Annotated in this window: 58 protein-coding genes and 1 tRNA gene (2 of these 59 running past the window's edge); 29 read left to right on the top strand and 30 right to left on the bottom strand. The window is 74.3% G+C overall.

All coding sequences use genetic code 11. The features are described 5' to 3' along the window. Positions 1-557, bottom strand: partial view of an APC family permease gene (locus BLU42_RS01770; RefSeq protein WP_091072857.1) — the beginning only. Its footprint begins 871 nt before the window's first position; 557 of the gene's 1,428 nt are visible here — the first part of the coding sequence; its start codon is at positions 555-557; its stop codon lies off the left edge, out of view. A gap of 89 nt (positions 558-646) precedes the next feature. Continuing rightward, positions 647-1,558 carry a proline iminopeptidase-family hydrolase gene (locus tag BLU42_RS01775; protein ID WP_197680576.1) on the bottom strand — a complete coding sequence of 304 codons (912 nt, stop codon included), beginning with the start codon at positions 1,556-1,558 and terminating at the stop codon, positions 647-649. A gap of 155 nt (positions 1,559-1,713) precedes the next feature. On the opposite strand from BLU42_RS01775, the gene BLU42_RS01780 reads away from it, so the two are divergent. The 3 genes from BLU42_RS01780 to BLU42_RS01790 all read left to right on the top strand — a co-directional run bounded on the left by BLU42_RS01780 (position 1,714) and on the right by BLU42_RS01790 (position 3,773). Next, on the top strand, positions 1,714-2,403 hold the full coding sequence (locus BLU42_RS01780; RefSeq protein WP_172825729.1) for a FadR/GntR family transcriptional regulator: 690 nt from the start codon (positions 1,714-1,716) through the stop codon (positions 2,401-2,403). Between the two features lie 85 nt (positions 2,404-2,488). Beyond that, positions 2,489-3,244: an SDR family NAD(P)-dependent oxidoreductase gene (locus BLU42_RS01785; protein ID WP_091072862.1), complete on the top strand. Its 756-nt coding sequence runs from the start codon at positions 2,489-2,491 to the stop codon at positions 3,242-3,244. A gap of 55 nt (positions 3,245-3,299) precedes the next feature. Next, entirely contained in the window at positions 3,300-3,773 is a 474-nt protein-coding gene (locus BLU42_RS01790) for a MarR family winged helix-turn-helix transcriptional regulator (protein ID WP_091072864.1), read from the top strand. A gap of 36 nt (positions 3,774-3,809) precedes the next feature. Here the strand turns inward: BLU42_RS01790 and BLU42_RS01795 are convergent, their stop codons facing one another. The 11 genes from BLU42_RS01795 to BLU42_RS01845 all read right to left on the bottom strand — a co-directional run bounded on the left by BLU42_RS01795 (position 3,810) and on the right by BLU42_RS01845 (position 13,949). Continuing rightward, entirely contained in the window at positions 3,810-4,580 is a 771-nt protein-coding gene (locus BLU42_RS01795; RefSeq protein ID WP_091072867.1) for a glycosyltransferase, read from the bottom strand. Then, positions 4,577-5,416: a PIG-L deacetylase family protein gene (locus BLU42_RS01800; RefSeq protein WP_091072869.1), complete on the bottom strand. Its 840-nt coding sequence runs from the start codon at positions 5,414-5,416 to the stop codon at positions 4,577-4,579. The genes BLU42_RS01795 and BLU42_RS01800 overlap by 4 nt, the downstream gene beginning before the upstream one ends. Then, entirely contained in the window at positions 5,413-6,399 is a 987-nt protein-coding gene (locus BLU42_RS01805; RefSeq protein ID WP_091072872.1) for a hypothetical protein, read from the bottom strand. Before BLU42_RS01805 ends, BLU42_RS01800 begins: the two co-directional genes overlap by 4 nt. A gap of 59 nt (positions 6,400-6,458) precedes the next feature. After that, on the bottom strand, positions 6,459-7,412 hold the full coding sequence (locus tag BLU42_RS01810; protein ID WP_091072874.1) for a manganese catalase family protein: 954 nt from the start codon (positions 7,410-7,412) through the stop codon (positions 6,459-6,461). 128 nt (positions 7,413-7,540) lie between these two features. Next, on the bottom strand, positions 7,541-8,332 hold the full coding sequence (locus BLU42_RS01815) for a GAF and ANTAR domain-containing protein (RefSeq protein ID WP_172825730.1): 792 nt from the start codon (positions 8,330-8,332) through the stop codon (positions 7,541-7,543). A gap of 69 nt (positions 8,333-8,401) precedes the next feature. Beyond that, entirely contained in the window at positions 8,402-8,983 is a 582-nt protein-coding gene (locus BLU42_RS01820; protein WP_091072878.1) for a class I SAM-dependent methyltransferase, read from the bottom strand. Between the two features lie 16 nt (positions 8,984-8,999). Continuing rightward, positions 9,000-9,518 (bottom strand): gamma carbonic anhydrase family protein, encoded by a 519-nt coding sequence (locus BLU42_RS01825; RefSeq protein ID WP_091079072.1) that lies wholly within the window; start codon positions 9,516-9,518, stop codon positions 9,000-9,002. Positions 9,519-9,567: 49 nt separating this feature from the next. Next, positions 9,568-11,355, bottom strand: coding sequence for a selenocysteine-specific translation elongation factor (gene selB, locus BLU42_RS01830; protein WP_091072880.1), 1,788 nt, complete (start codon positions 11,353-11,355; stop codon positions 9,568-9,570). Between the two features lie 4 nt (positions 11,356-11,359). Next, positions 11,360-12,673 (bottom strand): L-seryl-tRNA(Sec) selenium transferase, encoded by a 1,314-nt coding sequence (gene selA / locus BLU42_RS01835; RefSeq protein WP_197680578.1) that lies wholly within the window; start codon positions 12,671-12,673, stop codon positions 11,360-11,362. A gap of 10 nt (positions 12,674-12,683) precedes the next feature. Beyond that, positions 12,684-13,772: a mechanosensitive ion channel family protein gene (locus BLU42_RS01840; protein ID WP_091072886.1), complete on the bottom strand. Its 1,089-nt coding sequence runs from the start codon at positions 13,770-13,772 to the stop codon at positions 12,684-12,686. Positions 13,773-13,853: 81 nt separating this feature from the next. Beyond that, positions 13,854-13,949 (bottom strand) — tRNA-Sec (locus tag BLU42_RS01845). Between the two features lie 83 nt (positions 13,950-14,032). On the opposite strand from BLU42_RS01845, the gene BLU42_RS01850 reads away from it, so the two are divergent. From BLU42_RS01850 to BLU42_RS01865, 4 genes are read left to right on the top strand one after another with little or no spacing between them, the layout of a single operon-like run. Beyond that, positions 14,033-14,281 (top strand): hypothetical protein, encoded by a 249-nt coding sequence (locus tag BLU42_RS01850; protein ID WP_091072890.1) that lies wholly within the window; start codon positions 14,033-14,035, stop codon positions 14,279-14,281. A gap of 60 nt (positions 14,282-14,341) precedes the next feature. Beyond that, entirely contained in the window at positions 14,342-15,349 is a 1,008-nt protein-coding gene (gene selD, locus BLU42_RS01855; RefSeq protein WP_091072892.1) for a selenide, water dikinase SelD, read from the top strand. Continuing rightward, positions 15,346-15,705 carry an antibiotic biosynthesis monooxygenase family protein gene (locus BLU42_RS01860; RefSeq protein ID WP_197680579.1) on the top strand — a complete coding sequence of 120 codons (360 nt, stop codon included), beginning with the start codon at positions 15,346-15,348 and terminating at the stop codon, positions 15,703-15,705. Before selD ends, BLU42_RS01860 begins: the two co-directional genes overlap by 4 nt. 16 nt (positions 15,706-15,721) lie before the next feature. Next, positions 15,722-16,357, top strand: coding sequence for an MSMEG_6728 family protein (locus BLU42_RS01865; protein WP_172825731.1), 636 nt, complete (start codon positions 15,722-15,724; stop codon positions 16,355-16,357). 3 nt (positions 16,358-16,360) lie between these two features. On the opposite strand, the gene BLU42_RS01870 is transcribed toward BLU42_RS01865, so the two are convergent. Beyond that, a complete protein-coding gene (locus tag BLU42_RS01870; RefSeq protein ID WP_157719719.1) occupies positions 16,361-17,746 on the bottom strand; it encodes a HAMP domain-containing sensor histidine kinase in 1,386 nt (461 codons plus the stop codon). Continuing rightward, positions 17,743-18,423 carry a response regulator transcription factor gene (locus BLU42_RS01875; protein ID WP_091072896.1) on the bottom strand — a complete coding sequence of 227 codons (681 nt, stop codon included), beginning with the start codon at positions 18,421-18,423 and terminating at the stop codon, positions 17,743-17,745. The genes BLU42_RS01870 and BLU42_RS01875 overlap by 4 nt, the downstream gene beginning before the upstream one ends. A gap of 147 nt (positions 18,424-18,570) precedes the next feature. On the opposite strand from BLU42_RS01875, the gene BLU42_RS01880 reads away from it, so the two are divergent. Continuing rightward, positions 18,571-19,305, top strand: coding sequence for a hypothetical protein (locus tag BLU42_RS01880; RefSeq protein WP_091072898.1), 735 nt, complete (start codon positions 18,571-18,573; stop codon positions 19,303-19,305). A 78-nt stretch (positions 19,306-19,383) separates the two neighbouring features. Here BLU42_RS01880 and BLU42_RS01885 read toward each other — a convergent pair whose 3' ends face one another. The 5 genes from BLU42_RS01885 to BLU42_RS01910 are packed head-to-tail and all read right to left on the bottom strand — an operon-like array spanning position 19,384 to position 26,917. Beyond that, complete coding sequence (locus BLU42_RS01885; protein ID WP_091072900.1) at positions 19,384-20,697, bottom strand: L-lactate MFS transporter; 1,314 nt, start codon at positions 20,695-20,697, stop codon at positions 19,384-19,386. Next, complete coding sequence (gene nrfD / locus BLU42_RS01890; protein WP_231918396.1) at positions 20,694-22,001, bottom strand: NrfD/PsrC family molybdoenzyme membrane anchor subunit; 1,308 nt, start codon at positions 21,999-22,001, stop codon at positions 20,694-20,696. Before nrfD ends, BLU42_RS01885 begins: the two co-directional genes overlap by 4 nt. Further along, positions 21,998-23,143, bottom strand: coding sequence for a 4Fe-4S dicluster domain-containing protein (locus tag BLU42_RS01895; protein ID WP_231918397.1), 1,146 nt, complete (start codon positions 23,141-23,143; stop codon positions 21,998-22,000). Before BLU42_RS01895 ends, nrfD begins: the two co-directional genes overlap by 4 nt. A gap of 1 nt (position 23,144) precedes the next feature. Further along, complete coding sequence (fdh, locus tag BLU42_RS01900; protein ID WP_172825732.1) at positions 23,145-26,594, bottom strand: formate dehydrogenase; 3,450 nt, start codon at positions 26,592-26,594, stop codon at positions 23,145-23,147. Positions 26,595-26,614: 20 nt separating this feature from the next. Further along, positions 26,615-26,917, bottom strand: a complete 303-nt coding sequence (locus BLU42_RS01910) for a hypothetical protein (RefSeq protein ID WP_091072906.1) — start codon at positions 26,915-26,917, stop codon at positions 26,615-26,617. Positions 26,918-27,067: 150 nt separating this feature from the next. Between BLU42_RS01910 and BLU42_RS01915 the strand changes: the two genes are divergently transcribed. Next, positions 27,068-27,601 carry a DUF4333 domain-containing protein gene (locus BLU42_RS01915; protein ID WP_091072908.1) on the top strand — a complete coding sequence of 178 codons (534 nt, stop codon included), beginning with the start codon at positions 27,068-27,070 and terminating at the stop codon, positions 27,599-27,601. 4 nt (positions 27,602-27,605) lie between these two features. Here the strand turns inward: BLU42_RS01915 and BLU42_RS01920 are convergent, their stop codons facing one another. From BLU42_RS01920 to BLU42_RS01930, 3 genes are read right to left on the bottom strand one after another with little or no spacing between them, the layout of a single operon-like run. Beyond that, a complete protein-coding gene (locus tag BLU42_RS01920) occupies positions 27,606-28,274 on the bottom strand; it encodes a response regulator (RefSeq protein ID WP_091072910.1) in 669 nt (222 codons plus the stop codon). Beyond that, positions 28,271-29,566: a sensor histidine kinase gene (locus BLU42_RS01925; protein WP_157719720.1), complete on the bottom strand. Its 1,296-nt coding sequence runs from the start codon at positions 29,564-29,566 to the stop codon at positions 28,271-28,273. Before BLU42_RS01925 ends, BLU42_RS01920 begins: the two co-directional genes overlap by 4 nt. A 10-nt stretch (positions 29,567-29,576) precedes the next feature. Continuing rightward, entirely contained in the window at positions 29,577-30,512 is a 936-nt protein-coding gene (locus BLU42_RS01930) for a CPBP family intramembrane glutamic endopeptidase (protein WP_091072915.1), read from the bottom strand. Between the two features lie 141 nt (positions 30,513-30,653). Here BLU42_RS01930 and BLU42_RS01935 point away from each other — a divergent pair, with 141 nt between their 5' ends. After that, complete coding sequence (locus BLU42_RS01935; RefSeq protein WP_091072917.1) at positions 30,654-31,754, top strand: permease; 1,101 nt, start codon at positions 30,654-30,656, stop codon at positions 31,752-31,754. A 169-nt stretch (positions 31,755-31,923) separates the two neighbouring features. On the opposite strand, the gene BLU42_RS01940 is transcribed toward BLU42_RS01935, so the two are convergent. Then, positions 31,924-33,120 (bottom strand): serine hydrolase domain-containing protein, encoded by a 1,197-nt coding sequence (locus tag BLU42_RS01940; protein ID WP_091072920.1) that lies wholly within the window; start codon positions 33,118-33,120, stop codon positions 31,924-31,926. A gap of 112 nt (positions 33,121-33,232) precedes the next feature. On the opposite strand from BLU42_RS01940, the gene BLU42_RS01945 reads away from it, so the two are divergent. From BLU42_RS01945 to BLU42_RS01975, 7 genes are all read left to right on the top strand, one after another. Next, positions 33,233-34,690 carry an anthranilate synthase component I family protein gene (locus BLU42_RS01945; RefSeq protein WP_197680581.1) on the top strand — a complete coding sequence of 486 codons (1,458 nt, stop codon included), beginning with the start codon at positions 33,233-33,235 and terminating at the stop codon, positions 34,688-34,690. Continuing rightward, positions 34,687-35,313: an anthranilate synthase component II gene (locus BLU42_RS01950; protein WP_091072924.1), complete on the top strand. Its 627-nt coding sequence runs from the start codon at positions 34,687-34,689 to the stop codon at positions 35,311-35,313. Before BLU42_RS01945 ends, BLU42_RS01950 begins: the two co-directional genes overlap by 4 nt. Continuing rightward, positions 35,310-37,865, top strand: coding sequence for a DEAD/DEAH box helicase (locus BLU42_RS01955; RefSeq protein WP_172825839.1), 2,556 nt, complete (start codon positions 35,310-35,312; stop codon positions 37,863-37,865). The genes BLU42_RS01950 and BLU42_RS01955 overlap by 4 nt, the downstream gene beginning before the upstream one ends. A gap of 20 nt (positions 37,866-37,885) precedes the next feature. After that, a complete protein-coding gene (locus BLU42_RS01960; protein WP_091072930.1) occupies positions 37,886-38,182 on the top strand; it encodes a DUF1905 domain-containing protein in 297 nt (98 codons plus the stop codon). Between the two features lie 43 nt (positions 38,183-38,225). Continuing rightward, positions 38,226-38,651: a ChaB family protein gene (locus tag BLU42_RS01965; protein ID WP_091072932.1), complete on the top strand. Its 426-nt coding sequence runs from the start codon at positions 38,226-38,228 to the stop codon at positions 38,649-38,651. A 119-nt stretch (positions 38,652-38,770) separates the two neighbouring features. Beyond that, positions 38,771-39,367 (top strand): methylated-DNA--[protein]-cysteine S-methyltransferase, encoded by a 597-nt coding sequence (locus BLU42_RS01970; RefSeq protein ID WP_091072935.1) that lies wholly within the window; start codon positions 38,771-38,773, stop codon positions 39,365-39,367. After that, positions 39,364-39,963, top strand: a complete 600-nt coding sequence (locus tag BLU42_RS01975) for a methylated-DNA--[protein]-cysteine S-methyltransferase (RefSeq protein WP_091072938.1) — start codon at positions 39,364-39,366, stop codon at positions 39,961-39,963. Before BLU42_RS01970 ends, BLU42_RS01975 begins: the two co-directional genes overlap by 4 nt. 75 nt (positions 39,964-40,038) lie before the next feature. Here the strand turns inward: BLU42_RS01975 and BLU42_RS01980 are convergent, their stop codons facing one another. The 3 genes from BLU42_RS01980 to BLU42_RS01990 all read right to left on the bottom strand — a co-directional run bounded on the left by BLU42_RS01980 (position 40,039) and on the right by BLU42_RS01990 (position 42,942). After that, the gene (locus tag BLU42_RS01980; RefSeq protein WP_091072940.1) at positions 40,039-40,857 is read right to left on the bottom strand and encodes an SDR family oxidoreductase; all 819 of its coding nucleotides are present in this window, start codon (positions 40,855-40,857) and stop codon (positions 40,039-40,041) included. Positions 40,858-41,097: 240 nt separating this feature from the next. Continuing rightward, positions 41,098-41,562 (bottom strand): DUF5666 domain-containing protein, encoded by a 465-nt coding sequence (locus BLU42_RS01985; protein ID WP_091072943.1) that lies wholly within the window; start codon positions 41,560-41,562, stop codon positions 41,098-41,100. 168 nt (positions 41,563-41,730) lie between these two features. Beyond that, complete coding sequence (locus tag BLU42_RS01990; RefSeq protein ID WP_407940262.1) at positions 41,731-42,942, bottom strand: multidrug effflux MFS transporter; 1,212 nt, start codon at positions 42,940-42,942, stop codon at positions 41,731-41,733. Positions 42,943-43,200: 258 nt separating this feature from the next. Here BLU42_RS01990 and BLU42_RS01995 point away from each other — a divergent pair, with 258 nt between their 5' ends. Further along, on the top strand, positions 43,201-44,421 hold the full coding sequence (locus BLU42_RS01995; RefSeq protein WP_331715270.1) for an Nramp family divalent metal transporter: 1,221 nt from the start codon (positions 43,201-43,203) through the stop codon (positions 44,419-44,421). Positions 44,422-44,445: 24 nt separating this feature from the next. Here the strand turns inward: BLU42_RS01995 and BLU42_RS02000 are convergent, their stop codons facing one another. From BLU42_RS02000 to BLU42_RS02010, 3 genes are read right to left on the bottom strand one after another with little or no spacing between them, the layout of a single operon-like run. After that, complete coding sequence (locus BLU42_RS02000) at positions 44,446-45,090, bottom strand: Maf family protein (RefSeq protein WP_091072946.1); 645 nt, start codon at positions 45,088-45,090, stop codon at positions 44,446-44,448. Positions 45,091-45,113: 23 nt separating this feature from the next. Next, a complete protein-coding gene (locus tag BLU42_RS02005; protein WP_157719721.1) occupies positions 45,114-45,344 on the bottom strand; it encodes an acyl-CoA carboxylase subunit epsilon in 231 nt (76 codons plus the stop codon). Further along, the gene (locus tag BLU42_RS02010) at positions 45,341-46,939 is read right to left on the bottom strand and encodes an acyl-CoA carboxylase subunit beta (RefSeq protein ID WP_091072948.1); all 1,599 of its coding nucleotides are present in this window, start codon (positions 46,937-46,939) and stop codon (positions 45,341-45,343) included. The genes BLU42_RS02005 and BLU42_RS02010 overlap by 4 nt, the downstream gene beginning before the upstream one ends. Positions 46,940-46,984: 45 nt before the next feature. Between BLU42_RS02010 and BLU42_RS02015 the strand changes: the two genes are divergently transcribed. From BLU42_RS02015 to BLU42_RS02065, 11 genes are all read left to right on the top strand, one after another. Continuing rightward, positions 46,985-47,812: a biotin--[acetyl-CoA-carboxylase] ligase gene (locus BLU42_RS02015; protein ID WP_091072950.1), complete on the top strand. Its 828-nt coding sequence runs from the start codon at positions 46,985-46,987 to the stop codon at positions 47,810-47,812. Between the two features lie 240 nt (positions 47,813-48,052). Then, positions 48,053-48,565: a PH domain-containing protein gene (locus BLU42_RS02020; RefSeq protein ID WP_157719722.1), complete on the top strand. Its 513-nt coding sequence runs from the start codon at positions 48,053-48,055 to the stop codon at positions 48,563-48,565. After that, positions 48,562-49,011 carry a GtrA family protein gene (locus tag BLU42_RS02025; protein ID WP_269458009.1) on the top strand — a complete coding sequence of 150 codons (450 nt, stop codon included), beginning with the start codon at positions 48,562-48,564 and terminating at the stop codon, positions 49,009-49,011. The genes BLU42_RS02020 and BLU42_RS02025 overlap by 4 nt, the downstream gene beginning before the upstream one ends. 73 nt (positions 49,012-49,084) lie before the next feature. Next, complete coding sequence (locus BLU42_RS02030) at positions 49,085-50,029, top strand: NADP-dependent oxidoreductase (protein ID WP_091072956.1); 945 nt, start codon at positions 49,085-49,087, stop codon at positions 50,027-50,029. A gap of 16 nt (positions 50,030-50,045) precedes the next feature. Beyond that, positions 50,046-50,549: a GNAT family N-acetyltransferase gene (locus BLU42_RS02035; RefSeq protein ID WP_197680582.1), complete on the top strand. Its 504-nt coding sequence runs from the start codon at positions 50,046-50,048 to the stop codon at positions 50,547-50,549. Between the two features lie 2 nt (positions 50,550-50,551). Beyond that, on the top strand, positions 50,552-51,733 hold the full coding sequence (locus tag BLU42_RS02040; protein WP_407940245.1) for a 5-(carboxyamino)imidazole ribonucleotide synthase: 1,182 nt from the start codon (positions 50,552-50,554) through the stop codon (positions 51,731-51,733). After that, positions 51,726-52,253 (top strand): 5-(carboxyamino)imidazole ribonucleotide mutase, encoded by a 528-nt coding sequence (purE, locus tag BLU42_RS02045; RefSeq protein WP_091072959.1) that lies wholly within the window; start codon positions 51,726-51,728, stop codon positions 52,251-52,253. The genes BLU42_RS02040 and purE overlap by 8 nt, the downstream gene beginning before the upstream one ends. Continuing rightward, positions 52,234-53,043: an EI24 domain-containing protein gene (locus BLU42_RS02050; RefSeq protein WP_091072962.1), complete on the top strand. Its 810-nt coding sequence runs from the start codon at positions 52,234-52,236 to the stop codon at positions 53,041-53,043. The genes purE and BLU42_RS02050 overlap by 20 nt, the downstream gene beginning before the upstream one ends. A gap of 22 nt (positions 53,044-53,065) precedes the next feature. Next, positions 53,066-54,238: an acyl-CoA dehydrogenase family protein gene (locus BLU42_RS02055; RefSeq protein ID WP_091072964.1), complete on the top strand. Its 1,173-nt coding sequence runs from the start codon at positions 53,066-53,068 to the stop codon at positions 54,236-54,238. An 85-nt stretch (positions 54,239-54,323) separates the two neighbouring features. Continuing rightward, entirely contained in the window at positions 54,324-55,988 is a 1,665-nt protein-coding gene (locus BLU42_RS02060; RefSeq protein WP_157719723.1) for a hypothetical protein, read from the top strand. Positions 55,989-56,062: 74 nt separating this feature from the next. Next, positions 56,063-56,321: the 5' portion of an HNH endonuclease signature motif containing protein gene (locus tag BLU42_RS02065; protein WP_172825733.1), read on the top strand. The gene runs 1,097 nt beyond the window's last position; only the first 259 of its 1,356 coding nucleotides appear in the window; its start codon is at positions 56,063-56,065; its stop codon lies beyond the right edge, outside the window.

The raw sequence follows: 56,321 nt of genomic DNA on the forward strand, positions 1-56,321 counted from the left end.
CTGATCGCCACGACCGCCATGATCACGAAGATCACCACGAAGACCAGCTCGGCGGCGAGGAAGAGCCGGTTGACGATCGCGGTGAAGGAGATGCCGACGTAGTTGACCGCGGTGTTGATCACGAGGAAGACGATGATCCACAGCGGCTTGGGCACGCCTGGGAAGATGCCCGACATCGACTCGGCGGCGAAGACGTAGAGCAGCGTCGGCACCAGCAGGTAGTCGAGCAGGATCGTCCAGCCGGCGAAGAAGCCGAGCACCGGGTGCAGCGCGCGCCCGACGTAGGAGTAGACCGAGCCGGCGATGGGGAAGGCCTTGCTCATCTGGGCGTACGACAGCGCGGTGAAGATCATCGCGACCAGCCCGATGATGTAGACCAGCGGGACCATGCCCTTGGCCTCGTTGAAGACGACGCCGAAGATCGCCCAGGGGGCGATCGGCACCATGAACACCAGGCCGTAGACGATCAGGTCGGTGGTGGAGAGCGTCCGGTTCAGCTCCTGCTTGTAGCCGAACTCGGCGAGCTCGGACGCGGGCGCGTCGGGCTGCTTGGGCATAGGGGTCCTTCGAGGCGTGGGGTGGGGCCCTTCGACAGGCTCAGGGCGCGTGGGTGGGGCTCAGGGGTGCTGCGGGGGAGCTGTCGTGTTCAGTCGTGCTCGCGGAGGAAGGCCCCGACGACCTCGGTGAAGGCCTCGGGCTCCTCGACGTGGGGCATGTGGCTGGAGGAGGGGAAGACGTGGCTGCGCACGTCGGGGATGCGCTCGACGAAGGGCTGCCACACGATCGGCTTGGCCTCGTCGTACGCGCCGGCGACGACCAGCGTCGGGACCCGGATGTCCTGCACGCGGTCGACGACCGACCACTCCTTGAGGGAGCCGATCACGTGGAACTCGCTCGGCCCGTTCATCGCGTGGTAGACGGTCGGGTCGTCGTCGATCTGGGCGAAGCTCGCGGTGACCTCGGGCGGGTTGGGCACCACGCGGCAGACGTGGCGGTCGTAGAAGACCTCCTCGGCGGCCTTGTACTCGGCCGAGTCGGTCGTGCCGGCCTCCTCGTGGGCGAGGAGGGTCGCCTGCACGTCGGCGGGGAGCTCGTCGCGCAGCTCGTTGGCGGCCTGCAGCCACAGCGGCATCGACGCCGGGCTGTCGCAGATCGACAGCGAGAGGATGCCGCTGTCGTCGGCGAGCACGACCTCCGGCCCGAGCATGCCGCCCCAGGACTGGCCGAGCAGGTGGAAGCGGTCGGCGATGCCGAGGTGCTCGACGACCGCGCGCAGCTCGGCGACGAAGAGCTCGACGGTCCAGAAGGAGGGGTCGGCGTCGGGCAGGTGGGTGCTGCGCCCGCAGCCGAGCTGGTCGTAGTGGACGACCGCGCGACCGTCGTCGGCGAGGGCGGTCATCGCCAGCGTGTAGTTGTGCGCGGCGCCGGGTCCGCCGTGCAGCACGACCAGCGGCGCGCGCTCCGACTGCGGGTCGATCGTGCCGGTCACGCGGTACCAGGTCTCGTGGCCGCGGAAGGGCACGGTCCCGGTCGTCACGCCGTCCTCCGGCGCCTCCACAGGCGTCGCTCCTACACTGCTCACGTCCGGCTCCCCTGAGAGTTCGATGATCGGCGACGGCAGTCAAACACGGTAAAGGTGTGGTCTCAATACCTTTGGACGACGCGTCTCGTGACGGTCTTGTGACGGCTGCCGGCGCCCTGAGGCCCGCGAGCGTGACGGAGGACGTCGCCTGCCGCCTGGTGACCGCGATCGCGGTCGGGACCTTCTCGCCCGGCGAGCGGCTGCCGTCGGAGCGCGAGCTGGCCACCCGGCTCGAGGTCAGCCGGGTCACCGTGCGGCAGGCGCTGCAGCGTGTGGGCGAGCTGGGCCTCGTCGTCGCCAAGCGCGGGCGCCACGGCGGGACCTTCGTCACCACGCAGGCGTGGGAGGACGTCGCGCCGGAGGAGGCCCGCCGCACGCTCGAGACCGAGCTGCCCCGGCTGCGCGACCTCTTCGACTACCGCTGCCTGGTCGAGGGCCTGATCGCGCGCACCGCGGCGGAGCGTCGTACGCCGCAGCAGCGGACCGAGCTGACCGAGGCGCTGGCCGCCTTCGCCACCACCGGCACGACCATGGAGCTGGCCCGGGCCTGGGACCGCCGCCTGCACGGGCTGATCTGCGCGGCCGCGGGCAACCCGCACCTGACCGCGCTGAGCGCGCACCTCACCGCCGCGGCGACCCTGGGCTTCGGCGCGGAGCCGTACGAGCCCGAGTTCTTCGCCCAGGCCCTGCACGAGCACGGCGAGCTGGTCGCCGCCGTCGTCGAGGGCGACGCCGAGCGGGCGCAGCGGATCGCGCAGGGCCACTTCGCGCTCACCTACCGCACGATGGAACGTTCGCTGGAGCGCGCAGCGCGGCGCTGATCCTCCTCGACACAGGGCTCTTGTGTTCGTCAGGTACCTGACGAATAATCGTGAGGTACCTGACGAACGAGCAGAGGAGGGCACCATGCCCGCAGAACGCGTCGCCCTGGTCACCGGGGCCAACCAGGGAGTCGGCTTCCAGGTCGCCAAGGAGCTCGCCGCGGCCGGGGTGAGGGTCTACGTCGGCTCCCGCGACCTGGGCCGGGGCGAGGCCGCGGCGGCCGAGATCGGGGAGGGCGCGACCGCCCTCCAGATCGACGTGACCGACCTCGCGTCCATCGCCGCGGCGGCGGGGCGCATCCGTGACGAGCACGGCCGGCTCGACCTGCTCGTGAGCAACGCCGGGATCTCCAACACGCGTGGTGGCACCGAGACCCCGGAGGAGATCGCGGCCACGTCGAGGGCGAGCGTCGCCTCGCTCGACGAGGTCCGCGCCATCTGGGACGTCAACGTCTTCGGCGTGCTCGCCGTCTACCAGGCGATGCTGCCGCTGCTGCGCGAGTCCTCCGACGCCCGGATCGTCAACGTCTCGAGCGGTGTCGGTTCGCTGGGGTCGACGGCGGACCCGTCGTTCCCCTACCGCGCGATGTACGGGCCGGGCTACGCGGCGTCGAAGACCGCGGAGAACGCGATGACCATGGCCATGATGGTCGAGCTCGAGGGCACCGGGATCAAGATCAACCTGGTCTCGCCGGGCTTCACGAGCACCGCGCTGAACAACTACGCCGGCACGGACTCGCTCGAGGACGGGTCGCGCGAGGTCGTCCGGGTGGCCCTGCTCGGGCCGGACGGACCCACGGGCACCTTTACGCGCTGGAAGGGCGAGACCATCCCGTGGTAGCCATGGCGGGTGGCTGACGCACCGTGGCCGACCGACGGCACGCCTGGCGAGACGCATGGCTGACGAGCACGACCAGCACGACTCGGTCGGGGCCTGGGCGAAGAGGTATCACCTCACGTCCCGGGCCCTGGTCGAGGCGGTGCTGCGCGAGCACGACCTGGGCCCGACCCAGTGGTACGTGCTGCACCGCCTCGTGAACGTCGGACCCACCCTGCAGCGCGACCTGAGCCGGCTGCTCCGCGTGGAGCGGGCGACGCTGAGCGGCGTGGTGGCCACGCTGGTGCGCAAGGGCCTGGTCGACCAGCACGCCGACGCCGCCGACCAGCGGCAGCGGCGGCTGAGCGTCACCGACGCCGGCCGAGACCTGTGGTCACAGCTGCCCGACCCGGTGGCGCTGGCCCTGGACGTCTCGTTCGCCGGCGCCGACGAGGCCGACCTCGCGGTGGCCCGCCGGGTGCTCCAGGAGGGCACCGGTCGGCTCGAGGCGTACCTGGCCGCACGGGGCGCGGACGCGGGCGCCGTGGACTAGCAGGGCGCCGGCCGGCGGGCCCGGGCCGGCGACGGGTCAGGACGCCTCGGCGACGCCGCCGTCGGCGGACAGGCGCCGCAGGAGGTCGCCGAGTCCGTGGGCGGCGCGGCCCGGCATCCTCGCCGAGGTCACGACGACCGGCGACAGGGAGCCGACGACCAGACCGCCCGCGGCGCTCACGCGCCCGGCCAGGTGGCGCTCCTCCCCGTGGCCCACCGAGGGGAAGCCTCCCGCCACCTCGAAGGCGGCGGCCGAGACGGCGAGGTTCGCGGCCCACACGTGCTCGTGCCCCTCGGCGGTGAGCCCGGCCCGCAGGATCTCGTCGTACGCCGCCGCCGCGCCCGGGTCGGGGCGCCAGTCGTCGAGCGCGACGAAGCCGGCGACGAGGTCGGCACCGGTGCGCCCCGCCACGTCGAGCAGACCGGTCACCCAGTCGGTCCCGACGACCGTGTCGGCGTCGGTCGAGAGCAACCACGTGCGCTCGGACCCGAACGGGGGAGCGGTGCGCAGGGCGGCCCGGACCAGCGCGGTGCGGACCTCACCGACGGTCGCCGAGGTCTCGTCGTCGAGGACCAGGTGCTCCAGGCCGCTCGCCTCGAGCAGGTGGCGGGCGCGCTCGGCCGTCGCGTCCCGGCACCGGTGCGCCGCGACGGCGACGCGGACCCGCGCGACGCGGCCGGCGTCGACGGCGACCCGCAGCGCGGCCACCACCGAGGTCAGGCAGCGCTCGATCGCCTCCTCCTCGTCGCGGGCCGGGACGGCCACGAGGACGTCGGGCGTCTCGGGCACGAGGGCCGGGTCGGTCACGCGGCTGGGCCCTCGGCGGGCAGCACCAGCAGCTGCTGGTCGTGGTGCGCGAGCATCTCGGGCGGGACGACGGCGCCCCAGCCCTCGGCGAGCGGGGCGGTCTGGCTCTCGAAGCAGTCGACGGCGTCGCGCCAGGCCCGGTCGTCGGCCTCCTCGGCACGGACGCGCACCAGCCGGCCGCCGAGGTCGGTAGCGGGGTCGCCCCAGTAGGTGAGCCATACCCCGAAGTGCCAGACGGGCACCCCGGCGCGAGCCCCGGCCGCGGCGACCGCACGACCCACGGCCTGGTGGTCGGGGTGCGGGTCCAGGGGGTGGGGCGCCAGCAGGACGAGCCGGCCGGCCGGGCCGCCCTGCGCCAGGGTCGCGGCCAGCGTCGTGGCCACGGCGGTGTCCAGCGAGTGCTGCACGTCCTCCAGCCCGCTGTCGGGGAGCCCGTACGTCTCGCCGGGCTCGACGTCGAGGACGGCCAGCGCGGCCGCCCACTCGGCCAGCCGGCGCGCGACCAGCCCGGGCGGCCGGGCTCCGACGTGGTCCACGCAGGCCTCGCCCGCCGTGGCGAGGACGGCTGCCGCGCGCGCTCCGGAGCGGCGCCACGCCGCGAGCAGGCGCCCGGCCCCGATCGTCTCGTCGTCCGGGTGCGCCGAGAAGATCAGCAGCTCCGCTCCCTCCCCGACGAGGTCGCGCAAGGCGGCGACGTCCACCTGCGGGCTCGCGGCGGCGCGGCGTCGCCAGACGTCGACGTGGTGCCCCGACCCGGTCACCACCGTCGCATCGGGACCGGACGGCGCGGCCGGATCGCGCGGAGGGGCGAGGCGCTCGTCCCGGCGCCGCCTCATGCCTCGACCGTGCCGAGGTCGGCCAGCGCGCCGTCGAGGTTGTGCTGGAGCGTGTAGAGCTCGAGGTCGGGGACCGCGTGGGCGACGTCGTCGTCGAGGGCGAGGCCGGTCGGTCCGGTGAGCAGGCGGGCCGACGCCAGGACGCGGTGCACGGCCTGGACCACGACGGTCCGGACCTCCAGGGCCACGGCCGTGGTGTCGGTCGTGGGGTCGTCGAGGAGCCGGGCGCCGGCCCGGACCGCGCCCGCGGCGACGGCCAGGTCGGCTCGCAGACCCCCGAACCGCACCTGCTGGGCCGGGTTCGGGCGCGGGTGGAAGGCCCGCAGGACGTCGACGACCCGGGCGGCCCCGCCGGCCCAGCAGGCGGCCACCCCCGCGCCGCCGGCCCAGAAGCCGGGCCGGGACAGGTAGAAGTCGACCGGTCCACGCTGGGCGGACGCGGGCACGACGAGGCGCTCGACGCGGACCTCGGAGGTGTGGGTGGGCGCCATGGCCGCCGTACGCCAAAAGCTCGTGTCGTGGTCGAGCCCGGTCACGTCGAGGTCGAGCAGCACGTGGTGGTCCTCGTCGAGCCAGACGGGGACCAGGGCCCGGTCGAGCACGCCGCCGCCGGAGGTGAACCGGAGCGTGCCCGAGACCTCGAGCCCGCCGTCGGCGGCCTCGGTCGCCGCGAGCCCGGTCCAGGCCGAGCGGGAGGCCCACACGCCGTACAGGGCGCCGGGCTCGGGCCGCGAACCCGCCTGGTCGAGGATGCGGACCGCGTCGACGTGAGACTCAGCCAGCTTGGCCAGCGCCACGTCGGTGCGGCCGAGCGCGAGCAGCTCCTCGACCAGCGCCGCCCAGGTCAGCCGCGCCCAGGGCCTCCGCCCGACGAGCCCGGCGAGCACGGCCCGCTGGTCGGCGCCCGGGTGGTGGCGGTCGTACGCCTCGGGCAGCGGGAGGGCCGGCGGGAGCGGTTCCAGAGTCGTCAGCGGCCCGGTCACGCACGCCATCATGGCGTGCGTGCCGGGCCGTCGGCGGGGGGTCGCTCCGGGCGGTTCGCTCAGGCGGTGGTGGTGTCCGTCTTCTCGATCGACTGGATCTCGACCTCGGCGGTGGCCTGGATCAGCGCCAGCAGCTCCGGGTCGAGACCCGGGGAGAACTCCTCGCGCCGCTCCGGCGCGATGGTGATCGGCATCCCGCCCTCGGGGATCGTCTGCGTGCTCAGCTCGGTCCCGTCGTTGCTCGGCGACGCGCCGCGGTAGAGCTTGGCGGCCTGGTTCGCGTCGTCGATGTCGAAGGTGTACTGGACGCTCTGCAGGCCCTGGTCGACGAGCTTCTTGACCTCGGGGAACTGCTCGGCGTTCGTCTTCGGGATCGGCAGGGTCTTGCCCCAGTCGACGCCCAGCGACTCGAGCGCCTTGGCGTAGGCGTTCTCGTGGGCCTGGTCGCGCACGATCAGGTACGCGATCGTCGAGCGGGCCGTCTTGTTGTCGGTCATCTGGTAGATGCGGCACTTCTGCAGCCGGCCGGTGCTCTCGAGCATGAGGTTGTAGAGCAGGTCGAGGATCAGGTTGCCGGAGTTGTAGACGTACGAGCCGCTCCACGGGTTGCCCGCCGAGTCCTTGGGCAGCGCACCCTGCGCGCCGACCAGGAAGTGGTGGATGTTGCCCGTGTCCTTAGCGATGCTCAGCGGCGTCGCCCCCTTCTTGCCGGGCTCGTCGACCGGGTCGGTGGGCTTGCCGTGGTAGCCGGGCGCCCCGTCGAGGAGGCGGGCGATGGTCGTGCCGATCAGCTCGACGTGGCTGATCTCCTCGGTCCCGACGGCCTGGATGAGGTCCTTGTACGGCTTCGACGCCGGGTCGCCCCGGAAGTTCATCGACTGGAAGAGGTACTGCATCATCGTGCGCATCTCGCCGAACTGACCGCCCAGGCCCTCCTGCAGGGCGTTGGCGGCGGCGGGGTCCGGCTCGTCGACGGCGATCTCGTTGATCAGCTGCTGGCGGTGCAGGTACATGGCTGCTCCTTCGTGCTGAGCACAGGTGTGCTCGAGGAGCGGCTGGGTCGCTGCTGAACCGCTGCTGCGACCGTAACCCCGCGCGTGCCCGCGTGTCGGGGCGCCGGTGGGCGGTCTCCTCGGCCGGGTCAGCGGCCGCCAGCCGGCCCCTGCCCGCGGCGGCTGAAGGGCGCCTGCACGGTGGAGCCGACCTGGCTGTCCGTCGCGCCGTCGGAGGACGCGCCGTCGCCGGAGGGTTCGAGGAGCCGGGCGGCCAGGTCGCGCAGCTTGACGTTGGTGTTCTGCGACTCCCGCCGCAGCGCGTCGAAGGCGACCTCCGCGCCGAGCCCCGTCCGCCCCATCAGCACGCCCGTCGCGAGGTCGATGGTGCGGCGGCGGTCCATCGCCTCGATGCGGTCCTCGAGCTCGTGGGAGGTGCTCACGAGCGCGCTGGCCAGCCCGAGCCCGCCCGACATGGCCAGGGCGACGTCGCGGGCGATCTCGCGCTGCTCGACGGTCAGCCCGTCCACCTTAGCGGCGTAGACCTTGAGCACGCCGAGCACCCGGTCGTCGGTGTCCAGGACGGGGACCGAGACGCACGAGTGGGCGCCGAGGCCGGCCGCGGCCGGGCCGTAGTCGCCCCAGCGGTCGTCGTGGGCCAGGTCCGGGACGTACTGCCCGCCCTCGCCCCGCAGCGCCTGCAGGCAGGGGCCGACGCCGATCGAGTACTGGACGACGTCGATCTCGGCCGCCTTCGCCGTGCTCGCCCCGGTGGTGACCGGTTCCCCGCCCTCGACCGAGGTCGTGAGGGCGACGCCCACCACGTCACCGAGCCGCTCGTGCGCCCGCTCGGCCACGTCGGTCAGGTAGTCCTCCACGAGGACCAGCACCTCGGAGGAGGGGACTCCCCACTGCTCACCTGCGCCTGTCTTCCCTGCCACGCGCACAGTCATACCTCACACGTGCCCGAGAACGGGAACGGTCCCGGATGAGATCCCGGACGCACCGCGTCAGGCGCCGCCGCGGGTGAGCGTGTCGAGCAGGAAGCCGTCGTCGTCGTGGTGGATCCGGTGCACCCAGCCGCGCTCGGCGAGGCGCGAGACGACCTCGAGCTGGCCGGCGGGCCCGCTCAGCCAGGCGTCGTCGGGAGAGCCGTCCCAGTGCACGGCGACGAGCTCGCAGGTCCGCGCCGCAAGGGCGTCGACGAGCTCGAGGGTGGCGGCGCGGGTGGCGTCGTCGAGGTAGTAGAAGACCTCGCTGAGCACGACCAGGTCGGGCCGGAGGTCGTCGGCGGGCGGTTCCGGGAGCGCTCGGTGCTCCACGGTCACCGCCAGGCCGGCGCACCGCTCCGCGGCGATCCGGGCGGCCTCGGCGGAGCCGTCGCTGGCCACGACCCGCCCGCAGCGGGCCGCGAGGTCGGCGGTCAGGTGGCCGGTCCCGCAGGCCGGGTCCCAGGCGGTCGTGTAGCGGTCGCGGCGCAGGCACGCGAGCACGACGGCCCGCTTGCGCCGCTCGTACGCGCTGGTGCCGACCTCCCACGGGTCGGGGTTCGCCCGGTAGACCGCGTCGAAGTCCGGTGGTCCCGCTCGCATCGTCCGTCCGCTCCCGTCAGCGCGCCGCGGCGCGGTGGCCCTTGGCGAGCCGTTCGTACGCCTCGGCGTTGGCCACGACGTGGGCCTGCTCGGCGTCGGTGAGGCTCCGGCGTACGCGGCCCGGCACCCCCGCGACCAGGGAGCGCGGCGGCACGACGGTCCCCTCGAGCACGACCGCGCCGGCCGCGACGAGCGACCCGCGGCCGATGATCGCGCCGTTGAGCACGGTGGCGTTCATGCCGATCAGGCAGTCGTCCTCGACCGTGCAGCCGTGCACCACCGCGGCGTGGCCGACGCTCACCCCGCGCCCGATCAGCGCCGGGAAGCCCTCGTCGGTGTGCACGACGACGTTGTCCTGGAGGTTGGTGCCGCGGCCCACGACGATCTCGGCCATGTCCCCGCGCACCACCGCGCCGTAGAAGACGCTCGACCGGGCGTGGAGCCGCACCTGCCCCACGACGGTGGCGTTGGGGGCGAGCCAGGTGGTGGCGTCGAGCACCGGCTCGTGGTCGGCGTACGGGAGCACGAGCGGCACGGTGTTCACCCTAGTGGCACCGGTGTGTCGACCCCCTGTTGGTTCGACGTCAGCGGCCCTTCACCCGTCGGTGGCCGGCGTCCTGGCGCACGGTCCAACCGCGGCGGTCGAGGTGCTCGAGCAGCGGGATCGCGACGCGGCGGGTGGTGGCGAGGGCGAGGCGGGCCTCGCTGGTGGTGAAGGGCTGGGGCAGCGCGGCGAGCACCCGCATCGCCCGGGCCGGCCCGTCGGGGAGCAGCACCATGTCCGGGGCCAGCCGGACCACGCGCCCGACGCGCTCCGCCGCGGCCAGCTCGGCGACGCCGAGGCCCCAGGCCTCGAGCTCGGGCCGCTCGGGCGCCGCGAAGGGCGCGGCGGCCAGGTGCGCCTCGAGCCGGGCCATCCCGGCCTCGGCCGGGCCGAGGTCGCGGTCGGCGCCCGGACGTCCGACCCGGCCCTCGGCGTACGCGAGCCCGGCCGCCTCGGCGAGCGGGGCCAGCAGGGACCGGTCGGGCAGGCCGAGGTGGCGCCGGGCCGCGTCGGCGGTGAGGCGCGGGTCGAGCGGGGTGCGGGCGGCCTGCGCGTCGACGGCCGTGGCGAGGTCGGCGGCCCAGCGCTCCCAGGTCGGCGGGTCGACGAGCCAGTCGCCGACGGTGCGGACCCGGCTCGGGTCGGTCGTCGGCACGCCCTCGGTCGCGAGGTCGGCGGCGCGGACGGCACCGGCCCGGCGGACCCGGTCGGCCAGCACGGCGGCGTGGTCGTCGGCGTGCGCGAGGTCGCGGGCCCGGGCGGCGGCCGCGCCCCGGCGCGAGAGCGCCGGCGGGGCGGTGTCGAGGACGACGGCTCCGGCGGCGACGGCGTGCCGTCCGGGGTCGCGCAGCACGAGCCGGTCGCCGGGCTCGACGGCCAGCGGGTGGTGGAGGGTCAGGCGGACCATCTCGCCGTCCAGCGGGCGGAGCCGGACGGGGACCGCGGCGGTGCCGAGGTGGGCGACGAGCTCGGCGGGCAGGTCGGTGGCGCCGGCGTCGGGGTCGTGCGGGCGGACGCGGACGTCGAGCAGGTCCGTGGTCGACCAGGCGCCCGGGCTCAGCAGCGCGTCGCCGCGGCCGACCTGGTCGACGTCGACACCGCGCAGGTTCACGGCGACGCGGGCCACGGCGGGCACCGCGGTGGCATCCGAGCCGAGGCTCTGCAGGCCACGCACGCTGACCGTCCGGCCACCCAGCGCAAGGGTGTCGCCGACGCGCAGGGTGCCGCCGCCGAGGGTGCCGGTGACGACGGTGCCCGCCCCGCGGATGGTGAAGGCACGGTCGACCCAGAGCCGTACGCGGCCGTCGGTGCGGGGCGTGGGCAGGGTGGCGACGAGGTCGAGCAGGGCCTGGCGCAGGCGGGGGAGGCCGGCGCCGGTCGCGCCCGAGACGGCGACCGCGGGCACGTCGCCGAGGCTGGAGCGGGCGATCCGCGCCCGGGCCTCGGCGGTCGCGGCCGCGGGATCGGCGAGGTCGCTGCGGGTGACGACGAGCAGGCCGGTCGTGAGGCCGAGCGCGTCGACCGCCGCCAGGTGCTCCTCGGACTGGCGCCGCCAGCCCTCGTCGGCCGCCACGACGAACATCACCGCGGGCGCAGGGCCGAGCCCGGCGAGCATCGAGGCGATGAACCGTTCGTGCCCGGGCACGTCGACGAAGGCCAGATCGGTTGACGCCGCGCCCTCGCTGACGCGCGTCCAGGCGTAGCCGAGGTCGATGGTCATGCCGCGCCGCTTCTCCTCGGCGAAGCGGTCGGGCTCCATGCCCGTCAGGGCGCGGACCAGGGTCGACTTGCCGTGGTCGACGTGGCCGGCGGTGGCGACGACGTGCACGAGCTCAGCCCCGCGCGGGGTCGAGGTGGACGGCCCGGACGGCGTCGGCGACGTAGGCGTCGTCGGCCGGGTCCACGCAGCGCAGGTCGACCAGGCAGCGGCCGCGCTCGACGCGGGCGACGACGGCGGGCTCGCCGGTGCGGAGGGCGGCGGCGTACGCGGTGGGCAGCGCGACGGCCCAGCCGGGGAGCTCGAGCCCGGGCGCTCCGCCGCCGCCGACGGCACCGGCGCTGGGCACGACCTCGGCGTCGACCGCGCCGGCGAGGTCGGCGGCGAGCGCGTCGCAGCGGTCGCGGAGCGCGCCGGGGTCGGCGTGCAGGCCCGACCAGGTCGGCGTCCGCGGTCCGCGCAGCGTGGCCTCGAGGGCGGCGAGGGTGAGCTTGTCGACGCGCAGCGCGCGGGCGAGCGGGTGGCGGCGCAGGCGCTCGACGACCGCCGTACGCCCGAGGAGCAGGCCGGCCTGCGGTCCGCCGAGGAGCTTGTCGCCGCTGCCGGTCACCAGGTCGGCCCCGGCGCGCAGCGCGGTGTCGGCGTCGGGCTCGTCGGGGAGCAGCGGGTCGGGGACCAGGAGGCCGCTGCCGAGGTCGGCGACGACGGGGACGCCGAGGCCCGCCAGGGCGGCCACGTCGACCGAGGACGTGAAGCCGTCGACGCGGAAGTTGCTGGGGTGCACCTTGAGGATGCAGCCGGTCTCCGGGCCGACCGCGTCGGCGTAGTCGGCGAGGTGCGTGCGGTTCGTCGTGCCGACCTCGCGCAGCCGCGCGCCGGTGGACTCGATGAGGTCGGTCAGGCGGAAGCCGTCGCCGATCTCCACGAGCTCCCCGCGGCTGATCACGACCTCGCGGCCGGCCGCCAGCGCGGTGGTGGCGAGGACGAGCGCCGCGGCGCCGTTGTTGACCACGTGCACCGCCTCGGCGGCCGGGACGGCGTCGGTGAGGGCGGCGAGCGTCCCGCGGCCGCGGCGGGCCCGAGTCCCGTCGGCGAGGTCGAACTCGACGTCGGTGTACCCCGCCGCGGCGACCAGCGCCTCGACGGCGGCGGGGGACAGGGGTGCGCGGCCGAGGTTGGTGTGCAGGACCACGCCGGTCGCGTTGACGACGGTTCGGGTGCTGGAGGCGGCGGCGGGGAGGGCCTCGACGGCCGCGTCGGCGACGGCCTCGGGTGCGAGCTCGCCCGCCCGGGCCCGCTGCTGCGCGGCGACGACGGCGGCCTTGACCAGGTCGGCGCCGAGCCGGTCGGCGGCGGCCCGCAGCCGGGGGTCCGCGAGCAACCGGTCGGTGCGCGGGACCAGGCGCCGGGGGTCTGCCGTGGTGCTCACGGCCCCGATCCTAGGAAGGCGTGACCAACGAGGCCGGTGGCTCGACCTCGGCCCGGGGCGCCGGGGCCACGAGCTCGACGCGCTGACGGGGCAGCCCGCCGGCCTCGGCGTGGTCGCGCGCCCAGGCGACCAGGCCCTCGCGGACCCGGCAGCGCAGGTCGAAGAGCGTCGAGGCGTCGGTGGCGCTGACCAGCACGCGCACGCGGACGAAGCCGCCGGTCGCGTCGGTGACGGCCAGCGAGCTGCTGCGGCCGTCCCACAGCGCGGTGGTCGCCAGGATCTCGTCGAGCCGCGTCCGCAGGCCGTCCACGTCGACGCGCCAGTCGAGGTCGAGCTCGACCGCCCCGACGAGCTCGGAGGTGCGCCGGGTCCAGTTCTCGTACGGCTCCTTGGTGAAGTAGCCCGAGGGCAGCACCAGGCGCCGGTCGTCCCACAGGTGCACGACGACGTAGCTGAGGGTCAGCTCCTCGATCCGGCCCCACTGCTGGTCGACGACCACGACGTCGTCGATGCGGATGGCGTCGGAGAAGGCGAGCTGGATCCCGGCGAAGACGTTGGCCAGCGTCGACTGCGCCGCGACGGCGCCGACGACGCTCAGGAGGCCGGCCGACGCCAGCAGGCTGGCGCCCACCGCACGGACGCCGGGAAAGCTCAGCAGCGCCGCCCCCAGGGCGATGAGGACGACGAGCGCGACGGTGAGCCGCCGGATGACGAGGACCTGCGTCCGCAGCCGTCGCGCGTTGCGGTTGTCCGAGACGTCGGTGCGGTAGCGCTGCAGCCCGAGGTCCTCGAAGTAGAGCAGCAGCGCCCCGACGAACCACGCCACGGCGCCGATCGAGGCGAGGCGCAGGACGAGCTCGACGCCCTCCCAGATGTTCGGCGGGACCTGCTGCGGGCGCGAGGTGCGGACCACGACCGCGATCACGAGGACGACGGCCAGGAGCCGGAAGGCGGTCGCGGTCGAGCGCGACAGGAAGCCGACGAGCGGCCAGCGGCGGGCGAGGAGGGTCGCGACGACGTGGACGACCACGACGCCCACGAGGGTGACGAGCAGGGCGAGGAGCAGGGTCAGGGCGAAGTCGGTGAACGTGACGGCCATGGCCCACAGGGTCCTCGCCCCGGCGCGGCCACGGAAGGGCGAGCCCGGGTGCGGGTCGAACCACAGTCGAGGCAGGGCTGGTGGCGGAGGCGGACGGGAATCGAACCCGCCAAGCCGAGCTGCTCGGCTTCACCGGTTTTGAAGACCGGGAGGGCCACCAGGCACCTGTACGCCTCCACGGCCGAGCGTAGCCGTCGCCGGACCTTGCCCGGCGCGAGCGGGCGGGGCGACACTGACCCCACCGACCACGAGGAGGCGGCATGGGCGTGGTCGTCCGGCGTCGGGCGCTGCTGGTCGTGGGGGTCCTGCTCGTCCTGGGCTGCCTCGTGCCCCTCCTGCGGGCGAACGCCGCGGCCCGGGAGCGGGCCTGGTCGGAGCGGTGCACGCAGCGGGGCGGCGCGGTCTGGAGCGAACCCGCCGACACCACGAACCCGCTCGTGGTCCACACCGGTCACCCCCTCCTCAGCTGCGTGAGCGCCGACGGGGTGGTGGTGTCGGTCCGCGACTGACTACGCCCGAGCCGCCGAGCGACGCCGGGACCGCGTACGCCGCCTGGCTACGTTGGGTGGGTGAGCACGACCGCGCAGACGACGACCGAGCCCGTACGGCTGACCCAGTACGCCCACGGCGGCGGCTGCGCCTGCAAGATCCCGCCGGGCGAGCTGGAGGCAGTGGTCGCCGGCCTCACCCCGTGGTCGGACGCCAACCTGCTCGTCGGCCTCGAGACCGGCGACGACGCCGCCGTCGTGCGGATCGAGGGCGACCGCGCGATCGTCGCCACGACCGACTTCTTCACCCCGGTGGTCGACGACGCGTACGACTTCGGCCGCATCGCCGCCGCGAACGCGCTGTCCGACGTCTACGCGATGGGGGCCACGCCGCTCGTCGCGCTGAACCTGGTCGGCTGGCCGCGCGACGTGCTGCCGCTCGAGCTGCTCGCCGAGGTCCTGCGCGGCGGGCTCGACGTCGCCCGCGAGGCCCAGGTGCACGTCGCGGGCGGGCAGAGCATCGACGACCCCGAGCCCAAGTACGGCATGGCCGTCACCGGGACCGCCGACCCGGCGAAGCTGCTGCGCAACGACGCCGCCGAGCCGGGCCTGCCGGTGAGCCTGACCAAGCCGCTGGGCGTCGGGGTGCTGAACAACCGGCACAAGGCGACCGGCGAGGTGTTCCGGCAGGCGATCGACTCGATGGTCCGGCTCAACGCCGACGCCTCGCGGGCGGCCCTGGCCGCCGGGGTGCGGGCGGCGACCGACGTGACCGGCTTCGGGCTGCTGGGCCACGGCTTCAAGATGGCCCGCGCCTCCGGCGTGACGATGGTCGTCGACCACACGAAGGTCCCCTACCTCGACGGAGCGCGCGAGGCGCTGCGCGACGGCTACGTCAGCGGCGGGACGCGACGCAACCTCGACTGGGTGCGGCCGCACCTGTCGGCCGACGGGGTCGACGAGGACGAGCTGCTGCTCCTCGCCGACGCGCAGACCAGCGGCGGCCTGCTCGTCGTCGGCGAGGTCCCCGGGGCTCCGGTGGTCGGGGAGACCGTGGCCGCGGGCGAGCATGGGATCGTGGTCCGGTGATCAGGAACGTCGTCCTCGGCCGCATCGACCCGAACGCCACCGAGGAGGTCCGCTTCGGTCTCGACGCCGGGCTCCTCGGCCTCGCCGGCATGCGGCCCGCGGGCCTCGTCGGCCCGATGCGCATCGGCTTCGACGCCGGCCTGCGCGAGGGCGGCTGGAGCTTCGCCATCACCAACGACTGGGTGGACGCGGCCGCGTACCAGGCCTACGACACCGACCGCGAGCACGGTGAGTTCCGGGCGCTGATCGGCGCCGCGTGCTCGGAGCTCGCGCGGGTGCAGTTCGAGACGCCCGACGTCCCGCCGGACGACCACGACCCCGCCCTGCCCACCGACCCCGAGCCGCTCGGTCTCTGAGCCCCTCGACCCGTCCGTGCAGACCTTCCTCCCGTACCCCTCCTTCGAGGAGTCGGCCCGCGTCCTCGACCTCAAGCGCCTCGGCAAGCAGCGCGTCGAGGTCATCCAGATCGTCCGGGCGCTCACGGTCCCCGGCTACGCCTGGAAGAGCCACCCCGCGGTCCTCATGTGGCAGGGCTACGAGGAGGCGCTCGGGCGCTACGGGCTGGTGATGTGCGACGCGTGGACCGAGCGCGGCTTCGACGACACCTGCGCCGGCACGATCGTCGACGACCTGGCGGCGTACGGGGTCACCGAGATCCGGACCGAGGAGGCGCTGCGCGAGGCGGGTTCGTTGCCGCCGTGGACCGACGACGACGCGGTCCTGGAGAGCCACCGCTCGGCGCTGGTCCGCAAGGACCCGGAGCGCTACGGACCGCTGTTCCCTGACGCGCCCGCCGACCTGCCGTACGTCTGGCCGGTCCGCTCGCCCGCGGTCGTCGAGGCCGAGCAGCGCAAGGCCGAGAACGCGGTCAGGCGCGAGCAGCGCCGCCGCGAGAAGCTCGCGCTCGAGATCGTGAAGAAGCAGCGCGCCCGCAGCGCCGCCGCCAAGCGCGGCGCGAAGACCAAGGCCGCGAACCGCAAGGCCGCGGAGCAGCAGGGCGGGTTCTGAGCCTCAGGTCGGCAGGCTCAACCGGAACCTCGCCCCGCGCTCGGACGGGAGGAGGCTCAGCGAACCGCCGTGCGTCTCGGCGATGCCGCGGGCGATGGACAGGCCCAGACCCGAACCCCCACCCGTGCGCGAGGCGTCGAGGCGTACGAGGCGCTCGAACACCCGCTCCGCGTCGGCGGCGGAGATGCCCGGACCGTCGTCGGCGACGTCGACCGAGGCGCCCTCCGGCGTCCGCGCGAGGGTAAGGGTGACGTGCCCCTGGTGCCGGGTGGCGTTCAGGGCGTTGTCGACGAGGTTCGTCAGGACCTGGGTGAGCCGGTCGGGGTCGGCGGTGACGGTGCCCGCGTCGCCGACGACCTCGAGCCGGGCGTCGGGGTTCGCGAGCCGGGCGACCTCGACCACCCCGGACGCCACCCGACGCAGCTCGACGGGCGCGCGGTGCAGCTCGAGGCCCGAGTCGATCCGGGCCATGGTCAGCAGGTCGTCGGCCAGGCGGCTGGCCCGCCGCGCCTCCCGGATGACCGTGACGCTCAGCTCCTCGCGCTGCTGCCGGTCCTCACCACCGCGCAGGAGCCGTTCGGCGGCGGCCTGGACGCCGGCGAGCGGCGTCCGCAGCTCGTGGGCGGCGTCGGAGAGGAAGGCCCGCAGCCGCTGCTCGGCCCGCCGCGACTGCCGCTCGGCGCCCTCGACCTCGTCGAGCATCGCGTCGAAGGCCGACGCGGCCTGCCCGAGCTCGGTCTCGGGCCGGTCGGGCCGCAGGCGCGCGCCGCGGTCGCCGGCGGTGATCGCCCGGGCGGTCGCCGTGACCTGGTCGAGCGGGCGGAGGGCGCGGTTGACCACGGGACGCAGGGCCAGGGCGGCGAGGACCAGGAGCACCAGCCCGCCGACCGCGAGCGTGGTCCGGACCTGCTCCAGCGTGCGGGCGACGTCGCCGGAGTCGGCGAGCAGGACGAGCGTGCTGCCGTCAGCCAGCTGCTCGGTGACCGACAGGATCTGGCCCTGCTCGGTGACGGGGCCCTTCGGCCCGTTCGCGGGCGCCGGAGGTGGGGGACCGGGCGCCGCCGTCGCGCTGCCGCTCGGCGCGAGGGGCCCCTTGCCCAGTTGCTGCCCGGAGCTCGTCGTCAGCCGCACCGAGACCCCGTCGCCCTCCAGCCGGTCGACCAGGGTGGAGTCGTCGACCTGCCCGACCAGGAGGGTCGCGTAGCTCGCCCGGTCCTGCAGCCGCTGGCGCAGCTCGCCCTCCAGCCGGGCGTTGAGGGCGACGTCCGTCGTCACCGCGAGCACCACGAGCATCGCGGCGAGGAAGACCAGCACGGTGCCCGTGACGCGGTTGCGCAGTGACCGTGTACGCAGCCCCGCGCCCGGGGCCGGGGGAGCGGCGGGGCTCACCGGGGTGCCCGCAGGACGTAGCCGAGGCCGCGCGCGGTGTGGATGAGCCGCGGCCCGTGCGCCTCGATCTTGCGGCGCAGGGCGCTGATGTGGACCTGCACGAGGTTGTCGGCGTAGTCGTCGTAGCCCCACACCTGCGTGAGGATCTGCAGGGTCGACATGACGCGGTCGCGGTTCTCGGCCAGGAACACCAGCAGCCGCAGCTCGGTCGCGGTCAGGTCGATCTCGACCCCGCCGCGGGTCACCCGCGCGGCTCCGGGGTCGACGAGCAGGTCGTCGACCTGGATGGTCTCCACGGTGACGCCGGCGCGGCGCAGCACGGCGCGCGTCCGGGCCAGGAGCTCGGAGGTGGCGAACGGCTTGACGACGTAGTCGTCGGCGCCGGCGTCGAAGCCCTTGAGCCGGTCCTCCACCTCGTCGCGCGCGGTCACCATGATCACCGAGGCGGCCGTGCGGGAGCGGATGACGCGGCTCAGCGCGGGACCGTCGCGGCCGGGCAGCATCCAGTCCAGGACGACCAGGTCGGGCCGGAAGCGGTCCAGCTCGCCCTCGAGCTCGCGGCCGTCGGGCAGCCCGCGCACCTCGTAGCCGGCGTCGGCGAGCGAACCGACGAGCGAGTGGAGGATGGTCTCGTCGTCCTCGACGACGAGCACGCGGGCCCCGGCTTTCGATGTCACGCAGGACAGTCTGGCGTCCTGGTGCTGAAGAACGCCTCAAGAACCCCGGCCCCGGGTCCTGGCTTGAGCCGCGCTTCAGGTTGCGCTCGCACTGTCGTCCACAGGTCACCGCCGAGGGGCGGGACAGCCCAGGACAAGGAGTGCACCATGAACCACGACGACCGTCACGACGCGAACGGCTTCGAGCCGCTCGACTCGCACGGCACGCAGGACAGCCCGTTCGTCCGCAAGAACCGCGGACGGAAGTGGGCGATCGGGGCGGCGCTGGCCGCCGTCCTCGCGACCGGCATCGCGGTCCCGGCCCTCGCGGCCGGCGGCTCGCCGAGCGCCGGCGGTCCCGGCACCTCGCAGGTGCAGCCCGCCGACGTGACCCCGAGCGACGCCCCGAGCGGTGCGCCGACGCCGGGTGACGCGCCCAGCGGTGCCCCGATCCCAGGCGACGCGCCCAGCGGGGCTCCCGCCGCCCCGCCCGCCCCCGGCCAGGCGCCCGCCGCCCCGGCTCCCGGTGCCGGCCCCGCCGGTGGTCCGGCCGCCGGTCCCGCGGGCGGCCCGGCCGGCGGTCCCGGTGCCTGCGCGCCGGCTCCCGGTGGTGCACCGAGCGGTGCGCCGACGCCGGGCGACGCCCCGAGCGGGGCGCCCACGCCGGGCGACCAGGCCAGCGGTGCCCCGGCCACGCCGCCGGCGCCGCCCGCCCCGCCCGCCGGAGGCCAGGCGCCGCAGCCCCCAGCCCCGGGTGCGGACGCACCGAAGCCCCCGACGCCGGGTCAGGCCCCCAAGGCCGGCAAGGACGGGGCCAAGGCTCCCGCCGCGGGCCAGGACGCGCCCACCCCGCCCCCGGCCCCCTCGGCCGCGCCGAGCCAGGGCCAGGTCGGCGGCAGCTGAGCCAGCACGCACGAGCGGCAGGTCCCCGTGGGGACCTGCCGCTCGGCGGGTGGTGCGGTGTTGGTGGGGTCGAGCGCGTCAGCGCCCGGTGGCACCCGCCTCGGCGCCCAGCGAACCCTCGGTCGCGGTCTTCCGGGTCCGGGGGATGCGGGTGATGAGGGGCAGGACGACACCGACGAGCGCGATGATCCCGATCACGGTGTACGCCGTCGTGTAGGCCTTGTCCGGACCGATGAGCGAGGCGGTGATCAGCGGTCCGACGACGCCGCCGAGGCTCCACGCGATCAGCATCAGGCCGTAGATCGCCCCGGCGAACTTCACGCCGAAGAAGTCGCCGGCCGTGGCCGGCATCGTGCCGAAGCTGCCGCCGTAGCAGAGGTAGATGAGAGCGGCGAGGACGAAGAAGAGCACCGCGTTGCCGACGTGGGGCAGCACCAGCAGGCAGACGCCCTCGATCGCGAGGATCGCGACGAACGTCGTCATCCGGCCGATGCGCTCGCTGATGGCGGCCCAGAAGATCCGGCCACCGCCGTTGAACAAGCCGAGGAACCCGACGGCGCTCGCGGCGCCGATCGCGGAGTAGCCGGCGATGTCGGTGAAGCTGGCCGCGGCCTGCGAGATGAGGGAGATGCCGGCCAGCACCGCGAGCGTGAGGATCGCCGTGAGGGCGTACCACTGCCAGGTCCTCATCGCCTCGCCCGGCGCGTAGTCCCGGCCGCTGTCGACGACGCGCCCGGTCGTCTTGGGCACGAAGCCCGGGACCGTGTAGCCCTCCGGCGGGTTCTTGAACTGCGACGCCCCGACCAGGCAGAGCACGAGGTAGGCGATGCCGAGGGGGAGGAAGGCCGCGGTGGGCTGGCCGGAGCTGCCCGCGATCAGCCGCTGCGCGACGGGGGCGGTGAGGACCGCGCCGAAGCCGAAGCCGCCGACCGCCAGGCCGGTGATGAGGCCCCGGCGGTCGGGGAACCACTTCTGCAGCATCGCGATCGGCACGATGTAGGCCAGGCCGAGCCCGAAGCCGCCGATGACGCCGTAGCCGAGCACCAGCAGCCAGAGCTGGTCACCGCCCCGGGCGAAGGAGGCGAGGATCACGCCGATGCTGTAGAGCACGCCTCCGACCAGGGCGACGAGCCGCGGGCCGCGCCGGTCCTGGATGCGGCCGCCGATGTAGGTGCCGAAGAAGATCACGCCGATCGTGACCTCGAAGGGGATGCTCGCCTGGACCTTGGTCAGCTTCCACGCGTCCGCGCCCTGCAGGGCCTTCGCGAAGACGCTCCACGCGTAGACGGCACCGATGGCCAGCTGCAGCAGCAGCGCGGCGACGACGAGCCGTACGCGTCCCCGGGTCGGGTTGTCGCCGGCCGTCGCCGTCGGTGTGCTTGCCGTGCTCATGCAGTCGTCTCCTGGGAGGTCGTGGGTCCGGTGGTCGTCCGGGCGGAGTCCGCCGACGGTCCGGGACGTTGGCTGGTGGGCGGCACCGCGGGCTCGCGGCCGGCCGCCTGGGCCGCCCGCTTGGCGTCGAGACGCTCGCGCTGCGGGATGACGGTGTAGCGCGGGTCCCGGGCCGACTCCTGACCCGCCTCGAACACCCCGAAACGGGTGCACACGGAGCCGGCGACGAGGGCGAGGCCGCTGACCACCGCGCCGGCGCGCGAGCGCCGGCCCAGCAGCAGGGCACCGGCCGCACCGGCCGCGGTGAGGATCTTACTCGCGCGCATCAGCCGGCCGGGCGTCCCGAGGTGCAGCGCCTCCGCCGACAGCCCCATCGAGCCCTCCATGCGGTGCTCGACGACGAGCTCGACGGTGGCGCCGATGACGGCGAGCGCGCGGGCCGGGCCGGACTCCGCCAGCGGGGCCAGGGCCATGCCCAGGCCGCCCGAGGCCGCGGCGGCCGAGCCGACGAAGACGAAGGGCAGCTCGCGGTGCGCGTCGTGCCAGGCCGGGGTGGAGGTGTCGGTGAGCAGCACGGCCGTGTACGAGGCGACCGCCGGGGCGAAGGCGGCGGCGACCAGCCCGGCCGGACGAGCCGAGACGTCGACGAGGTCGCTCACGACGCCAAAGCGCCAGGGCAGGAGCTTCAGGACCTCGGTCCCCGCCGCGAGGATGGCGAACGGCCCGTACGCGGACAGGATCCACGTGCCGACCGACATCGGCGACGTCGGCTTGAAGACCCGCAGCATGTTGTAGAACCGCTCGGGCCGGCCGAGGTCGTGCACGAGGGCCAGCAGGCTGGTGGTGATCCCGGCGGCCGCGACGATGCGCGAGTTGCGTCGCAGGTGCGGGCGCCCGCTCAGGTCGGCGCCCGCGGCGAGCAGCGTGGAGCCGCCCGCCAGGCCCCCGGCGAACAGGTAGAAGGGGATGTCGGCCTCCCACGGGGTGGCCTTGACGACCTGGCGCCCGTAGTAGGAGGTGAAGGTCGCGTCGGGGACCATCATCTCCTCGGCGCGGCCCTTGCGGCGTCGTCCGCCGCCCTTCTTGCCGTCGCGACGGCCTCGCCCACCACCACCGGTACGCCGGGCCGTCGCGCTCGCGCTGCCCTGGCCCTCGGTGCCGGGCACGGCGCGGATCGCCGCGTCGGCCAGCCGGTCGCCGTCGCTTCGCTCCGGGTTGGCGGCCTTGCTGCCGCCCTCCTGCTGGCCGAGCTGGTAGTCGACGTCCCGGTCGTCGGACCGGGCGCCGTCGGCGTCCGGGCTCACTTGCGGCCCGCCACGAACGCGGTGGCCGCCGCGGCCACGAGCCCGAGCGCCGCGAAGCCGGCGTTCTTCCACATCCGCGGCAGGTCGGCCGTGGTGACGATCGGGTCCGGCGGGAAGCCGTACACCTCGGGCTCGTCGAGCAGCAGGAAGAACGCGCCCGCTCCGCCGACGCCGCCCTCGGGGTCCTCGGCGTAGAGCTGGGCGCCCATGACGCCCGCCGCCTGGAGCGTCTCGACCCGCTTCTGCGCGCGCTCGCGGAGCTCGTCGACGTCGCCGAACTGGATCGACTGCGTCGGGCACGCCTGCGCGCACGCCGGAGTCAGGCCCTCGCCCAGCCGGTCGTAGCAGAGGGTGCACTTCTGGGCGACGCCGTGGTTGGAGTTGGCGATGTCGTCCTTGGGCTTGTTCTTGTCGCCGATGCGGCGGTCGATCACGCCGAAGGGGCAGCCCGCCACGCAGTAGCCGCAGCCGTTGCAGACGTCGTCCTGCACGACGACCGTGCCGAACTCGGTGCGGAACAGCGCGCCGGTGGGGCAGACGTCCAGGCAGCCCGCGTTGGTGCAGTGCTTGCAGACGTTCGAGGCCATCAGCCAGCGGAAGTCGGTCCGCTCGCCGGCCTCGGGCGACGCGCTCGGCAGGTCGAAGGCCGGCATGCCCAGGTCGACGAGCGGCTTGTCCGGCGCCTTGGCGGGTTTGAGCGAGCCGAACAGGTCGAGCGCGCTGTGGTCGGTGCCCGCGCTGCCGTCGAAGTCGGCGCTCAGCTCGCCGAGCACGACGTCGGCGCCGACGGAGGTCTCGGGAACGCCGATCGTGACGCCGGTCGTCTGCCCGCCGAGCGGCTTGCGCTGCTCGATGAACGCGACGTGGCGCCACGTGCTCGCGCCCAGGGCACCGGTGTTGTCGTAGGAGCTCCCGAGCAGCTCGTAGATGCCGTCCTGCGGCACCCCGTTCCACTCCTTGCACGCCACCTCGCAGGCCTTGCAGCCGATGCAGATCGAGGTGTCGGTGAAGAAGCCCTTGCGCGACTCCGGCTGCTCCCAGCCGGCCCGGTGCGCGGGACCCTGGGGCGTCGCCGACGTGAACGCCTGGTCCGAGCCCCGGTGCGGGTCCGTGCCCCGGGTGGTGCCGATGTAGTCGTCCACGTCAGTCCCGTTCCTGCTTGTTCATCGCGTGCTTCTGGCCCCCGCCGTCGGCCCCGTCCCCGTCGGTGGCCCCGTCGGAGTCCTGACCGAGGTCGGCGTCCGTCAGGCGACGGTGCTGCCCGTTCGCGTCCTCCGGCGGGGTGCGGTGCTCGTTGCCCGTGGCCGTGGTGACCCCGGCCCGGGCCCGGTGCGCCGCGACGTACTCCAGCAGGGCCGGGCCGCGCGGGCGCCGTCCGGGCTGGATGTCGCAGGAGGCGACCTTGGTCTCCTGGATGTGCACGTTCGCGTCGAGCGTCACCCCGAAGAGGTCGTTCGCGGAGTCACCGGCCACGAGCGCCTCGGACCCGACGCCCCAGTGGTAGGGCAGTCCGATCTGGTGCACCGTCCGGCCGGCGATCCGCAGCGGGGCGACCCGCTCCGTCACCAGCACACGCGCCTCGATCGCGGTGCGGGCGCTGATGATCGTCGCCCACCCCAGGTTCTCCAGGCCCCGCTCGCGGGCCAGCTCCGGGCTGATCTCGCAGAAGAACTCCGGCTGGAGCTCCGACAGGTACGGCTGGAAGCGGCTCATCCCGCCGGCGGTGTGGTGCTCGGTGAGCCGGTACGTCGTGAAGACGTACGGGTAGAGCTCCACGCCCGGCTCGTCGCCCGACGGGTTCTGCAGGTTGTCCTCGCGCGGGAAGACCTCGCGCGTGGGGTTGGCCTGCTGGCGGTACATCGGGTTGCTGACCGGGGACTCCTGCGGCTCGTAGTGCGTCGGCATCGGGCCGTCGAGCAGCCCGGCCGGCGCGTAGAGCCAGCCCTTCCCGTCCGCCTGCATGATGAACGGGTCGTCACCGGCGAGGCCGTCGGGACCGGCGGCGCCCTCCGGCGGGCGGTAGGACGGGGCCTTGCCGACCTCGAAGTCCGGGACGTCGTGCCCGGTCCACTTCTGGGCCTCCTCGTCCCACCACACGTACGCCTTGCGCTCGCTCCACGGCTTGCCGTCGGGGTCGGCGGCGGCGCGGTTGTAGAGCGTGCGGCGATTCATCGGCCAGGCCCAGCCCCACTCGGGGGCGACCCACGACTGCTCGCGGCCCGGCTTGCGCCGCATCGCCTGGTTGACCCCGTCGGCGTACACGCCGGTGTAGATCCAGCAGCCGCCCGAGGTGGAGCCGTCCGGCTTCATCTCGTTGAAGGTGTTGAGCGGCTGCCCGGCCTTCTCCCCGGTGAGGTGGAAGCCGTTGATCTCGGCCAGCACCGCGGCCGCGGAGATCTCCCCGTCCTCGTCGAGCGGGTAGTCCCAGGTCAGGTCCAGCAGCGGACGGTCGCGCGGGTCGGTCGAGCCCGCCAGTCGCTGGCGGATCTTCTGCCCGAGCAGGTAGAAGAACTCGAGCTCGCTCTGCGCGTCGCCGGGCGGGTCGACCGCCTTGTGGTGCCACTGCAGCATCCGCTGCGTCTGGGTGAAGGTCCCGCCCTTCTCCACGTGCGAGGCCGCCGGGAAGAAGAACACCTCGGTGTCGATCTCGTCGGTCTTCAGCTCGCCGGTCTCGATCTCGGGACCGTCGGACCAGAAGGTCGCCGACTCGATGAGGTTGAGGTCGCGGACCACCAGCCACTTGAGGTGGGACAGGCCCATCCGCTGCATCTTGCCGTGGGCCGAGCCGACGGCCGGGTTCTGCCCGAGCAGGAAGTAGCCGTCGATCTCGTCGCGCAGCATCGACATCACGGTCGCGTACGTGCCGTGGTCGCCCGTGAGGCGCGGCAGGTACTGGAAGGCGAAGTCGTTCTCCTCGGTCGCCGCGTCGCCCCACCAGGCCTTGAGCAGGCTGGTGGTGTAGCTCTTCGCGTTGACCCAGAAGCCCTTCTGGTGCGGGCTGGCGATCTCGGCCACGTACTCGTCGAGCGAGTCGTGCGGCCCGACCTTGGGCATCGGCAGGTAGCCCGGCAGCAGGTTGAACAGGGTCGGGATGTCGGTCGAGCCCTGGATGCTGGCGTGCCCGCGCAGCGCGAGGATGCCGCCACCGGGACGCCCCATGTTGCCCAGCAGCAGCTGGATGATCGCCGACGTCCTGATCATCTGCACGCCCACGGTGTGGTGCGTCCAGCCGACGGAGTAGACCCAGGCGGTCGTGCGCTCGCGGCCGCTGTTCGCGGTCACGGCCTCGCACACCTCGAGCAGCTGCTCGGGGGAGATTCCGCAGGTCTCCTGCACCATCTCGGGGGTGTAGCGGGCGAAGTGGCGCTTGAGCACCTGGAACACCGTGCGCGGGTGCTGCAGGGTCTCGTCGCGGCGGACCTCGCTGTGGTCCAGCGCCGCACCGTGGCCGCCGAGCTCGTGGCCCGCCCCGCGATCGCTCTCGGACTCCTCGGACTCCTCGCCCCCGTTGGCGCCGTCCCCCTGCTTGGCGCCCTCGGGCTCCGACGCAGGACCACCGCCGGCGGAGTGCTCGCCGACGCCCTCGTAGGACCAGCTCGCCGTCTCGTACGTGCCCGTCTCCGGGTCGTAGCCGGAGAAGACGCCGTCGAGGTCGTCGACGTCGCGGAAGTCCTCGCTGACTAGGGTCGCCGCGTTGGTGTAGGCGGCGACGTAGTCGTGGAAGTACTTCCCCGTGCTGAGGATGTAGTTGATGATCGCGCCGAGGAAGACGATGTCGCTGCCGGCGCGGATCGGGACGTGCGTATCCGCCACGGCCGACGTGCGCGTGAAGCGCGGGTCGATGTGGATGACCTTGGCGCCGCGCGCCTTGGCCTCCATCACCCACTGGAACCCGACCGGATGGCACTCGGCCATGTTCGAGCCCTCGATGATGATGCAGTCAGACTGCTGCAGGTCCTGCAGAAAGCTCGTGGCGCCGCCACGGCCGAACGAGGCTCCCAGACTGGGAACCGTGGCGCTGTGTCAAATACGCGCCTGGTTCTCGATCTGGATGGCGCCCATCGCGGTGAAGAGCTTCTTGATCAGGTAGTTCTCTTCGTTGTCGAGGGTGGCGCCGCCCAGCGCGGCGATGCCCATCGTCCGGCGCAGCGGACGACCCTCCTCGTCGGTGTGCTGCCAGCGCTTGCGGCGCGACTCGACCATGCGGTCGGCGATCATGTCGGTCGCCTCTTCGACGCCGATCCGCTCCCACTGGCGGCTGCGCGGACGGCGGTAGAGCATCGTCGTCGCCCGGCCGGGGGAGTTGACGAGCTGCTCGCTCGCCGAGCCCTTGGGGCACAGCCGGCCCCGGGAGACGGGGGAGTCCGGGTCGCCCTCGATCTGGGTGACGCGGCCGTCCTTCACGAACACCCGCTGGCCGCAGCCCACGGCGCAGTACGGGCACACGCTCTGCACGACCTTGTCGGCCGTCGCGGTGCGCGGGGTGATCGCCCGCGTCTTCGGCGACTGCACCGCGTTGCCGCGGCCCAGCAGGTCGCCCCCCGTGAGCTGCCGCAGCACCGGCCACTCCAGGAACGTCTTCTTGATGTCCATGATCGCCTCCTGCGGCGACCTTAACCCGGCCCGGGACCCGGCACACGGGGGCCGGGTCCGGGCCGGGTCCCGGTGAGCCGTACGGGGAGCACCGTGATGGCCACCCCGGCCGGGTCCGTCTGCGTCGCGACGAGGACGTAGCTGCCGGGTTCAGAGGCCCGGACGTGCAGGTCGTGGGTCTGCTCGACCTCCTCGGGGAGCTCGAGCGACCAGGCGTACGCCGGCTCGCCCGACGCTCCGGCCCGAGCGGCGCCGAGCGGCAGGGCGACGGGCTCGCCGACGAGCCCACGGACCTCCACCTCGTGGCGGGGTTCCTGGGTCATCGGGCTGGCTCCTCCTGGTCTCCCCGTGGTTGCTCCCGACCAGGGTCGCCGCCGGAGACCGGCTTGGCAACGATCCGGCCACGAAGCCGCGCGGCCGCGGCGCGGGGCTCCGCCGGCCGCCACCATGGGGCGACCCACGAGGAGGACCCCGTGTCGCACGACCACCCGTCGCCCTGGTCGCCGTCCGGGCACCAGCAGGGCTGGCCGCCGGCCCCGCAGCCGGTCCCGCAGCCGACGTACGCCCCCCAGCCGCCGCCGCAGCCGCTCGTAGCGCCCGCCGCGGCGCCGCCGATCGAGGTGCGCCTGACCGGCCGGCCGGGGCAGGGCCGGGGACTCGCGATCACCGGGGTGGTCCTCGGCGGGCTCGGGCTGCTCGCCGGCGGGGTGGCGCTCGTGGCCGCGCTCGCCCTCGGTTTCCTCGGCGGTCCCGGGCCCGGCACCTACGGTCTCCGTGGGACCGTGTCGCCGAACGGCGGCGCACTGACCGGGACCGTCCTCGCCGACGAGGTCAGCCGCACGATCACCGACGACGGCGGCGAGCCCGACGACGTGACCTGCCCGGCGACCGTGAAGGTCGCCCAGGACGTGACCGCGGTCTGCCACGGGACCGACTACGGCGACGACGTGACCTTCGTCGTCTTCTTCGAGGACGACCGCGGCGCCTTCACGCTGCTGGAGGTCTGAGCTCTCAGGCGCCGCCGACCGTGGCGATCCCGTTCTGGTAGGCCCAGACCACGGCCTGCAGCCGGGAGCGGACGCCGAGCTTGGGCAGCATCCGGGCCAGGTGCGACTTGACCGTCGAGACCTCGACGACGAGCGCGGCGGCGATCTCCTCGTTGGACATGCCCTGCGCCAGGAGCAGCAGGATGTCGTGCTCGCGCGGGGTCAGCAGGTCGGACGCGCGCCCGGCGGTGACCGGCTGCAGGCGGCGCCGCCCGACCAGCTCGGCGACGATCCGACGGGTCAGCGTCGAGTCGAGGGTCCCGTGGCCGGCGGCGACCTGGCGCACCGCCTCGGCGATCGCCGTCGGGTCGGCGTCCTTGAGCAGGAAGCCGGAGGCCCCCGCCTCCAGCGCCCCGAAGACGTAGTCGTCGAGGTCGAAGGTCGTCAGGACGAGCACCGGGATGACGGGGTCGGCGCCGGGACCGCAGAGCGCACGGGTGACCTCGATGCCGTCCATCCCGGGCATCCGGATGTCGAGGCAGGCGACGTCGGGTGCGAGCTCGCGGGCCAGTGTGAGGGCCTCGAGGCCGTCGGCGGCGGTCGCGACGACCTCGAGGTCGGGCTCCGCGTCGAGCAGGGCCGACAGCCCCGCCCGGACGAGGGCCTGGTCGTCGGCCACGAGCACGCGGGTCACCGCGCCACCTCCTCCTGCTGCGGGCGCAGTCCGGCCGCTCCCGCGTCCTTGGGGACCACGACCTGCACCCGCCAGCCGCCCTCGGGCGTCGGGCCGTACGCGAGCGTCGCGCCCACGAGGTCCGCCCGCTCGCGCATCCCGACCAGCCCGAACCCGCGGCGGCCGCCCGTCCCGGCCTGCGACGGGCCGTTGGTGACCGTCACCGTGACCGCCTCCCGCGGGCGGTCGTCCACCTCGACGGTCACCGCGGCGCCGGGGGCGTGACGGTTGGCGTTGGCCAGCGACTCCTGCACGATCCGGTACGCGGCCAGCTGCGCGATGGGGCCGAGCCGGTCGCCGAGCCGCGCCCGGTCGGCGACCAGGACGCGCAGGTCGACCGGGGTGCCCGCGGCGCGGGTCGTGGCCACCAGCTCTCCCAGCCCGTCGAGGGAGTGCACCCCGCGGGTGGCGTCGGTGTCGGTGCGCAGCAGGCCGACCAGACGGCGCAGGTCCTCCAGGACCGCCGTGCTCTGCCCGCGCACGAGGCGTACGGACTCCTTGGCCCGGGCCGGGTCGGTGTCGATCTGCCGCTCGATCGCCGCCGCCATCACCGCGATGCCCGACAGGTGGTGCGCGGCGATGTCGTGCAGCTCGCGGGCCATCGCCGTCCGCTCGTCGGCGACCGCGGCGCGGACCAGCGCCTCCTGCTCGCCCTCCGCAGCCCGGACGGACTGCTTCCGCGCCTCACGGGCCTCGCGGCGCGAGACGACCAGCGTCCCCACGAGCAGCGGCAGGCCCACCGCTCCGACCGTCTGCAGCAGGCCGGTGGTGATGCCCGCACCCACCCCGGAGGTGCCGGCGGCGTACGCGTCGACCGCCTCGCCGACGACCACGAGCAGCGCGGTCGCCAGCAGCGGTGCGACCAGCGCGCGCAGCGGCCGGGCGAGGACGGCGAGGAACGACGCGACGGCGACGGCGCCGCTGGTCAGGCTGAAGAGCTCGCCCGTCCCGGCCGTCGCGAGCGGGAGGGCGAGGCCGGCGACGAGCACCGGCGTGGCGCGGGGGAGCCGACGGTCCCCGAGCAGCGCCACCGCCTGCGCGACCACGGTGGCTAGGCAGGCCCACCAGGCCGACGAGCCCGGTCCGGGCAGCGTCGTTGGCGCCGACTCGTCGAGCGTCTCGAGGCCGGGGAGCCCGGCGAGCACGCCGACCAGCACGAGCCCGGTGCCCAGGGCGACCCGCCAGGGGGCGCCACCACGGGAGGCGCACGCCCGCCCGGGCACGGGCCCGGACGGACGTTCGACTGCGGTCACGGTCGGCACCCTAGGACAGCTCGGCGGGGCGGGAGGCGCTGCTCGACCGGTAGCCCAGCCGACCCCGGGTGGCGACCAGGATCACGACCGCGGCGACCGTCGCGACCACCGCCTGGGCCTGCAGGGTGCGGGCCGGGTCGAGGGTCGGGAACATGTCGCTCCACACGACGGAGGAGAAGTTGTTCACCCCGACGTGCAGCAGCATGGTCAGCGGCAGGCTCTCGCCCGTGCGGTTGAAGAACCAGGACACGACCACGTTGAAGGCGATGCAGAAGACGGTGAAGACGAGCGGCTCGGTCCAGCGGACGCCCGGCCAGCCGCCCCAGTCGGCGGTGAGGAAGAGCGGCATGTGCCACAGCGCCCACAGCGGGCCGAGCAGCATCGTGGCGCGCAGGGGACCGAAGCGGGTCTGCAGGCGGGGCAGGGCGAAGTCGCGCCAGCCCGGCTCCTCGGCCAGCCCGGTCGTCACCATCTGCAGCAGCAGCCCGGGGACGTAGAGCGCGAGCACCGTGAGCGACGGGGCGACGACCCGGCCGCCGGAGAAGACCGTGCCGGCGACGACGAAGGCCGCGGGCACCGCGAGCAGGGCCACGGCGTACCAGGTCCAGCGGACCCGCCAGCGCCACAGCCGGGCCCCCCAGCGGCGCAGCCCGGCCCGGCCGTCGGCCACGGCGGTGACGATCAGGGCGGACGTGATCGGTCCGAGGTAGGCGCCCGGCAGGACACCGGTCAGCTGGGTGGAGCCGAGGACGCGCGGGAAGCTGAACCCCCACACGCCGAGCCCGTCGGCGGAGAGCACCAGCGGCGTCCAGGCCGCCCAGCTCAGGAGGTTCGCGAGGAGGAAGAAGCTGAGCAGCGGGTGGCGCTGGACCAGCGCCGCGAGGCCGGTGCGGAGCGGGCGGGGAGGTGGTGCGACCTCGGTGGGTCGGACGGTCGTCGTGGTCATGCCTCGAACCTAGAAATCCGGCGCCTCCCGCACAGGAGCCGAACGACGGCACCCGGCGGGTGCCATCGAAAGGTGCAAGCGACGCGGGTCCGGCGGGCAGCACGCCGCCGGTGGTGGGTGCGGCCGAGGCAGGATCGAGTGGTGGGCACCTCCTCAGACGTCGACGCCCGGAGCGGGGAGCGGCTGTCCCGCGCGTCGGCCTTCCTGGCCGTCGGGATCGCCGTGGCCGTCGCCGCGACCGGGCTGGCCTGGGCCAAGTGGCTCCCGTACGCCGACCGCGCCGGGACCGTGGCGGCGTCGGGCGCGTGGAAGGGCTCGTCGCTCCTGGCGCTCGGGGCGGGGGAGAACGCTTTCGCCCGGGCCTGGGACTTCACGCTCGCCTACAGCTGCGCGGTCTGGAAGGCGCTGGTCGTGGCCCTCGTGGTCGCCGCCGCGGTCGACGTCCTCGTGCCCAAGCGCTGGCTCGTCGCGCTGCTCGGTCGCAGGACCCCGCTGGGCGGTTCCCTTGCCGGTGGGGTCGCGTCGCTGCCGGGGATGATGTGCACCTGCTGCACCGCCCCGATCGCGGTGACGATGCGCCGCGCGGGGGTCCCGCTGCCCGCCGCGCTCGCCTTCTGGCTGGGCAACCCCGTGCTCAACCCGGCGGTGCTGGTCTTCCTCGCCCTGCTCGCCCCCGCCTCCTGGGTCGCGGTCCGGGTCGTCGTCGGGGTGCTGCTCGTGGTCGGCTTCTCCGCGCTCGTCGGGGTGTGGGCCGCACGGCGCCGTGGTGGTGACCGCGCGGACGTGCCCGCGGCCCGGGAGGCGGTCGAGCGCGCGCAGCGGCAGGCCGACGAACCGCTCGTGTGGCGCGAGGTGCCGCGCCGCTTCCTCTCCCGGCTCGCGCGGCTGGCCGTGGTGCTCGTGCCCGAGTACCTCGTGGTCGTGTTCCTGATCGGGCTCGTCGGCCCGCCGCTGTCCGGCGTGTTCGGGCAGGCGGGTGCCGTCGCGGTCCTGCTCGCCGCGCTGGTCGGGACGCTGGTCGTCCTGCCCACCGGTGGGGAGATCCCGATCCTGCTCGGTCTGGCCGCGGCCGGCGCGAGCGCGGGCATGCTCGGCGCCCTGCTGCTCGTCCTGCCCGCGGTCAGCCTGCCGTCCGCGGTGATGGTCGGGCGCGCGCTGGGCTGGCGCGCGACCGCGGCGACGGCGGGCGCGACCGTCGTCGCCGGGCTCCTCGCCGGCGGCCTGCTGACCGCGCTCGCCTGAGGTCGCGCAGTCGATCCCCTCGCGCTCGAGGTCGCTCCCGAGGAATATCGCCGATCGCCGTAACGACGCGGGGTCGGCACGCGATGGAGGGGTCGAGAGTCAGCGGCTACCTGAACCCCCGAGCAGGCATCCGCTGACTCTCGTCATGTCCACGGCGGCCGCGCCGGCATCAGCCGACGACGGACCTGACCGCGCCGACCAGCGACGCCCAGCGCGGGTCGCCGGACGGCCCGATGTCGCGCATCAGGCTGCAGACGTAGCCGAAGCCGACCCCGAGCTCGGGGTCGGCCAGGCCGAGCCGGGCGCCCGCGCCGGTGTGGCCGTACGAGGCCGGGGTGAAGCCGGGCATGCTCGGCGACGACAGCTGGTAGCCCAGCCCGAAGCGGATGTCCGGGCCGGCCGTGCCGCTCTCGATCAGCGTCTCCACGTCGTCGGTCCGCGGGGCCGTCACCCGTGCGCGCGTCGCGTCGTCGTACAGGCGCACCCCGTCGACCGGGGCGAGCGTCGCCGCGTACATCGTGGCCAGCGCGCGGGCGTCGGTGATCGCGCCGGCGGCCGGCCGCTCGGCGGCGTGGTCGGCGCGCACCGCCGCCGCGTCGTCCGGGTCGGGCGCCATCGGCGGGTTCTCGCGGAGGGCACGGGCCCGCAGGTCGGCGTACGTCCCGGGCTCCGGGGGCGGTCCCTGGTCGGGCTCCATGGGGCTCGTGGCCTCCCAGCGGCCCGGCACGACGCGGTCGTCGAGCTCCGCCGGCAGGCCCATCCAGACCTCGACGCCGAGCGGCTCGGCGATGCGGGCGCGCACGTGCTGGCTGATCGTGCGGCCCGTCGCCCCGGTCACGACCGCGTCGAGCAGCGTGCCGTAGGTGACCGGGTGGTAGGCCATCGCGGTCCCAGGCGTCCACCACGGCGTCCCCGACGCGAGCAGGTCGGTGACCGCGGGACCACGGTGCAGGTCGAGCCCGTGCAGCCCGCTGCCCAGCGGCGGGTAGGGCCGGCCCGCCGTGTGGGAGGCCACCATGCCGACGGTCGTGGCCTCCTTGCCGGCGACGCCGTACTCCGGCCAGTAGGTCGACACGAGCGCGTCGGGGTCGATCGCACCCTCCTGGACGAGCATCGCCAGCACGGTCGCCGTCACACCCTTGCTGCACGACGCGACGGCCATCAGCGCGTCCGGCGCCATCGGTCGGTCGCGCACCCTGTCGGTGCCGGCGACCAGGTCGACGACGAGGCGGCCACCGTGGTGCACGGCGACCCCGGCGCCGTCCTCACCCGGGTCGGCGAAGTTGGCCCGGAAGGCGTCGGCCACCGTGCCCCACCCCTCGGCGACGCCGCCGTGCACGTCCAGATCCGCCCGCGTCGCGCTCATGAGCAGGACGCTAGCGCGGCGGTCCGGACAGCCCCTCGGGCGGCGCTCCGCGCGGGTAGGGTCGCGTGTCGTGCCGACCAGTCCAGCAGCCAGCGCCCCCGACCGTGTCGCGGTGGAGCTGCGGCAGGTCGAGGTCGACGTCTCCGACCCGCTGGCGGCCTTCGTCGCGCTGCGCGGCCTGGTGGGAGAGGAGCAGGTCTTCCTGCTCGAGTCCCTGGCCGGGCCGGTCGCCGACACCCGCGCCTCGCTCGCCGGGGTGACCGGGCTGCTCGAGGTCCAGGTCCACCGCTCGCGGGTGACGTTCCGCGGGGTGCCGGCGCTGGTCGAGACCGCGACCGCGGCGCTCCGGGCCGGCGGCGTGACCGACGGCGACGGCCTCCTCACCAGCGACGCGGGGTTGTTCGACCTGCCGCGCGTGCTCGACGCGGCGTTCGACGTGGAGCGCAGCCCGGACCGCTTCGGCTTCGGACTGCTCGTGTTCCACGGCTACGACGCGGTGCGCTACATCGAGCGCCTGCCGCGGCTCATCGACGACCCCGCCGAACCCGCACCCGACGCCGTCTTCGCGCTGGTCCGCGCACTCGTCGAGATCGACCTGACCGAGCAGACCGGGCGCCTCACCCTGGCCACCAGCCCCGGCTGGCCCGAGCTCGACCTCGACGCCGTGGTCGCGGCCCTCGAGGTGCTGCCCGGGTCGCTGCCGGAGGCGAGCGTGCCCGCACCGACCTCCGTCTCCGACGACACCACCCGCGAGGAGTTCGTCGCCCACGCCGAGCAGGCGCTCGAGCACATCCGCCTCGGCGACATCTACCAGGTGCAGGTGGGCCACGCGATCACCGTGCGCACGGAGGCCGACGAGCTGACCGTCTACCGCCGCATGCGCGAGCGCAACCCGAGCCCGTACATGAGCCTGCTGCCGATCGCGGGCCGCGTCGTGGTCGGGGCCAGCCCCGAGCTGTTCCTGCGGCTCGAGGGCCGCACGGCGACCATGCGCCCGATCGCCGGCACCGCGCGTCGCAGCGGTGACGCCGCCCGCGACGAGCTCGCCGTCGAGCGGCTGCTGTCGGACCCCAAGGAGCGCGCCGAGCACGTCATGCTCGTCGACCTCTGCCGCAACGACATGGGCCGCGTCTCGGTGCCCGGCTCGGTGTCGGTCGACGACTTCATGGTCATCGAGGCCTACAGCCACCTCTTCCACATCGTCTCCAGCGTCAGCTCGCAGGTGCGCGCGGAGCACGACGTCTACGACCTGATCCGGGCCAGCTTCCCGGCCGGCACGATGACGGGAGCGCCCAAGGTCCGGGCGATGGAGATCATCGAGGAGCTGGAGACGAGCCGGCGCGGCCTCTACGCCGGATCATTCGGCTTGATCGGCTTCGGCGGCTGGACCATCCTGGGGCTGGCCATCCGGATGACCGTGCGCACGGGCTCCGGTGCCAACGGCGCGTACGTGCTGCGCGCCTCGGCCGGGGTGGTCGCCGACTCCACGCCGGACGGCGAGTGGGCGGAGACGCTGACCAAGATGGGCGCCGCCTACTGGGCGGTCGCCGGAGAGGAGCTCGTGCCGTGAAGGTCGTCCTCATCGACGCGTTCGACAGCTTCGTCTACATCATCGAGCAGTACCTCGCCGAGCTCGGCGCCGAGCCGGTCGTGATCCGCTCCGACCCCGGCAACAGCGACCGCGTCCGCGACCTCGCGCCCGACGTGCTGGTCCTCGGCCCCGGCCCCGGCCACCCGCTGGACTCCGGCCACGTCGAGCTGGTGCGCGAGTTCGCCGGCGAGGTGCCGCTGCTCGGGGTCTGCCTCGGCCACCAGGCGATCGGGGCCGCGTACGGCGCCACCGTCAGCCCGGCGGCGCACATCATGCACGGCAAGACGAGCACGCTCGACCACGATGGGCGCGGCATGTTCCGCGGCGCCGACCGCGACCAGGTCGTCACGCGCTACCACTCCCTGGTGGTGGAGGACTCGACGCTGCCGAACCAGCTCGAGGTGAGCGCCCGCAGCCGCGACGACGGCTACATCATGGGGCTGCGGCACCGCGAGCTCCCGGTCGAGTCGGTGCAGTTCCACCCCGAGTCGATCACCACGCAGTCGGGCATCGGGCTGTTCCGCTCGTTCCTGGAGACGTACGTGGGCGAGCGGACCGGCGAGGAGCCGCTGCACCCGCGCGACCCCTCGCGGACGCCCTGAGCACGGCGGCGGCGGGCGCCGGGGCGTCGCTCGCCGACCTGGTCCCCGCCGAGCCCGGCCCGGACGCCACCTACGAGGCGTTCACCGGCTGGCTGGAGAGCCGGGGGCTGACGCCGTACGCGCACCAGACCGACGCGCTCATCGAGCTGGTCAGCGGCGCGAACGTGATCCTCTCGACCCCGACCGGTTCGGGGAAGTCGCTGGTCGCCACGGGCGCTGAGTTCGCGACGCTCGCCAACGGCGGGCGCACCTTCTACACCGCGCCGATCAAGGCGCTGGTGAGCGAGAAGTTCTTCGACGCCGTCGCCACCTTCGGCCACGAGCGCGTCGGGATGATGACCGGCGACGCGAGCGTCAACCCGACCGCGCCGATCATCTGCTGCACCGCCGAGATCCTCGCCAACCTGGCGCTGCGCCAGGGCGCGGCCGCCGACGTCGCGTGCGTGGTCATGGACGAGTTCCACTACTACGGCGACGCGTCGCGCGGGTGGGCCTGGCAGGTGCCGCTGATCGAGCTGCCGAACGCGCAGTTCCTGCTGATGAGCGCCACGCTCGGCGACGTGAGCCGGTTCGAGTCCGAGCTGACGCGGCGCACCGGCCGGCCGACGACGACGATCAGCTCGGTCGAGCGTCCCGTCCCGCTGCACCACCGCTACGTCACCACGACGCTGCACGAGACCGTCGAGGAGCTGCTGGGCACGCACGAGGCGCCGGTCTACGTCGTGCACGCCAGCCGGGCGGCCGCGGTCGAGCAGGCCCAGGCGCTGACCAGCCTCAAGATCAGCAGCCGCGAGGAGAAGGACCAGATCGCCGCGCTGATCGCCGACTTCCGCTTCAGCGCGGGCTTCGGCAAGGTCGTCTCCCGCCTGGTCCGGCAGGGGATCGGCGTCCACCACGCGGGGATGCTGCCCAAGTACCGCCGCCTCGTCGAGCGCCTCGCCCAGGCCGGGCTGCTCAAGGTCATCTGCGGCACCGACACCCTCGGCGTCGGCATCAACGTGCCGATCCGCACGGTGCTGATCGCCTCGCTGAGCAAGTACGACGGGACGCGGGCGCGGCTGATGTCGGCGCGCGAGTTCCACCAGGTCGCGGGGCGTGCGGGCCGGGCCGGCTTCGACACCAGCGGCCAGGTCGTGGTGCAGGCGCCGGACCACGTCGTGGCCAACGAGAAGGCCCTGGCCAAGGCCGGCGACGACCCCAAGAAGCGTCGCAAGGTCGTGCGCAAGAAGCCGCCGGAGGGCACCGTCGGCTACGGCCTGCCCACCTTCGAGCGCCTCGTCTCCGCGCCCCCGGAACCGCTCACGTCCCACTTCAAGGTCACGCACGCGATGGTGCTCGACGTCGTCGCGCGCCCGGGCGACTGCTGGGCCGGCATGCGCCACCTGCTGCTCGACAACGACGACGCACCGGCCGCCCGGCGCGGGCACGTCTCGCGCGCGCTGTCGATCTACCGCGGCCTGCGCGAGTCGGGCGTGGTCGAGCAGCTGCCCGAGCCGGACGACGAGGGCCGGACCGCGCGGCTGACCGTCGACCTGCAGCGCGACTTCGCGCTCAACCAGCCGCTCTCGCCCTTCGCGCTCGCCGCCCTCGACCTGCTCGACCCCGACGCCGAGACGTACGCCCTCGACGTCGTGTCCGTCATCGAGGCGACGCTGGAGGATCCGCGGCCGATCCTGATGGGCCAGCGGGACCGCGCACGGCGCGAGGCGATCGACGCGATGAAGGCCGAGGGCATCGAGTACGAGGAGCGGGTCGTCCTCATCGAGGACGTCACCTGGCCCCGCCCGCTGGCCGAGGTGCTCGAGGTGGCCTTCGCCGCGTACGCGAAGAGCAACCCGTGGGTGCTCGACGAGAAGCTGTCGCCGAAGTCGGTGGTGCGGGAGCTGTTCAGCGAGGCGATGACCTTCTCCGAGTTCGTCGCCCGCTACGGGCTCGCGCGCTCCGAGGGGCTGGTGCTGCGTTACCTGTCGGACGCGTACAAGGCGCTGCGCCAGACCGTGCCCGAGGAGCGTCGGACCGAGCCGCTGACCGACCTCGTGGTCTGGCTCGGCGAGCTGGTGCGCCAGGTGGACTCGAGCCTGCTCGAGGAGTGGGAGCGGCTGTCCCACCCGGAGCAGGCCGATCCCGGGGCGCTCGTGGACGCAGCCCTCGAGGCGCCGCCGCCCGTGACCGGGAACGCGCGGGCCTTCCGCGTGCTGGTGCGCAACGCGCTGTTCCGTCGCGTCGAGCTGGCCGCGCGGCGGCAGTGGTGGCCGCTGGGCGAGCTGGACGGCGACGACGGCTGGGACGCCGACCGCTGGGCGGCCGCCTTCGAGCCCTACTTCGCCGAGCACGCGGCGATCCTGACCGGCGCGGACGCGCGCGGTCCGGCGCTGTTCGAGGTGCGCGAGGAGCCCGGCCGCTGGCGGGTGCGCCAGGTCGTGGACGACCCCGAGGGCGACCACGACTGGGCGGTCAGCGCGACCGTCGACCTCGCGGCGAGCGACGAGGCCGGCGAGGCGGTCGTCCGCGTCGACACGGTCGAGCGGCTGCAGGGCTTCACCTCCGACTGAGGCCGGGCCATCCTGGCGGGATGGACCGGGAGTTCGAGGGCGTGCTCTTCGAGTGGCGCGGACCGGCGCCGTTCCACTTCGTCGCGGTGCCCGAGGACGTGGCCGACGACCTCCGGGAGATCGCGCCGCTCGTCAGCTACGGCTGGGGCATGGTGCCGGCGCGGGTGAGCACCGGCTCGAGCAGCTGGGAGACCGCGCTCTGGCCCAAGGACGGCGGCTACGTCGTGCCGGTCCGGGACCGCTTCCGACGCGCGGAGCGCCTGGAGGTCGGCCGGCCCGTCACCCTGCGCGTCGAGGTCGGGCCCGGCGGGCCCTGACGGCCGCGGTGCCAGACTGGGCCCGACGAGCCGAGGAGGGCAGATGCCGGAGAAGGGCAGCGAGGCCGAGCGCATCGAGGAGGAGCGGCTCCCGAGCACGCTGGAGCGCTCCGACCAGAAGGCCAGGGACACCTACGCCGAGACGCTGGCGTCGGCGGAGGAGCAGTACGGCGACGGCCAGCGGGCGCACCGCACCGCATGGGCGGCGGTCAAGCACACGCACGAGAAGGTCGGCGACCACTGGGAGCCCAAGGACGAGAACGGGCCCTCCGACGCCAAGGCGGCCGGCGGCCTCGACACCGACGCCGAGACCAAGGGCGGGGTGGACGCGAACGCCACCAAGGAGCACCTCTACGAGCTGGCGCAGAAGGCCGACATCGAGGGCCGCTCGACGATGAGCAAGGACGAGCTCGTGGACGCCCTGCAGAAGGCCAACGACCGGGCCACCGCGAAGGCTCGCCAGGGCTGAGGGCGGCCCCGGCCGGTGTGACCCAGGTCATAGCAGGTCCGACCTCACGTCTCGCGTCCCCGGCGCGTCTACGGGGTGACAGGTACCGGGACGCGGTGCCGCACGTGAGGAGCTGACCGATGACCGGCACGACCACGCTCGAACCCGCCTTGACGACGCCCGCCCCGGCCACACCGCCGCGCCGGCACGCCGTGCTGAGCACGGCGGTCGGGGAGCTGACGCTGGTGGCCGAGGGCGACGGCCTGGTGGGCGTCTACTTCGCCGAGCACCACCCGGCACCGGACCGCGACGGCTTCGGCGCGACCGTCGACCCCGCGGGCGACGCGGTCCTGGCGGCGGCGGCGCAGCAGCTGGGCGACTACGTCGACGGCCGACGGGACTCCTTCGACCTGCCGCTGCGGCCGGCCGGCAGCGAGCGGGCCCGTCAGGTGTGGGAGCTCGTGGCCGCGGTGCCGCGCGGCAGCACCACCACGTACGCGGCGCTCGGCCGGACCGTGGGCATCGGCCCGCGGGTCGCCGGCCAGCTCGTCGCCCGCAACCCGCTGTGCGTCGTCGTGCCGTGCCACCGGGTCGTCGCGTCCGACGGCCGGCTGACCGGGTACGCCGGGGGCGTCGACCGCAAGCAGGCGCTGCTGCGGCTCGAGGGGGCCCTGGCCGAGGGGGCGACGGTGGTCCCGAAGGCCCCGCGGCCGCCCGAGGGGTCGGACCCGGCGTGAGCGAGCGCGCGGCCGAGGCGTTCGACCCGACCGGCAGCCACCTCGAGCGACTGCTCGGACGGCTGGTCGACGAGGCCGACCGCCGGGACGGGGTCGATGTCGGCTACCGCACCGTCGACGGCCCGGTGGGCCCGCTGCTCCTGGCCGCGACACCGGCCGGTCTGGTCCGGGTGGCCTTCGCCAGCGAGGGCGAGGACGCGGTGCTCCAGGAGCTGGCCGACCGGGTCAGCCCGCGGGTGCTGCCGCTTCCCGCCCGCCTCGACGAGACGGCCCGGGAGCTGGACGAGTACTTCGCCGGCCGGCGTCACCGCTTCGACGTCGCACTCGACTGGCAGCTCTCCGGCGGTTACCGCCGCGAGGTGCTCTCCCACCTCGCGGTGGACGTCGAGTACGGACGGACGACCTCGTATGCCGGGCTGGCGGCGATGACGGGCAGCCCACGGGCCGTCCGGGCCGTCGGCACAGCCTGCGCGACCAATCCCATCCCGGTCGTCGTCCCCTGCCACCGGGTGGTGCGCTCGGACGGGTCGATGGGCCGCTACCGCGGGGGTGAGGAGGCCAAGCACGTCCTGCTCGAGCTCGAGGGAGCGCGGTGAGGCCGCCCGCCCGCGGCGGACGGCCTCACCGGGGTGCTCCGGCCGACGGACCGGGCGGAGCGGGGTGAGCTGGGCTCAGCCCTGCGCCTCGAGGGCGACGGGCTGCCACTCGTTCCAGGTCGCGAGGCGGGACTCGTAGTCCTTGGTCGCGATGCCGAGCGGGGCCTCGCCGAAGAAGACGCGCAGCGGCGGCTGCTCCGCGTCGACCACCTTGAGCAGGGCGCGGGCCGAGGCCTGCGGGTCGCCCGGGGTCTGGCCACCACGACGGGCGCGGCCGGCCTCGCGGGCCTTCTCATACGCCGGGTTCTCCTCGCTGTGCTTGGCCGACGGGCCGGACCAGTCGGTGGAGAAGCCGCCGGGCTCGACGAGCGTCACGTGGATACCGAGGGGGGCGACCTCCTGGGCGAGCGACTGGCTGATGCCCTCGAGCGCCCACTTGGAGGCGTGGTAGGCGCCGATGCCCGGGAAGGCGCTGATCCCGCCGATGGAGGAGACCTGGATGATGTGGCCCGAGCCCTGCTCGCGGAGGTAGGGCAGGGCGGCCTGGGTGACCCACACGGCGCCGAAGAGGTTGGTCTCGAGCTGGCCGCGGAGCTCGTCCTCGCTCAGCTCCTCGACCATGCCGAAGTGGCCGTAGCCCGCGTTGTTGATGACGACGTCGAGCCGTCCGAAGTGGTCGTGCGCCTGGGCGACCGCAGCCCGGTCGGCCTGGCGGTCGGTGACGTCGAGCTGCAGCGGCAGCAGGGCGTCGCCGTACTTGGCGACGAGGTCGTCGAGGGTGGAGGTGTCGCGGGCGGTCGCGGCGACGCGGTCGCCGCGCTCGAGGGCTGCGATGCTCCACTCGCGGCCGAAGCCGCGGGAGGCGCCGGTGATGAACCAGACCTTGTCGGTCATGTGCGTGTCCTTCCGTCGTGGGGCGGAGCGCGTGCGGCTCCGCCGACCACTGCGACAACCCGGTCACCCGGGCCTTTATGCCCGTCTGAGCGAGCATGGCCCGAGGTGACCGGGTCGTCGTGGCGGGCCTGGAGCCCTGCCGTGCGCCCCCGCGCGGCTGGTTCGCGGCTGGTCCGACCGGCCCGACCGGCCCGACCGGCCCGTCGTCCCCCGACGGCGACGACCGGTCGGACCAGGTCGCTACTTCGTGCGGTCGGCTATCCGCGTGGCCGTGACGGTGCTGCCGTCCTTGACGGCGACGACGCGGACCTTGTCGCCCTTCTTGACGTCGCCGATCGCGGCCTGCTCCTTGGCCTGGCGGACCTTGGTCTTCGCGTCGACCACGTAGGTGGCGGAGTAGCCGTCCTTGCTCTCGACGCTGATCGCGGTGGCGCTCACCGAGCTGACCGTGCCCCGCTGGAAGTCGACGACCTTGTGCTTCTTGCCGCCGAGGGTGACCTCGCCGTGCAGGGCCCGCCGGGTGAGGTCGCCCTTGGCGTGCTTGCCGGCCTTGTCCGGCTTGGCGGTCGCGCCGGGCGTGGCGCTCGCGCTCGCGCCCGGGGACGGGCTGGTGGTGGGGTCGGCCGACGCCACCCCGATCCCGACCACGCCGGCGAGGGCGACGGTCGAGAGGGCGGTGGCGAGGATGACGACGGGCTTCTTCATGGGTGTCCTCCGGCTCGGGCGAGGCGACCGACGCCCCGCGACCTCCGCCAGTCTCGGAGCGGGGCGGCGCCCGTCACGACCTCCCGGCCGGATGCTTCAGCAAGGCTTCAGGCGCGCCCCGACGCCCCCTCGAGGAGTGAGGACCTCGGGGTCCTCGGCGAAGGCGGCTCAGGCCGGCGTCTGCGGGGGCGTGATCTCGTCCGGCTCGACCAGGCGCGAGCGGTGGATCGCCGGGACCGCGACCGCGAAGAAGGTCGCCGTGGCGACCACGCTGCACGCCACGGCGACGATCCCGAGCGGCACGGCGGTGTCCTCGCCCGCGAGGCCGACGAGGGGCGCCACGACGGCGCCCATCACGTACTGCCCGAGGCCCAGCAGCGACGAGGCGGCGCCGGCCCGGTCGGGGTAGTCGGCCAGCGCCAGCGCGGTCGAGGTCGGGAAGACCAGGCCGAGGGCGCTCACCATGACGAACAGCGAGCCGAGCAGGAAGGGCAGGCCCAGCCCGACTAGCACGGTGACGGCCAGCCCGGCGCTGCCGAGCAGGTTGAGCAGCAGCCCGAGCGCCATGACCCGGTGCGGGCTCCAGCGGTGCGCGAGCCGGGCGCCGACCTGGCCGAAGACCATGATCCCGAGCGCGTTGGCCCCGAAGGCGAAGGAGAACTGCTGGGCCGAGAGCCCGAAGAGCCGCTGCAGGACGAAGGTCGCGCCGGCGATGTAGGCGAACATCGACGCCCCGGCGAAGCCGGCCGCGAGGACGACGGCGACGAAGAGCCGGTCCTTCAGCAGCGTGCCGAAGCTGCGCAGCGTGTCGCCCACGCCTCCGGCCCGGCGCCGCTCGGGCGGCAGCGACTCCGGCACGCCGAAGACGCCGGCGGCGAGCAGCACCACGCCGAAGGCGGCGAGGACGAGGAAGATCCCGCGCCAGCTCACGACCAGGGCGAGCTGGCCGCCGATCACCGGCGCCAGGATCGGCGCGAGACCGTTCACCAGGATCAGCCGGGAGAAGATGATCACCAGCCGGCGGCCGGAGTAGAGGTCACGGGCGACGGCCCGGGCGATGACGATGCCGGCCGCGCCGGCCAGCCCCTGCACGAGCCGCAGCGCGACCAGCGCCTCGATCGTCGGGGCGAAGGCGCACGCGGCGGAGGCCAGCAGGTAGACCGCCAGCCCCACGACCAGCGGCTTGCGGCGACCGAACTGGTCCGACAGCGGCCCGGCCACCAGCTGGCCGACGGCCAGCCCGAGCAGGCAGGCGGTGATCGACAGCTGGGCCGCCGAGGTGGAGGAGCGCAGGTCGGTGGCCAGCGCGGGCAGCGCGGGCAGGTAGAGGTCGAGCGAGATCGGCCCGAACATCGACAGCATGCCCAGCACGACCACCAGGCGGACGGTGGAGGCCGAACCACCCCTCGGCTCCGAAGGAGACGAGGACGCACCCTCCGGCTCTGCGCGAGCGGGGCGGGGACGGGTGGTGTCGGAGGGCACGGGTCACCGTAACCGGGCCCGACGCCGCCGGCCCGCGCGTCTCCCGGGCCCCCACGACGGGGGCGCGTGGTGGTTACCCTCTCGTCCGCGGGACGGGTGGGCAGCGCGAGAACGGGCTGTGTGGGAACGACGAGGGCCGGGAGCGAACGGGTGCTGGTGCAGCGGGAGCGGATCGAGCGGCTCCGTGCGGGCTCGCGCCTGCTCGGACCCGCGTTCGTCGCCGCGGTCGCGTACGTCGACCCGGGCAACGTCGCCACCAACACGGCCGCGGGCGCCAGGTACGGCTACCTGCTGCTGTGGGTGCTCGTGGGCGCGACGCTCATGGCCGGGCTCGTGCAGTACCTCTCGGCCAAGGTCGGGTGGCTGACCGGACGTTCGCTGCCGGCCCTGGTCGCCGAGCGGAACCCGACCTGGTCGCGCCGGGCCTACTGGGTGCAGGCCGAGGTCGTCGCCGTGGCGACCGACCTGGCCGAGATCGTCGGCGGCTCGCTCGCGCTCGACCTGCTCTTCGGGGTGCCCGTGGTCGCCGGGGCGTTCATCACCACCGCGGTCAGCACCACGCTCCTGCTCCTGCAGAGCCGTCGGCGGCAGAAGACCTTCGAGCGCGTGGTGACGGGCATGCTCGCGGTGGTCGCCGTCGGCTTCCTCGCGGGGCTGTTCCTCGACCCGCCGGACCCGGTCGGCGCCCTCAGCGGCCTGCTGCCGCGGCTGGACGGGGCCGACAGCGCGCTCCTCGCGGTCGGGATGCTCGGCGCCACCGTCATGCCGCACGCCGTCTACCTGCACTCCGCGCTCGTCGGCGACCGTCACGGGCGCGCCACCGGCGCCGACGCCCGGCAGGTGCTGCGGGGCGTCCGGCTCGACGTGGTCCTCGCGATGGTGTTCGCCGGCGCCGTGAACATCGGCATGCTGCTCGTGGCGGCGTCCACGCTGTCCGGCCTCCCGGTCGCCGACCTGCCCGACGCGGTGGCGGGGATCGGCGAGCGGCTCGGCCCGGCGGTCGCCACGCTCTTCGCCCTCGGGCTGCTGGCCTCCGGGCTCGCGTCGACCTCGGTGGGGGGCTACGCCGGGGCGGTCATCACCGAGGGCCTGCTGCAGCGCCGCATCCCGCTGCTGGTCCGCCGGCTGATGACCGCCGGACCGGCGCTGGTCCTGCTCGCCGTCGGGCTCGACCCGACCGAGCTGCTCATCGGCTCGCAGGTCGTGCTGTCCTTCGGGATCCCCTTCGCGCTCGTGCCGCTGGTCCGCATCGCGGCCGACGCCCGACTGATGCGCCTGGCTCCGACCGGTCGCCGCACGATCGCCGTGGCCTGGCTGGTCGTCGGGATCGTCGTGGCCCTCAACGCGAGCCTGGTCGTCCTGACCGTCCTCGGCTGACCCGGGGAGGGCCCGCAGCAGGGCCTAGGGGGTGGACGTGGTCCAGAGGTCGCTCCAGCGGACGCCGAGTGAGCGGAGCACGGTGCGGAGCAGCGGCAGGCTGATGCCGACGACGTTGTGGTGGTCGCCCTCGATCCGCTCGACGAACGCGCCGCCGAGGCCGTCGACGGTGAACGAGCCGGCCACCTCGAGCGGCTCGCCGGTCGCCACGTAGGCGGCGACCTCGTCGTCGTCGAGGTCGGCGAAGTGCACGGTGGTCGAGCCGACCTCGGCCCGCACCAGCCGCTCGCCACGGGCGTGCACGAGCACGTGGTGCCCGGTGTGGAGGACGCCGCTGCGCCCGCGCATCCGGCCCCAGCGCTCGACCGCCGAGGCGGGGTCGTGGGGCTTGCCGTACGCCTGCCCGTCCAGCTCGAGCATCGAGTCGCAGCCGACGAGCACGGTCACGCGGTCGTCGAGGACCAGCGTCGCGTCGACCGCCTCGGCCTTGAGCCGGGCCAGCTCGGCGACCAGGGCCGCCGGCTGCTCGGCCGTCACACCGGACTCGTCGACCCCGGACACGACGACCTCGGGGTCCAGGCCGGCTGCCCGCAGGGTCGCCAGCCGCGCCGGGGAGGCGGAGGCGAGGACCAGGCGCACGCGGTCGGCGACCACGTCGGTGGCGCTCATGGGGATGCTCCTCGGTGGGGTGTTCAACCTCGGGCCGACAGGCGCCAGGCGTCGGGCCCGGGCCGGCCCAGGGTGCGGCCGCCGCGGGCCGACGCCGCCCAGGCGCTCGGGCCCTGCCGGGGCGGTGCAGGCTCCTCGACCGGGCGCGTCCGGGCCGCGAGCACCACGCTCAGCGCGGCCAGCTCGACGTCGGTCGGCGTGCCGCGCACGACGCGGAACAGCGGCTCCGGCGCCACGTCCTCGGTGTCGCTCACAGGGGGATGTTCCCGTGCTTCTTCGGCGGCAGCGTCTCGCGCTTGTTGCGCAGCAGCCGCAGCACCCGGGTGATCTCGGCGCGCGTCTCGTGCGGCGCGATGACCGCGTCGACGTAGCCGCGCTCGGCGGCGACGTAGGGGTTCGCGAGCTCGTCGTCGTAGGCGGTGATCAGCTCCTGGCGCCGCGCGTCCGCGTCCGGGTGGTCCTTGAGCTCGCGGCGGTAGAGGATGTTCACCGCGCCCTGCGCGCCCATCACCGCGATCTGCGCGGTCGGCCAGGCGAGGTTGAAGTCCGCGCCGAGGTGCTTGGAGCCCATGACGTCGTACGCGCCGCCGTACGCCTTGCGGGTGATCACCGTGACGAGCGGGACGGTCGCCTCGGCGTAGGCGTAGATCAGCTTGGCGCCGCGGCGGATGATGCCCTGCCACTCCTGGTCGGTGCCGGGCAGGAAGCCGGGCACGTCGACGAAGGTGACGACGGGGACGTTGAAGGCGTCGCAGGTCCGGACGAACCGCGCCGCCTTCTCTGAGGCGTCGATGTCGAGGCAGCCGGCGAAGTGCTGCGGCTGGTTGGCCACGACCCCGACCGAGCGGCCGTCGATCCGACCGAACCCCACGAGGATGTTCGGCGCGAAGAGCTCCTGCACCTCGAGGAAGTCGCCGTCGTCGAGCACGTGGGCGATGACCTCGTGCATGTCGTACGGCTGGTTGGGCGAGTCCGGCACGAGGGTGTCGAGCTCGCGGTCCTCCTCGGACACGACGAGCTCGTTCTCCACCTCGTAGGAGGGCGGGTCCTCCATGTTGTTCTGCGGGAGGAACGACAGCAGCGCCTTGACGTAGGCGATCGCGTCCTCCTCGTCGGAGGCGAGGTAGTGCGCGTTGCCCGACTTGGTGTTGTGCGTGCGACCGCCGCCCAGATCCTCCATGCTGACGTCCTCGCCGGTGACGGTCTTGATCACGTCCGGGCCGGTGATGAACATCTGCGAGGTCTGGTCGACCATCACGACGAAGTCGGTGAGCGCGGGGGAGTAGACGTGCCCGCCGGCGGCCGCCCCCATGATCAGCGAGATCTGCGGGATGACGCCCGAGGCGTGGGTGTTGCGGCGGAAGATCTCGCCGTAGAGCCCGAGGCTGACCACGCCCTCCTGGATGCGCGCGCCGCCGCCCTCGTTGAGCCCGATCAGCGGGCAGCCGGTCTTGAGGGCGAAGTCGATGATCTTGACGATCTTCTCGCCGTAGACCTGCCCGAGGCTGCCGCCGAAGATCGTCACGTCCTGGCTGAACACGCAGACCGGGCGGCCGTCGACCGTGCCGAAGCCGGTGACCACGCCGTCGCCGTACGGCCGGCGCTTCTCCATGCCGAAGGCGGTCGAGCGGTGCCGGGCGAACTCGTCGAGCTCGGTGAAGGAGCCCGGGTCGAGCAGCAGCTCGACGCGCTCGCGCGCGGTCAGCTTGCCCTTGGCGTGCTGCTTCTCGACCGCGGCCGCGGAACCGGCGTGGACGGCCTCGTCGATCCGGGCGTCCAGGTCGGCGAGCTTGCCGGCCGTGGTGTGGATGTTCGGGGCGCCCTGGGCGGCGTCGACGTCGAGACTCACAGCAGGGAACCCTAGCCCTCGTCGCGCCTGCCCTAGGGTTCGGACGTGCCCGACGCCGACCCGATCGACCGTCCGACGCTCGCCTCGGACCTGCTCACCTCGGACGGGCTCTGGCGACGGCTCGACCTGGTGGCGTCCACCGGGTCGACCAACGCCGACCTGGCCGCGGCGGCCCGCGACGGGGCGCCGGGCGGGACCGTGCTGGTCGCCGACCACCAGTCGTCCGGCCGCGGACGCCTCGGGCGCACCTGGACCGCGCCGCCCGGCAGCGGCGTCGCGATCTCGGTGCTGCTGCGCCCCGAGGTGGCGCTCGACCGCTGGACGTGGCTGCCCCTGCTCGCCGGCGTCGCCGTCAGCGACGCGCTGCGCCAGACCGCCGGCCTGCCCGCCGACGTCAAGTGGCCCAACGACGTCCTGATCGGTGACCGGAAGGTCTGCGGCGTCCTCGCCGAGCGAATCGAGACGCCCGACGGGCCGGCCGTCGTGCTCGGCATGGGCGTCAACGTCCACCTCGGCGCCGACGAGCTGCCCGTGCCGACCGCCACCTCGGTCGACCTCGCCCGCGCCGAGCTCGGCGTGGCCGGCGTCCCGGTGTCGCGGACCGCGGTCACCTCGAGCGTGCTGCGCTGCCTCGAGCGCGACCTGCGCCGCTGGGAGGAGGTCGCCGCCCTCGGCTCCGAGGGTGGCGACGGCATCGCCCTCGCCTACCGCGAGCGCTGCTCGACGCTCGGCCGGAAGGTTCGCGTGACGCTGTCCGACGGGAGCGTGCTCGAGGGCACGGCCCGCGACGTGGACGCGTACGGACGCCTCCTCCTCGACACGGGCGACGGCTCCCACGTCCTCGGGGCCGGGGACGTCGTGCACCTGCGCTGACGCTCGCTGTCGAACAGCATGAGGAACGCTCCCTGACCCTGTCAGGGAGCGTCTTCCGGGCCCTTCGACAAGCTCAGGGAGCGTCTTCCGGGCCCTTCGACACGCTCAGGGAGCGTCTTCCGGGCCCTTCGACACGCTCAGGGAGCGTGCTCCAGCCGTGCGCCGAGCTCAGGGAGCGTTCGGGGTGGACGCGACCTGAGTCTGATCTTCGGGGCGGCCCGCTGTGCCACCATGGCTGGCGTGGGCCTGCCGTCGCGGATGCTGGGCGCCGACGAGTACGAGGTCCTGCACACGCGGACCCACGCCAAGGCGCTCGTCGGCCCTGCGCTCGCGCTCATCGGCACCGGGGCGCTGGTCGGCGCCGGCACCGCGATCGTCCCGTCCGACTACCGCCCGTACGGCCAGTTCGTGGTCCTCGTGCTCGCGGCCGCGCTCGCGGGCTGGGCGTGCGTACGGCCCTTCCTGCACTGGTGGACGACGACCTACTCCCTGACGAACCGCCGTCTGGTCATGGGCACCGGCGTGCTCAAGAAGGTGCGCGTCGACCTGCCGCTGTGGCGGATCACCGACCTCTCGGTCGAGCGCAGCCTGTCGGACCGGGTGATCGGGTGCGGGACGCTGGTCGCGCGGACGGCGGGGGAGGGTTCGGTGTCGCTGCGCGACGTACCCGAGGTCCAGCACGTGCAGCGCGCGGTCGCCGAGCAGCTGTTCGGCGAGCTGCACGACGCGCCGCACGAGGGAGCCGTCCGGTGAGCCCGCTGCCGCAGCCGGTCGAGCTGCCGGTCGACGAGCGCACCTCGGCCCTGCCCCTGCGGACCCAGCTGGTGCGGTTCGTGCTGACGGGCGGGCTGTCGGCCGTCGTGGACTTCGGGCTGCTGGTCCTGCTCATGCACCTGGGTCTCGGCCACACCGCCGCCAAGGCCCTCTCCTTCGTCGCCGGGACGACGACGGCGTACCTGATCAACCGCCGCTGGACCTTCCGGGCGGAGCCGTCGCGCAAGCGGTTCCTCGCGGTGGTCGTGCTCTACGCCCTCACCTTCGCCCTCCAGGTGGGCCTCTTTTCCGTGCTCTTCGACGCCCTCAGCACGCGAGGCCTCGCGCTGACCGTCGTCCAGGTCGTCGGATTCGTCGTCGCGCAGGGGGTGGCGACCACGGTGAACTTCGTCGTCCAGCGCGGGGTGATCTTCAAGATCAGGTGAGCCTCGTCGCACCTGCGCCCGGACGGGAACAACGCGGGTCCAAGCGCCTTGAACCAGTCATGAGAGCAGTGGAGTGACCGAGTTCGGCGGGCCCGAGGCCCTGCACCTGGTCGACGTTCCGGAGGTGCACGCGGGTCCGGGCGAGGTCCGGCTCGCGGTGCGCACCGCGGCCGTGAACCCGACCGACACGCACGGCCGCAACGGCGACTACGCCCGAATGGCCGGCGGCGAGCCGGAGATGCCGTGGATCGTCGGCATGGACGTGGCCGGGGTCGTCGACGAGGTCGGGCCCGACGGCGACGGACGCCTCGCCGAGGGCGACCGCGTGATGGCGATCGTGGTCCCGTCCGGCAGCCACGGCGGCTACCGCGAGCAGGTCGTGCTGCCGGCCGCGTCCGTCGTCCCGGTCCCCGCCGGCGTGGACTTCCCGGCGGCCTCGTCGCTGCCGATGAACGGGCTCACCGCACGGCTGGCGCTCGACCGGATGGAGCTGCAGCGCGGCGACGTCCTCGCGGTCACGGGCGCGGCCGGCTCCTTCGGCGGCTACGTGGTCCAGCTGGCGAAGGCCGACGGGCTCACCGTCGTCGCCGACGCGAGCGAGCTCGACACCGGGCTCGTCACCTCGCTCGGCGCCGACGTCGTGCTGCCCCGCGGCGAGGGCTTCGCGGCCGCGGTGCGCGAGCGGTACCCGGACGGCGTCGACGGCCTGGCCGACGGCTCCGTCCAGGGCGCGCAGGTGCTCCCCGCCGTCCGTGACGGCGGGGTGGTGACGACCGTGCGCGGCTACCAGGGCGAGGACGCCGACCACGAGCTGGCCCGGGGCGTCCGGGTGCTGCCGGTCTTCGTGCGCGACTACGGGCAGAACACCGAGGCTCTCGACCGGCTCCGCGCGCAGGCCGAGGACGGAACCGTCACCCTGCGCGTCGCCGACGTGCTCCCCGCGGCCGACGCCGCCGAGGCCCACCGACGGCTCGAGGCCGGCGGCGTCCGCGGCCGGCTCGTCCTCTCCTTCGGCTGAGACCGAGGCTGAGCCGGTGCCCGCCCCCGTGCCCCTCGAGGTCGTCGCGCTCACGCCCGACGACTGGGCGCGGTGGCGGACGCTGCGGCTCGCCGCGCTCGCGGAGGCGCCGTACGCCTTCGGCTCGACGCTCGCCGGCACCCTCGCCGACGACGGTGAGGCGTACTGGCGGGCGCGGCTGACCACGGTCCCGCACAACCTGGTGGTGGTCCTCGCCGGGCAGGACGCCGGCATGGTCAGCCTCGTCGCACCCGACCCGGCGGACGGGTCGCCCGAGCTGATCTCGATGTGGGTCTCGCCTCACGCGCGGGGGACGGGGGCGGCCGACGCCGCCGTCGAGGCGGTGCTGGCCGTGGCCGACGGCGAGCACCCGGGGCGTCCGGTCACGCTGTCGGTGTTCGCCGACAACGCCGCGGCGACCCGGTTGTACCGGCGCCACGGGTTCGTGGACGCGGGCCCGTCGCCCGACGACGACCGCGAGCGGCGGATGGTCCGGCTCCCCACCGCCTCGGCCCGATAACCTTGCGCGGCGTGACGACCTCCGCGCCCGTACGCCCCTTCGTCGTCGGGATCGTGGGCGGCGGCCAGCTGGCCCGGATGATGTACGAGGCCTCGATCGGGCTGGGCATCAGGGTCGCGCTGCTGGCCGAGGGGCCCGACGTCTCCGCGGCGCAGGTCGTGCACGACGTCACCGTCGGCGACTACACCGACCACGACACCCTCCGCGCCTTCGCCGAGCGCGTCGACGTGATCACCTTCGACCACGAGCACGTCCCGACGGGCCTGCTCCGCGACCTCGAGGCCGCCGGTGTCGCCGTGCGCCCGGGGCCGGACGCCCTCGTCCACGCCCAGGACAAGGTCGTCATGCGCGACCGGCTGAGCGCGGCCGGCATCCCCTGCCCGGCGTACCGGGTCGTGGCCGACGCCGACGCCCTGCGCGCCTTCGGCGAGGAGACCGGCTGGCCGGTGATCGCCAAGACCTCGCGCGGCGGCTACGACGGCAAGGGCGTGTGGAAGATCGACACCCCCGACCAGGCCGAGGAGCCCTTCGCCGCGCTCGGCGGGCTGAGTGCCGGCGCGGAGATCCTCGCCGAGGAGTTCGTCGACTTCACCCGCGAGCTGAGCGCGCTCGTCGTGCGCTCGCCCTCGGGCCAGGCGGTCGCGTACCCGGTGTCGGAGTCGGTCCAGCGCGACGGGATCTGCGTCGAGACCACGACGCCGGCGCCCGGGCTGAGCGAGGAGCAGGCCGTGGCCGCCCAGGCGCTCGCCCTGCAGGTCGCCGGGGAGCTCGGCACGGTCGGTGTCCTGGCCGTCGAGCTGATGGAGCGCCGCGACGGGACGGTGGTCGTCAACGAGCTGGCGATGCGGCCGCACAACACCGGCCACTGGAGCATCGACGGGGCGCACACCTCGCAGTTCGAGAACCACCTGCGCGCCGTCCTCGACCTGCCGCTCGGCGACCCCGGCACCCGCGAGGACTGGACCGTGATGGCCAACGTCCTCGGCGGGGGCGAGCCGGACCTCCCCTCCACGCTGCTGCACTGCTTCGCGCGCGACCGCCGGCTGCAGGTCCAGCTTTACGGCAAGGAGGTGAAGCCCGGCCGCAAGGTCGGGCACGTGACCACATACGGCGACGACCTGGTCGAGGTCCGTCGGCGCGCCCGGCACGCCGCCGGCTACCTGATGGGGGACCCGAATGCCTGAGACCGGCCTGCCCAAGACCGTGCCGCCGCGGGTCGGCATCGTCATGGGGTCGGACTCCGACTGGCCGACCATGCAGGCGGCAGGCCACGCGCTCGAGGAGTTCGGGATCGCGTACGAGGCCGACGTCGTCTCCGCGCACCGGATGCCCGACGCGATGCTCGCCTGGGGCCACGCGGCCCACGGGCGCGGGCTCGAGGTCGTCATCGCCGGGGCCGGGGGAGCGGCGCACCTGCCCGGCATGCTCGCCGCGGTCACACCGCTGCCGGTCATCGGCGTGCCGGTGCCGCTCAAGCACCTCGACGGGCTCGACTCGCTGCTGTCGATCGTGCAGATGCCCGCGGGCGTCCCCGTCGCGACCGTCTCGGTCGGCGGGGCGCGCAACGCCGGTCTGCTGGCCGTCCGCATCCTCGCCTCCGGCGACGCCGACCTGACCGCCCGGGTGCTCGCCTTCCAGGACGAGCTGCGCGCGGTCGCCGAGGCCAAGGGCGAGGCGGTGCGCCGTGCCGTCCGCCCCGGCTGAGGTCGTGGGCGGCGCGGCCCTGCTCGCCCGCTCCGCCTCCTTCCTCCTGCGTCGCCCGCGGCTCTTCTGGCTCGGCGCCGTACCGCCGCTGATCACCTCGGTGCTCTTCGTCGTGCTGCTCGTCCTGCTGGTCGCCGAGCTGCCCGCTCTCACCACCTGGCTCACGCCGTTCGCGTCGTCGTGGGGCGAGGGGTTCGCGCTGACCGCGCGCGTCGTCGTCGGCACGCTCCTGGTCGGCGGGACGGTCCTGCTGATGGTGCTGGTCTTCAGCACGCTCACCCTCGCCCTCGGCTCGCCGGTCTACGACCGCATCAGCGAGGCCGTGGACCGGTCCTGCGCCGGCGCCCCCGCACCGCTCGACGAGCCGCTGCGGACCGGGGCCGTCCGCGCCGTGCGGCAGTCCGTCGCCCTCGTGCTCGTCTCCGCGGCGGGAGCGGTGGTGCTCTTCGGCGTCGGGTTCGTGCCCGTGGCCGGGCAGGTCGTCGCCGCGGTCGGCGGGGCGCTGTTCGGGGGCTGGATGCTGGTGATCGAGCTGGTCGGCAGCCCCCTCGAGCGGCGCGGCGTGCTCACCCTCCGCGAGCGCCGGCAGACCCTGGCCCGACGCCGCTGGCGCAGCCTCGGGCTCGGCGTGCCCTGCTTCCTGCTGCTGTCCGTGCCCTTCGTCGCCGTGGTCGCCTTCCCGGTCGCGACGGCGGCCGGGACCCTCCTGGCGCGCCAGCTCCGCGACGAGCCGTCGGACCTCTCGACGGTTGCGCAGAAGTCGACGGCCCGACAAGTTACCGACCAGTAACTTCCGGGGTTACGCTGCCCGCATGGGCTTCGACGACGAGGTGACCACGGGCCTGTTCCGGCCGACGGAGGACCACGAGGCGATCCGCGAGGCGGTGCGCGAGCTGTGCGACGACAAGGTCGCGCCGCTGGCCGCCGAGGTCGACGAACGGGCCGAGTTCGGCTGGGCGTCCTACGAGGCGCTGCGGGCCGGGGAGTTCCACGCCCCGCACGTGCCGGAGGCGTACGGCGGCGTCGGCGCCGATGCGCTGGCCGTCGCGATCGTCATCGAGGAGGTCGCGCGCGCCTGCGCCTCGACCTCGCTGGTGCCCGCGGTCAACAAGCTGGGTTCGCTGCCCTGGGTGCTGGCCGGCAGCGACGAGCTCAAGCAGCGCTACCTGCCCCGCCTCGCCCGTGGCGAGGCGATGGTCAGCTACTGCCTGTCCGAGTCCGAGGCGGGTTCCGACGCGGCGTCCATGCGGACCCGGGCGGTCCGCGACGGCGACGGGTGGGTGCTGGACGGCGCCAAGCGGTGGATCAGCAACGCCGGCGTCTCCGAGCTCTACACCGTCTTCGCCGTCACCGACCCCGCCGCCCCGAGGGGCAAGGGAATCAGCGCCTTCGTCGTCGAGAAGTCCGACCCGGGCGTCTCCTTCGGCGCGCCCGAGCGCAAGCTCGGCATCAAGGGCTCGCCGACGTGCGAGGTCTACCTCGACCACGTCCGCGTGCCCGCCGACCGGATGATCGGCGAGGAGGGCGGCGGCTTCGCGCTGGCCATGCGGACGCTCGACCACACCCGCGTCACGATCGCCGCGCAGGCGGTCGGCATCGCGCAGGGCGCGCTCGACGCGACGCTGGCGTACGTCGCCGAGCGGCAGCAGTTCGGCCGCGCCGTCGCCGACTTCCAGGGCGTGCAGTTCATGCTCGCCGACATGGGGATGAAGATCGAGGCCGCGCGGCAGCTGACGTACGCGGCCGCCGGTCGCTCCGAGCGCGACGACCCCGACCTGACGTGGTTCGGGGCGAGCGCCAAGTGCTTCGCCTCCGACGTGGCCATGCAGGTGACGACCGACGCGGTCCAGCTCTTCGGCGGCTACGGCTACACCCGCGACTACCCGGTCGAGCGGATGATGCGCGACGCCAAGATCACCCAGATCTACGAGGGCACCAACCAGGTGCAGCGCGTGGTCATGGCGCGTCAGCTGCTGCGACGCTAGAAGGCCTCCGGCTCTCGGCAGGTTCTCAGGTGCGGGGCTGGGGAAAACCACCCGGACGGCCTGACGGCCCACGAGAATGTCGATCATGACCACCGGGCAGGACCCCGCACAGCTCTTCGGGCCACCACCGAGCACCTTCGGGCAGCAGGAGCTCTTCGCCGGCGGCTCGGTGCTGCAGACGCGCACCGGGGTCGCCGCCGCGGCGGACGCCTGGTCGGTCGCGGTCGGCAACCTCGACCTCGACGACCTCGCCGTCGACCTGCTCGAGGCGTCGATGCAGCGCCCCGGCCCGCTGCCCGAACGCGCGGCCGGCCGCCACGCCTCCTTGCTGATGATGGCCGGCCGGTACGCCGACGCGCTGGCCGTGCTGCCGGCCGACGTGACGCTGCCACCGCCGACCGGTGACGACCTCGAGCGCGACCACCTCGTCCAGGCGACGTGCCGCGCCGCGCTCGGCGACGACGGCGCGCTGGTCTGGCTGCGTCAGGTCGCGCCGATGGTCTCGGCTACCGACTGGGCGACGTACATGGCCCACTGCCTGCTGCGCGTGGGCGACGCCCGCGGGGACGCCGGCCTGACGTCCGCGTCGCTCGCCCAGCTGCAGCGGCTCGGGGACCGCGGGCGGCGGGTCGTGCCGCGCCTCGCCGCCGACGTGATCGCCTCCCGGCCGCGTCAGGCGCCGACGGGCAAGGCCGGTCGGGTCAAGTGGTGGGGCTCGAACGCCGACCAGCCGGCGGCCGTCGCGGTCAAGGACGCCGCCGGGCGGCTGCGGGTCGGGACCGACCTCCTGCACGGCGCCTCGGAGTCGTTCGTCTCCGACCCCTCGTTGGTCCTCGAGACCGCCGACCGGCTCCGCCTCGGCGGCGACCCGCAGGGTGCCGCGCTGCTGCTGCACGCGGTGAACCGGACCAACCCGCACGTGCGGCGCATCGAGGAGGCGCTCGCCGCGTACGTGCCCCCGGGTGCTCGCGGCCGTCGCCGTGCCCGGCGCGGGATCCTGCTCGCGCTCACCGCCGTCGCGTTCCTCGTGAGCGGGGTGACGGGCTACCCGGTCATCGCCATCGTGGCCGGCCTCGTGGTGGGGGCGACCGAGATCTTCGCCCGCGAGCCCGGGCTCGACCGCTTCGCGACGAACGTGCTCGACAACTACGGCGAGCGGGCCGGGCTGCGTGCCTTCTGGCTGCTGCCACGCTCCGTGGCCGACGAGGAACCCATCGGCGGGCGCCGCCGCATCTCCCCGCTGGTGCTCGGCCTGGTCGCCCTGGTGCTCGGGATCCTCATCTTCCCCGCCGCCCGGGACGCCGCGGCGGCGCACGGCCCGGCGACGAGCTGGCGGACCTCCCCGGGTCTGACGTGCTTCCTGGTCTGGATCCTGCTGCTGCCGGTGCTGACCACGTGGGCCGTGAGCCTGCTGCCCGGGCGTCGGATGGGCTACGTGGTGCCACGCCTCCCCGCCGCCGACACCGACTGCCAGTGCCGCCGCTGGACCGGGCTGTCGGGAACCTTCGCCTTCGCGTACGCCGCTGCGCACCTCGTCCCCGTGGCCACACCGCCGGTGCTCGAGCCCGCGTTCCGGCGCCACGGGCCGTTGCCGCCGTCGGTCAGCAGCTGCCCGGTGACCGGCGCGGCCTGGCTCGTGCTCACCCTCGGTCCCGAGAACGGCAAGCTGCTGCTCCGCAGCCCGATCGGCGCGTTCCCGGACCCGCCCGAGCAGGGCCACGAGGACGTGCGGACGGGGCAGTACCTCTAGGGCCTGATGTTCTGGCGGGGCGAGATTCGCTCACGTGTTCGATTATGTCAGTGGGCTTCCGTAGTGTCCTGCACATGGACGACGGGGCCGGGCTGGTGGAGGCGACGCCGGTCGAGCTCGCCCTGGCTGCGCACGAGGCGTCGTTCGACCATCTGCTGAAGCTGGTGGGTGACGGTGGTCTGGGCGATCATGACGACCTGGGCCTGGTCGCGGTGCTGCAGCGGGTCGAGCGGCTGCGCAACCGGCACGCCCTGCTCGACCACGCGCTGGTCGCCGAGGGCGAGGCCCGCCGGCTGCCCGAGACGTTGACCCAGCGGAGCATGGCCGGGGTCC

The sequence above is a fragment of the Microlunatus sagamiharensis genome (assembly GCF_900105785.1).
In the GTDB taxonomy this organism is placed as follows: domain Bacteria; phylum Actinomycetota; class Actinomycetes; order Propionibacteriales; family Propionibacteriaceae; genus Microlunatus; species Microlunatus sagamiharensis.

Coding starts and splice junctions, on each gene's coding strand:
- BLU42_RS01785 (WP_091072862.1), top strand. CDS start 2,489: ATGCCCGCAGAACGCGTCGCCCTGGTCACCGGGGCCAACCAGGGAGTC.
- BLU42_RS01790 (WP_091072864.1), top strand. CDS start 3,300: ATGGCTGACGAGCACGACCAGCACGACTCGGTCGGGGCCTGGGCGAAG.
- BLU42_RS01800 (WP_091072869.1), bottom strand. CDS start 5,416: ATGAGGCGGCGCCGGGACGAGCGCCTCGCCCCTCCGCGCGATCCGGCC.
- BLU42_RS01810 (WP_091072874.1), bottom strand. CDS start 7,412: ATGTACCTGCACCGCCAGCAGCTGATCAACGAGATCGCCGTCGACGAG.
- BLU42_RS01820 (WP_091072878.1), bottom strand. CDS start 8,983: ATGCGAGCGGGACCACCGGACTTCGACGCGGTCTACCGGGCGAACCCC.
- BLU42_RS01840 (WP_091072886.1), bottom strand. CDS start 13,772: ATGGCCGTCACGTTCACCGACTTCGCCCTGACCCTGCTCCTCGCCCTG.
- BLU42_RS01850 (WP_091072890.1), top strand. CDS start 14,033: ATGGGCGTGGTCGTCCGGCGTCGGGCGCTGCTGGTCGTGGGGGTCCTG.
- BLU42_RS01880 (WP_091072898.1), top strand. CDS start 18,571: ATGAACCACGACGACCGTCACGACGCGAACGGCTTCGAGCCGCTCGAC.
- BLU42_RS01885 (WP_091072900.1), bottom strand. CDS start 20,697: ATGAGCACGGCAAGCACACCGACGGCGACGGCCGGCGACAACCCGACC.
- BLU42_RS01910 (WP_091072906.1), bottom strand. CDS start 26,917: ATGACCCAGGAACCCCGCCACGAGGTGGAGGTCCGTGGGCTCGTCGGC.
- BLU42_RS01930 (WP_091072915.1), bottom strand. CDS start 30,512: ATGACCACGACGACCGTCCGACCCACCGAGGTCGCACCACCTCCCCGC.
- BLU42_RS01940 (WP_091072920.1), bottom strand. CDS start 33,120: ATGAGCGCGACGCGGGCGGATCTGGACGTGCACGGCGGCGTCGCCGAG.
- BLU42_RS01960 (WP_091072930.1), top strand. CDS start 37,886: ATGGACCGGGAGTTCGAGGGCGTGCTCTTCGAGTGGCGCGGACCGGCG.
- BLU42_RS01965 (WP_091072932.1), top strand. CDS start 38,226: ATGCCGGAGAAGGGCAGCGAGGCCGAGCGCATCGAGGAGGAGCGGCTC.
- BLU42_RS01970 (WP_091072935.1), top strand. CDS start 38,771: ATGACCGGCACGACCACGCTCGAACCCGCCTTGACGACGCCCGCCCCG.
- BLU42_RS01980 (WP_091072940.1), bottom strand. CDS start 40,857: ATGACCGACAAGGTCTGGTTCATCACCGGCGCCTCCCGCGGCTTCGGC.
- BLU42_RS01985 (WP_091072943.1), bottom strand. CDS start 41,562: ATGAAGAAGCCCGTCGTCATCCTCGCCACCGCCCTCTCGACCGTCGCC.
- BLU42_RS02000 (WP_091072946.1), bottom strand. CDS start 45,090: ATGAGCGCCACCGACGTGGTCGCCGACCGCGTGCGCCTGGTCCTCGCC.
- purE (WP_091072959.1), top strand. CDS start 51,726: ATGCCTGAGACCGGCCTGCCCAAGACCGTGCCGCCGCGGGTCGGCATC.
- BLU42_RS02055 (WP_091072964.1), top strand. CDS start 53,066: ATGGGCTTCGACGACGAGGTGACCACGGGCCTGTTCCGGCCGACGGAG.
- BLU42_RS02060 (WP_157719723.1), top strand. CDS start 54,324: ATGACCACCGGGCAGGACCCCGCACAGCTCTTCGGGCCACCACCGAGC.